This is a genomic window from Microbacterium sp. AG238 (assembly GCF_003610405.1).
GTDB lineage: Bacteria > Actinomycetota > Actinomycetes > Actinomycetales > Microbacteriaceae > Microbacterium.
The window spans coordinates 965,075-1,022,745 of record NZ_RAQC01000001.1 but is presented as its reverse complement, the minus strand read 5'-3'; the positions used below and the strand labels follow the sequence as shown (position 1 = coordinate 1,022,745).

51 protein-coding genes, 1 tRNA gene and 1 other RNA gene (2 of these 53 running past the window's edge) are annotated in these 57,671 nt (G+C 70.3%); 35 read left to right on the top strand and 18 right to left on the bottom strand.

Going from position 1 to position 57,671, the window contains the following annotated elements; translation table 11 throughout:
* On the bottom strand, positions 1-387 hold the start of the coding sequence (locus tag DEU36_RS04835) for a beta-propeller fold lactonase family protein (protein WP_120263158.1). Its footprint begins 654 nt before the window's first position; only the first 387 of its 1,041 coding nucleotides appear in the window; its start codon is at positions 385-387; its stop codon lies beyond the left edge, outside the window.
* 74 nt (positions 388-461) lie between these two features.
* On the opposite strand from DEU36_RS04835, the gene DEU36_RS04830 reads away from it, so the two are divergent.
* Positions 462-553, top strand: a tRNA-Ser gene (locus tag DEU36_RS04830).
* Positions 554-591: 38 nt separating this feature from the next.
* On the opposite strand, the gene DEU36_RS04825 is transcribed toward DEU36_RS04830, so the two are convergent.
* A complete protein-coding gene (locus tag DEU36_RS04825) occupies positions 592-1,200 on the bottom strand; it encodes an HD domain-containing protein (protein WP_120263157.1) in 609 nt (202 codons plus the stop codon).
* Positions 1,201-1,399: 199 nt separating this feature from the next.
* On the opposite strand from DEU36_RS04825, the gene DEU36_RS04820 reads away from it, so the two are divergent.
* The gene (locus DEU36_RS04820; protein ID WP_120263156.1) at positions 1,400-2,794 is read left to right on the top strand and encodes a dicarboxylate/amino acid:cation symporter; all 1,395 of its coding nucleotides are present in this window, start codon (positions 1,400-1,402) and stop codon (positions 2,792-2,794) included.
* Positions 2,795-2,900: 106 nt separating this feature from the next.
* Here the strand turns inward: DEU36_RS04820 and DEU36_RS04815 are convergent, their stop codons facing one another.
* Genes DEU36_RS04815 through DEU36_RS04805 form a run of 3 tightly spaced genes read right to left on the bottom strand, consistent with a single transcriptional unit; the run spans position 2,901 to position 7,492 of the window.
* Positions 2,901-5,225: a DUF3488 and transglutaminase-like domain-containing protein gene (locus DEU36_RS04815; RefSeq protein WP_259455216.1), complete on the bottom strand. Its 2,325-nt coding sequence runs from the start codon at positions 5,223-5,225 to the stop codon at positions 2,901-2,903.
* On the bottom strand, positions 5,212-6,492 hold the full coding sequence (locus DEU36_RS04810; RefSeq protein WP_120263154.1) for a DUF58 domain-containing protein: 1,281 nt from the start codon (positions 6,490-6,492) through the stop codon (positions 5,212-5,214). The genes DEU36_RS04815 and DEU36_RS04810 overlap by 14 nt, the downstream gene beginning before the upstream one ends.
* Before the next feature lie 7 nt (positions 6,493-6,499).
* On the bottom strand, positions 6,500-7,492 hold the full coding sequence (locus DEU36_RS04805; protein WP_120263153.1) for a MoxR family ATPase: 993 nt from the start codon (positions 7,490-7,492) through the stop codon (positions 6,500-6,502).
* A gap of 107 nt (positions 7,493-7,599) precedes the next feature.
* Between DEU36_RS04805 and ffs the strand changes: the two genes are divergently transcribed.
* The 5 genes from ffs (at position 7,600) to DEU36_RS04780 (ending at position 14,530) form a co-directional block, all read left to right on the top strand.
* Positions 7,600-7,696: signal recognition particle sRNA small type (ffs, locus tag DEU36_RS04800), an RNA gene on the top strand.
* Between the two features lie 92 nt (positions 7,697-7,788).
* Positions 7,789-9,906 carry a phosphate acetyltransferase gene (gene pta, locus DEU36_RS04795; RefSeq protein ID WP_120263152.1) on the top strand — a complete coding sequence of 706 codons (2,118 nt, stop codon included), beginning with the start codon at positions 7,789-7,791 and terminating at the stop codon, positions 9,904-9,906.
* On the top strand, positions 9,903-11,132 hold the full coding sequence (locus tag DEU36_RS04790; RefSeq protein WP_120263151.1) for an acetate/propionate family kinase: 1,230 nt from the start codon (positions 9,903-9,905) through the stop codon (positions 11,130-11,132). Before pta ends, DEU36_RS04790 begins: the two co-directional genes overlap by 4 nt.
* Positions 11,133-11,157: 25 nt before the next feature.
* Entirely contained in the window at positions 11,158-11,886 is a 729-nt protein-coding gene (locus tag DEU36_RS04785) for an HAD family phosphatase (RefSeq protein WP_120263150.1), read from the top strand.
* A 64-nt stretch (positions 11,887-11,950) separates the two neighbouring features.
* Positions 11,951-14,530 carry a glycoside hydrolase family 65 protein gene (locus DEU36_RS04780; protein WP_120263149.1) on the top strand — a complete coding sequence of 860 codons (2,580 nt, stop codon included), beginning with the start codon at positions 11,951-11,953 and terminating at the stop codon, positions 14,528-14,530.
* 32 nt (positions 14,531-14,562) lie between these two features.
* Here the strand turns inward: DEU36_RS04780 and DEU36_RS04775 are convergent, their stop codons facing one another.
* The gene (locus tag DEU36_RS04775; protein ID WP_120263148.1) at positions 14,563-15,696 is read right to left on the bottom strand and encodes an NAD(P)-binding domain-containing protein; all 1,134 of its coding nucleotides are present in this window, start codon (positions 15,694-15,696) and stop codon (positions 14,563-14,565) included.
* Positions 15,697-15,785: 89 nt separating this feature from the next.
* Here DEU36_RS04775 and DEU36_RS04770 point away from each other — a divergent pair, with 89 nt between their 5' ends.
* Together DEU36_RS04770 and recR are read left to right on the top strand one after the other, a co-directional pair.
* Positions 15,786-18,101 (top strand): DNA polymerase III subunit gamma and tau, encoded by a 2,316-nt coding sequence (locus tag DEU36_RS04770; protein ID WP_120263147.1) that lies wholly within the window; start codon positions 15,786-15,788, stop codon positions 18,099-18,101.
* Between the two features lie 3 nt (positions 18,102-18,104).
* Positions 18,105-18,698 carry a recombination mediator RecR gene (gene recR / locus DEU36_RS04765; RefSeq protein ID WP_120263146.1) on the top strand — a complete coding sequence of 198 codons (594 nt, stop codon included), beginning with the start codon at positions 18,105-18,107 and terminating at the stop codon, positions 18,696-18,698.
* A gap of 18 nt (positions 18,699-18,716) precedes the next feature.
* On the opposite strand, the gene DEU36_RS04760 is transcribed toward recR, so the two are convergent.
* Positions 18,717-20,870: a S9 family peptidase gene (locus DEU36_RS04760; protein WP_259455215.1), complete on the bottom strand. Its 2,154-nt coding sequence runs from the start codon at positions 20,868-20,870 to the stop codon at positions 18,717-18,719.
* A 199-nt stretch (positions 20,871-21,069) separates the two neighbouring features.
* Here DEU36_RS04760 and DEU36_RS04755 point away from each other — a divergent pair, with 199 nt between their 5' ends.
* The 10 genes from DEU36_RS04755 (at position 21,070) to DEU36_RS04710 (ending at position 31,992) form a co-directional block, all read left to right on the top strand.
* A complete protein-coding gene (locus DEU36_RS04755) occupies positions 21,070-22,314 on the top strand; it encodes an inorganic phosphate transporter (protein ID WP_120263145.1) in 1,245 nt (414 codons plus the stop codon).
* Positions 22,311-22,646 carry a peptidase gene (locus tag DEU36_RS04750; RefSeq protein ID WP_120263144.1) on the top strand — a complete coding sequence of 112 codons (336 nt, stop codon included), beginning with the start codon at positions 22,311-22,313 and terminating at the stop codon, positions 22,644-22,646. Before DEU36_RS04755 ends, DEU36_RS04750 begins: the two co-directional genes overlap by 4 nt.
* Before the next feature lie 23 nt (positions 22,647-22,669).
* On the top strand, positions 22,670-23,617 hold the full coding sequence (locus tag DEU36_RS04745) for a phosphodiesterase (RefSeq protein WP_120263143.1): 948 nt from the start codon (positions 22,670-22,672) through the stop codon (positions 23,615-23,617).
* Between the two features lie 54 nt (positions 23,618-23,671).
* Positions 23,672-25,132, top strand: coding sequence for an aspartate ammonia-lyase (locus tag DEU36_RS04740; RefSeq protein WP_120264363.1), 1,461 nt, complete (start codon positions 23,672-23,674; stop codon positions 25,130-25,132).
* Between the two features lie 76 nt (positions 25,133-25,208).
* Positions 25,209-25,625, top strand: a complete 417-nt coding sequence (locus DEU36_RS04735) for a DUF4190 domain-containing protein (protein WP_120263142.1) — start codon at positions 25,209-25,211, stop codon at positions 25,623-25,625.
* A 175-nt stretch (positions 25,626-25,800) separates the two neighbouring features.
* On the top strand, positions 25,801-27,066 hold the full coding sequence (locus DEU36_RS04730; protein WP_259455214.1) for an extracellular solute-binding protein: 1,266 nt from the start codon (positions 25,801-25,803) through the stop codon (positions 27,064-27,066).
* A gap of 5 nt (positions 27,067-27,071) precedes the next feature.
* Complete coding sequence (locus DEU36_RS04725) at positions 27,072-28,022, top strand: carbohydrate ABC transporter permease (protein ID WP_120264362.1); 951 nt, start codon at positions 27,072-27,074, stop codon at positions 28,020-28,022.
* Between the two features lie 4 nt (positions 28,023-28,026).
* On the top strand, positions 28,027-28,911 hold the full coding sequence (locus DEU36_RS04720) for a carbohydrate ABC transporter permease (RefSeq protein WP_120263140.1): 885 nt from the start codon (positions 28,027-28,029) through the stop codon (positions 28,909-28,911).
* Between the two features lie 44 nt (positions 28,912-28,955).
* Entirely contained in the window at positions 28,956-30,800 is a 1,845-nt protein-coding gene (locus DEU36_RS04715) for a glycoside hydrolase family 3 protein (RefSeq protein WP_120263139.1), read from the top strand.
* Positions 30,801-30,837: 37 nt separating this feature from the next.
* Positions 30,838-31,992, top strand: coding sequence for a LacI family DNA-binding transcriptional regulator (locus DEU36_RS04710; protein ID WP_120263138.1), 1,155 nt, complete (start codon positions 30,838-30,840; stop codon positions 31,990-31,992).
* Here DEU36_RS04710 and DEU36_RS04705 read toward each other — a convergent pair.
* Positions 31,982-32,851 (bottom strand): fumarylacetoacetate hydrolase family protein, encoded by an 870-nt coding sequence (locus DEU36_RS04705; RefSeq protein ID WP_120263137.1) that lies wholly within the window; start codon positions 32,849-32,851, stop codon positions 31,982-31,984. The two genes, DEU36_RS04710 and DEU36_RS04705, sit on opposite strands and share 11 nt — an antisense overlap.
* Before the next feature lie 167 nt (positions 32,852-33,018).
* Here DEU36_RS04705 and DEU36_RS04700 point away from each other — a divergent pair, with 167 nt between their 5' ends.
* The 3 genes from DEU36_RS04700 to DEU36_RS04690 all read left to right on the top strand — a co-directional run bounded on the left by DEU36_RS04700 (position 33,019) and on the right by DEU36_RS04690 (position 35,387).
* A complete protein-coding gene (locus DEU36_RS04700) occupies positions 33,019-34,101 on the top strand; it encodes a PrsW family intramembrane metalloprotease (RefSeq protein WP_259455213.1) in 1,083 nt (360 codons plus the stop codon).
* 200 nt (positions 34,102-34,301) lie between these two features.
* Positions 34,302-34,670 carry an FKBP-type peptidyl-prolyl cis-trans isomerase gene (locus tag DEU36_RS04695; protein WP_023951826.1) on the top strand — a complete coding sequence of 123 codons (369 nt, stop codon included), beginning with the start codon at positions 34,302-34,304 and terminating at the stop codon, positions 34,668-34,670.
* A 162-nt stretch (positions 34,671-34,832) separates the two neighbouring features.
* On the top strand, positions 34,833-35,387 hold the full coding sequence (locus DEU36_RS04690; protein ID WP_120263135.1) for a YceI family protein: 555 nt from the start codon (positions 34,833-34,835) through the stop codon (positions 35,385-35,387).
* 74 nt (positions 35,388-35,461) lie between these two features.
* On the opposite strand, the gene DEU36_RS04685 is transcribed toward DEU36_RS04690, so the two are convergent.
* Positions 35,462-36,766, bottom strand: coding sequence for an MFS transporter (locus DEU36_RS04685; RefSeq protein ID WP_120263134.1), 1,305 nt, complete (start codon positions 36,764-36,766; stop codon positions 35,462-35,464).
* Positions 36,767-36,884: 118 nt separating this feature from the next.
* Between DEU36_RS04685 and rpsO the strand changes: the two genes are divergently transcribed.
* Positions 36,885-37,154: a 30S ribosomal protein S15 gene (rpsO, locus tag DEU36_RS04680; protein WP_120263133.1), complete on the top strand. Its 270-nt coding sequence runs from the start codon at positions 36,885-36,887 to the stop codon at positions 37,152-37,154.
* 201 nt (positions 37,155-37,355) lie between these two features.
* Here the strand turns inward: rpsO and DEU36_RS04675 are convergent, their stop codons facing one another.
* Both DEU36_RS04675 and DEU36_RS04670 read right to left on the bottom strand, forming a co-directional pair.
* Positions 37,356-38,369 carry an isopenicillin N synthase family oxygenase gene (locus tag DEU36_RS04675; RefSeq protein WP_120263132.1) on the bottom strand — a complete coding sequence of 338 codons (1,014 nt, stop codon included), beginning with the start codon at positions 38,367-38,369 and terminating at the stop codon, positions 37,356-37,358.
* Positions 38,370-38,378: 9 nt separating this feature from the next.
* Positions 38,379-39,542, bottom strand: coding sequence for an acyltransferase family protein (locus DEU36_RS04670; protein ID WP_120263131.1), 1,164 nt, complete (start codon positions 39,540-39,542; stop codon positions 38,379-38,381).
* A gap of 147 nt (positions 39,543-39,689) precedes the next feature.
* Between DEU36_RS04670 and DEU36_RS04665 the strand changes: the two genes are divergently transcribed.
* Both DEU36_RS04665 and DEU36_RS04660 read left to right on the top strand, forming a co-directional pair.
* Complete coding sequence (locus tag DEU36_RS04665) at positions 39,690-40,886, top strand: LLM class flavin-dependent oxidoreductase (protein WP_120264361.1); 1,197 nt, start codon at positions 39,690-39,692, stop codon at positions 40,884-40,886.
* A complete protein-coding gene (locus tag DEU36_RS04660; protein WP_023951815.1) occupies positions 40,883-41,527 on the top strand; it encodes a CE1759 family FMN reductase in 645 nt (214 codons plus the stop codon). The genes DEU36_RS04665 and DEU36_RS04660 overlap by 4 nt, the downstream gene beginning before the upstream one ends.
* Here DEU36_RS04660 and DEU36_RS04655 read toward each other — a convergent pair.
* Positions 41,439-42,122, bottom strand: coding sequence for a DedA family protein (locus tag DEU36_RS04655; RefSeq protein WP_120263130.1), 684 nt, complete (start codon positions 42,120-42,122; stop codon positions 41,439-41,441). The two genes, DEU36_RS04660 and DEU36_RS04655, sit on opposite strands and share 89 nt — an antisense overlap.
* Positions 42,123-42,272: 150 nt before the next feature.
* Here DEU36_RS04655 and DEU36_RS04650 point away from each other — a divergent pair, with 150 nt between their 5' ends.
* On the top strand, positions 42,273-44,258 hold the full coding sequence (locus DEU36_RS04650; protein WP_120264360.1) for a GDSL-type esterase/lipase family protein: 1,986 nt from the start codon (positions 42,273-42,275) through the stop codon (positions 44,256-44,258).
* 116 nt (positions 44,259-44,374) lie between these two features.
* On the opposite strand, the gene DEU36_RS04645 is transcribed toward DEU36_RS04650, so the two are convergent.
* A complete protein-coding gene (locus tag DEU36_RS04645) occupies positions 44,375-45,055 on the bottom strand; it encodes a response regulator (RefSeq protein WP_120263129.1) in 681 nt (226 codons plus the stop codon).
* A complete protein-coding gene (locus tag DEU36_RS04640; protein ID WP_120264359.1) occupies positions 45,052-46,314 on the bottom strand; it encodes an ATP-binding protein in 1,263 nt (420 codons plus the stop codon). Before DEU36_RS04640 ends, DEU36_RS04645 begins: the two co-directional genes overlap by 4 nt.
* Before the next feature lie 157 nt (positions 46,315-46,471).
* Between DEU36_RS04640 and DEU36_RS04635 the strand changes: the two genes are divergently transcribed.
* Positions 46,472-47,920, top strand: a complete 1,449-nt coding sequence (locus DEU36_RS04635; RefSeq protein WP_120263128.1) for a cation:dicarboxylate symporter family transporter — start codon at positions 46,472-46,474, stop codon at positions 47,918-47,920.
* A 133-nt stretch (positions 47,921-48,053) separates the two neighbouring features.
* Here the strand turns inward: DEU36_RS04635 and DEU36_RS04630 are convergent, their stop codons facing one another.
* A complete protein-coding gene (locus tag DEU36_RS04630; protein WP_120263127.1) occupies positions 48,054-48,236 on the bottom strand; it encodes a DUF5302 domain-containing protein in 183 nt (60 codons plus the stop codon).
* Between the two features lie 289 nt (positions 48,237-48,525).
* On the opposite strand from DEU36_RS04630, the gene DEU36_RS04625 reads away from it, so the two are divergent.
* The 7 genes from DEU36_RS04625 (at position 48,526) to DEU36_RS04595 (ending at position 55,458) form a co-directional block, all read left to right on the top strand.
* Complete coding sequence (locus tag DEU36_RS04625) at positions 48,526-50,805, top strand: polyribonucleotide nucleotidyltransferase (protein WP_120263126.1); 2,280 nt, start codon at positions 48,526-48,528, stop codon at positions 50,803-50,805.
* 201 nt (positions 50,806-51,006) lie between these two features.
* Complete coding sequence (locus tag DEU36_RS04620; protein WP_120263125.1) at positions 51,007-52,032, top strand: aldo/keto reductase; 1,026 nt, start codon at positions 51,007-51,009, stop codon at positions 52,030-52,032.
* 85 nt (positions 52,033-52,117) lie between these two features.
* Entirely contained in the window at positions 52,118-52,717 is a 600-nt protein-coding gene (locus DEU36_RS04615; RefSeq protein ID WP_120264358.1) for a histidine phosphatase family protein, read from the top strand.
* 3 nt (positions 52,718-52,720) lie between these two features.
* Positions 52,721-53,296 (top strand): GrpB family protein, encoded by a 576-nt coding sequence (locus tag DEU36_RS04610; RefSeq protein WP_120263124.1) that lies wholly within the window; start codon positions 52,721-52,723, stop codon positions 53,294-53,296.
* Positions 53,297-53,364: 68 nt separating this feature from the next.
* The gene (locus tag DEU36_RS04605; protein WP_120263123.1) at positions 53,365-54,186 is read left to right on the top strand and encodes a TSUP family transporter; all 822 of its coding nucleotides are present in this window, start codon (positions 53,365-53,367) and stop codon (positions 54,184-54,186) included.
* Positions 54,187-54,196: 10 nt separating this feature from the next.
* A complete protein-coding gene (gene dapB, locus DEU36_RS04600; RefSeq protein ID WP_120263122.1) occupies positions 54,197-55,012 on the top strand; it encodes a 4-hydroxy-tetrahydrodipicolinate reductase in 816 nt (271 codons plus the stop codon).
* A complete protein-coding gene (locus tag DEU36_RS04595; protein WP_120263121.1) occupies positions 55,009-55,458 on the top strand; it encodes a hypothetical protein in 450 nt (149 codons plus the stop codon). Before dapB ends, DEU36_RS04595 begins: the two co-directional genes overlap by 4 nt.
* 1 nt (position 55,459) lies before the next feature.
* On the opposite strand, the gene DEU36_RS04590 is transcribed toward DEU36_RS04595, so the two are convergent.
* The 3 genes from DEU36_RS04590 to DEU36_RS04580 form a co-directional block, all read right to left on the bottom strand.
* A complete protein-coding gene (locus DEU36_RS04590) occupies positions 55,460-56,374 on the bottom strand; it encodes a TIGR01777 family oxidoreductase (protein ID WP_183045386.1) in 915 nt (304 codons plus the stop codon).
* Positions 56,367-56,792, bottom strand: coding sequence for an OsmC family peroxiredoxin (locus DEU36_RS04585; RefSeq protein WP_023951786.1), 426 nt, complete (start codon positions 56,790-56,792; stop codon positions 56,367-56,369). The genes DEU36_RS04590 and DEU36_RS04585 overlap by 8 nt, the downstream gene beginning before the upstream one ends.
* Before the next feature lie 120 nt (positions 56,793-56,912).
* Entirely contained in the window at positions 56,913-57,356 is a 444-nt protein-coding gene (locus DEU36_RS04580; RefSeq protein ID WP_120263119.1) for a thioredoxin family protein, read from the bottom strand.
* Between the two features lie 65 nt (positions 57,357-57,421).
* Between DEU36_RS04580 and thyX the strand changes: the two genes are divergently transcribed.
* Positions 57,422-57,671, top strand: the beginning of a protein-coding gene (thyX, locus tag DEU36_RS04575) for an FAD-dependent thymidylate synthase (protein WP_120263118.1). It continues 503 nt past the right edge of the window; only the first 250 of its 753 coding nucleotides appear in the window; the start codon lies at positions 57,422-57,424; its stop codon lies off the right edge, out of view.

Genomic DNA, 57,671 nt, shown 5'->3' with positions numbered 1-57,671 from the left:
GCGCCCGGTGGGCTCGAGGATCGTGCCATCGGCGATGGGGGCGACGAACCCGTAGTCGCCGCCGTACGACGCCGCCAGCAGAGCCGTGCCGCCGCGGGTCAGCGCGATGTAGCTGACCGATCCGTCCGGCAGCGGGAACCGCGACGCGGGGGTGAGCTCACCCGTGCCGCGATCGAGCGAGAGCGTGACGATCGCCGCGGGCTCGTCCGAGGCCGCACCCTTGATGCCGGCGTAGACGAGATCGCGCTCGCCGTCGATCGCGAAGGTGCCGGTGCCGGTGAGGCCCTCGGCGACGAAGACGCGTTCGAGAGCGTCGCCGTCGAGCCGGAAGACGCTGATGCTGCTGTCACCCGCGTTGGCGACCAGGACGAGAGAGGAATCAGTCACGTCACGAGCCTAGCTCCGTGCCCCCGAGGGCGAGGCGGCGGGAGAGGGGGCCGGGGACTGATAAACTCGACGACGGAAGTGTGTCCGAGCGGCCTAAGGAGCATGGCTGGAATCCATGTAGGCGGGGTAACTCGCCTCGCAGGTTCAAATCCTGTCACTTCCGCCAGAACGAAGGGCGTCACACCGCGAGGGTGGCGCCCTTCGTCATGCCAGGATGCCGTCCCACACGCGCCCGCCCTCGGCGATACGCTGCGACGCGTCGAGCCGGGCTGCGGGAGTGGCGGGCTTACGGCGCGCCTGCGCGTGGATGCACCCCGCGAACTGCGCGGAGAAGTCGCGGCGGGGATGCCGCTGCGTGACCGCCCGCAGGATGTCGGCATCCCACAGCTCGGGAGCGACTCCCGAGACGTCGAGGCTCGTCGCCACTTCGAGCAGGTGGCCCTCGGGATCGAGCGCCGGATCGACGCTCAGCCACATGTGGCGCTCGATGATCTCGCGCACCCGTTCGCGGCGTTCCACGGGCCACCCGGCGCCGGCCGCGAAGAGCCACCCCGCGGCGCCGCCGGCCGATTCGAAGGCGATCTCGTGGGCGTCGAAGGCGGGGGTGACACCGAGGTCGTGGAGCATCGCGGCGACGTAGAGGACCTCGGCGTCGTGGTCGAGCCCGAGCGCTTCGGCGCGCAGCCGCGCCCAGGCCCACGACCGGATGCCGTGATCAACGAGCGCGGGCGACGACCACCGGCGCACGGCCTCGAGTGCGAGCAACGCCGTGGGTGTGGGCGGAGCGAGGAGGTCATCGAGATCGCGGGTCATGCGCTCATTCTGCGCCGGCGACGACGGCCCGCATCGGCCGGCTGCGGACTCCGGCAGGCATCAGAGCCACCCTGTCCCGAATGCGACGGCGCGGAGCATTCGGAGGTCGTCACGAAGAGTCATATGGCCCCGACGGCCCCGAATCGGGTTTAGCGTCGGTGGGTCGCCATCGCGACGTCATCCCCTCAGGAGCACCACCATGAGTTCTGCCACCTCGAAGCACGACGCCCCGGCGAAGCGGAAGAAGCCCTTCTACCGCTCGTTCGGTTTCCAGATCACGATCGCCCTCGTCGCGGGCGTCCTCCTCGGCCTGCTGGCACGCCAGCTCGGCCCGGACGCCGAGGGCAACCCCAACGGGCTCGCAGCGACACTGTCGACGATCGGCAGCGGGTACGTCACGCTGCTGCGCACGGCCGTCGTTCCGCTGATCTTCCTCGCGATCGTCGCCTCGATCACGCAGCTGCGCAACGTCACGAACGCCGCGCGCCTGGCGGGTCAGACCCTGCTGTGGTTCGGGATCACCGCACTGATCGCCGTGACGATCGGCATCGTGCTGGGCGTGACGATCCAGCCCGGCGCGCGCGTCGACGCCGGCGAGCTCACCCCCGACGTCCCCTCGAGCGTCGGTTCGTGGTGGAGCTTCCTGACGGGGCTCATCCCGCAGAACTTCCTCGGGCTGTCGGTGTCGACCTCGATCAATCCCGAGACGGGGGCCGCCAGCTCGAGCGTCGGGTACAACGTGCTCCAGATCATCGTGATCTCGGTCGCCATCGGCATCGCGGCCCTCAAGCTCGGCAAGCGCGCCGAGGCTTTCGTGTCGTTCACCGAGTCGGCACTGAAGGTCGTTCAGCGCGTGCTGTGGTGGATCATCCGCATCGCCCCCATCGGCACCCTCGGACTCATCGGATCGGCGGTTGTGACGTACGGCTGGGAGAAGCTCACGACGCTGCTCTGGTTCGCCGTCGCCATCTACATCGGCCTCGCGCTCGTGCTGTTCGTGGTGTACCCCGTGCTGCTGAAGACCCACGGCCTGTCGGTGCGCCAGTACTTCTCGGGCGTCTGGCCCGCGGTGCAGCTCGCCTTCGTGTCGCGCTCGTCGATCGGCACCCTCCCGCTGACCCAGCGCGTCACGGAGCGCAACCTCGGTGTGCCGCGCGAGTACGCATCGTTCGCCGTGCCGTTCGGCGCGACGACCAAGATGGACGGCTGCGCCGCGATCTACCCGGCGATCGCGGCGATCTTCGTCGCGCAGTTCTTCGGCCTCGAGCTCAATGCGGTCCAGTACCTGCTCATCGTCGTCGTCTCGGTGGTCGGGTCGGCCGCGACGGCGGGCACGACCGGCGCGACGGTGATGCTGACGCTGACCCTGACGACCCTGGGCCTGCCCCTCGAGGGGGTCGGTCTGCTGCTGGCGATCGACCCGATCCTCGACATGGGCCGCACCGCCGTCAACGTCGCGGGCCAGGCGCTCGTGCCGACGATCGTGGCCAAGCGCGAGGGCATCCTCGACCGGGAGCTGTACGACGCCGAGCGTTCGGGTGACCCGTTCGCCGACGACAGCGCGGACGAGCTGGAGGCGCCGGCCCGGGCCTGACCTTCGCGCTCACCTGAATGGGGCGCACTTCGCGGCATCCGGCGCAGTTTCTTCTGCGCTCGACGTCGGGAAGTGCGCCCCATCCGGCGTGCGGAGGGGGAGGGGATCAGGCGCGGACGAGGGCGCGGGGGAGCAGGACGGCCCCGATGCGTCGCGGCGTCGAGACCGACGCGAGCAGCCCGCGGCGGACGGCGAGGGCATCGGATGCCGCGGCGCGGCCCGCGGCCGTATCGCGCGCACCGTCGGGGGCGCCGTAGCTCGTCCGCTCGACGGCGGCGACCAGGCCCTCGATCCGGCCGGCGGGGACGGTCGGCACGGCCGCGAGCCGGATGCCGAGGGCGCGAGGGCTGTCGGCATCGTCGACGCGGAGGCCGACGTCGCGCGCGCTCTCGCGGACGATCCGCCAGGCCGCGAGGACATCGCCGCGTTCGGCCGCCCTCGTCTGCCAGCGCCGCCGCACCGCCCCGACGAGAGCGGGCAAGAGCACGAGTGCCGCGAAACCGAGGACGACGGCGCCGTAGGGCAGCACGACCGCCAGGGGAGAAGCGCCGGAGTCGGCGCCCGCGCCGGTCGTCGCCGTCGGCGTCGGGGTCTGCCCGGCCTCCGGCGCGGTCGTCGCGGTCTGCTGCGGCGCGGGTGCCGGAGGCACGTCCTGCCCGCCGTCGTCGGGCAGCGGCTGTGCCGAGCGGGTGTAGGTCGCGGGGGTGCCGAGGCTGTTGGTGGGCTCGAACGGGATCCAGCCGATGCCGGCGAAGTACACCTCCGGCCACGCGTGCAGCTGCGAGCTCAGAACGGTCGCGACGCTCTCGCCGTCGACCACACGGCCGGTCAGCGTGCCCGGCAGGTAACCGATCACGATGCGGGAGGGCATGCCGAGGGTGCGCGCCATCACGGCGAACGCGGAGGCGAAGTGCACGCAGTATCCGCTGCGGACCTCGAGGAAGTCCGCGATCGCGTCCACGCCCGATCCGTCGAACCCGTCGGCCACCGGAGCGTCGAGCGAGTAGGTGAACTCCGAGCTGCGGAACCAGCGCTGCAGCGCGGCGAGCCGGTCGTAATCGTTCGCCGCGCCCGATGCGACGTCGAGCGCGGTCCGCGCGATCGAGGAGGGCATGTCGGCGGGCAGCTGGGTGACCGTGTCGGGAAGCCCCTCGGTCGTCGTGCCGGCCGCCTGGATCTGCTCGAGTGTCGGACGCACGACATGCGTCGTCGCGACGTACTCCTGTCCCTGCGTGTCGGCGCCGGCGGCGATCACCGTGCGGTTGGCGGGCATCGCCTCCCAACCGCCCGAGAGGTCGTCGACGCGCACGGCGGGACCGGGGACCGGCAGCCACGCCGACGAGAGCTGCGTGATGCTGACGGTCGTCTGGTACTCCGTCACGCGCATGTCGGGGTCGGCGACGACGGGACCGAGGGCCTCGGGGGTGAGGGGCGTCGTCTCGTCACGGTCGGGCTCCCAGACGTCGCCGTCGAAGCTCGACAGCGTCGCGGCCCGCAGATACGGCATGCTGGGCGCGTTGGTTCGCGTCGTGAGCACCTCGACGTCGGTGGGGCGACGCAGATCGTCGCCGAGTTCGAGGCTGGCATTGATGGTGGTGGCGGGGCCCGTGCCGATTCCGACGCGCGGTGCGGGCCGGGGGAGCTCCGGTACGACGATGACGGTGGCCACGATCGCGGTCACCGCGAGGCCCGCAGCGAGCACGGCGCCGGCGCGCCCCGGGCGCACGCGCGGCTCCGCGTCGCCGCCTCGCCGCGCCTCGGCGGCGGTCTCGGCGACGGACCGGGCGAGCGCTCGCTCGCGCGAGCGGGTCTCGGCGCGGATGAGCAGCAGGATCGCGGCCGCGAAGACGATGAACGCGATGAGGTCGACGGGTGCGGGCACGGACAGGGCCGGGATCAGCCAGACCGCGATGAGGGCGACGGCCGCGAGCAAGGGCATCCGCGCCGTGATCACCGTGTGGTCGAGCAGCACCGTCAGCGCGGCGATCGCCGCCACGGCGATGACCGCCAACGGTCGCTCGGCGATGAGAGGCGCGACGCCGTTGATGATCTGCTCGCTCGCGCCGGCGACGAGCGACGGCAGCTCGGCGAAGGTCCCGGGCGTCGGGATGACGAGGAGGAGCGCGGTGTCTGCGAAGTAGACCGCCGTGACGAGCGCGCATGCCGTCACCAGTTCAGCGAGGGTGACCACCACGGCGGGGGTGCGCAGCCGCCGCAGCCCGATGCCGACCAGCAGCACCGCCGCGGCCACCGCGACCGCGACCGCGAGCCATGCGCCGGCGGCGACGACACGCAGCAGGGGGAGGATCGCGGCGACGATCGACACCAGGAGGACTGCCGCGAGGCGGACGTCGCCGGTGCGGCCCAGGTCGGCGCGTGAGGGCATCAGGGGGCGAGACCGCCACCGGCGCAGGGCGTCAGAACGCGGCACGAGCGGTCCCTCGTTCGGTGGCAGCGCGCCAGGTCTCGGTGAGGTCGCCCTCGGCGCTCAGGACGGCCGCCCGCCATCCGGCCCCGGATGCCCGTGCGATCGCCTCGTCGGACGAGTCGGCCGCCAGCAGAACCGGGAGGGCGCTGTGCGCCACGAGCGGCGCCAGCGCGTCGGCATCGGCCGTGGTCACGCGAGCGGACACGACGACGACCGGCCCGGCGACGGTTCCTGCGAACAGGCGGGGGAGGCCCGCCAACCGGTCGTCGGACCCGGTGACGAGGGTCGCGAGGTCGAGCGCGAGCTGCTCGACCGCGAGCGTGTCGCCGGCCGGCGCCGGTGCACCGAGGGGGTGCCCTTCGGCGTCGATGACGGTGACGTCGTAGCCTTCGCGGGTGAGGCGGGCGACGGCCGAGACGGCGGCCGTCACGGCGGCCTCGAAGGTCGGGTCCTCGCCCGGCAGCGACGCGGCCGGCGCCCACCGGGCTGCCGCCCGGTCGAGCACGACGGTGGCCTCGGGCGTGGACTCCTGCTCCTCCTGGCGCACCATCAGCTCGTCGTGGTGGGCGCTCGCCCGCCAGTTGATCCGCCGCATCGAGTCGCCCGGGGCGTAGGTGCGCGGGATCAGGTTGTCGGCCCCCTCGCCCAGCTGGTGAGTCGCGGTGTGGAGGCTGCCGCCGGCCTCGCCCGGATACTCCGCCAGCGGCGGCAGCATCACGGTGGCCGGTGCGACGGTGATCGGCTCCACGGCGCCCACCCGCACGCTGCGACGGGTGAACTCGAAGGGATCGGTGACGACGATCGCGAAGGGACCGACATCGCGGATGCCGCGCCGGGTACCGCGGATGCGGTAGGTCAGGCGCACGCGGTCGAGGGCGGCGGCGCCGGTGAGGATGCCGGAGGCGTCGCCCTCGACACCGTCCGGCAGGGCGTCGGTCCATCGGGCGATCGCGCCCGAGAGACCGCCGCGAGCCGTTGCATGCACCGTCACGGTGCTCTCGCTGCCGACGGCCGTCACGTCGGGGGAGAACGAGCGCGAGACATCGCCGTAGCGGTGGACGAACCACAGCGACATCCAGCCCAGCGCGACACTCGCGATCAGCAGCACGCCGACGTAGACGAGCTCCGGGACGCCGAACGAGTGAGCGCACACGACGGCGGCGAGCCCGATCACGACCGCACCGACGCCGCGGGGCGTCAGCGGCCAGGCACGCCGGAGGATGCGGCCCAGCGGCGGGCGCCGGCGGGCCTGGGCAGGAGAACCGGTCATGGCGGGCTCAGCGGACCGGAAGCGGGACCGGCACCGTCGCGGCGATGTCGGCGAGCGCCGCCTCGACCACCTCGGCGCCGCTCCGGCCGCGGGATGCGCCGGTCGTCCGCGCCGGGATGAGGCGGTGGGCCAGAACCGGCTGCAGGAGCGCGACGATGTCGTCGGGGATGACGAAGGGGCGGCCGTCGAGCGCCGCCCACACTTTGGCGGCGCGGACGAGCTGCAGCGTGGCGCGCGGGCTGGCGCCCAGGCGGAGGTCGCGGTGATCGCGGGTGGCCCGGGCGATGGCGACGGCGTACTCCTCGACCGCTGGCGAGACGTGCAGGCTCCGTGCCCACGCGATGAGCCCCCGAACCTCGTGCGCCGTGATGACGGCCGCGAGCGAGGAGAGGGGGTTGACGGTGTCGCGCTCGCGCAGCATCCGGGCCTCGGACGCAGCGTCGGGATAGCCCATGGAGATGCGCATCATGAACCGGTCGCGCTGCGCCTCCGGCAGCGCGTACGTGCCCTCCATCTCGAGGGGGTTCTGCGTCGCGACCACCAGGAACGGCGCGGGAAGCCCGTGGGTGCGGCCGTCGACGGTCACCTGACGTTCCTCCATCGCCTCCAGCAGTGCCGACTGCGTCTTGGGGGAGGAGCGGTTGATCTCGTCGGCGATGACGATGTGGGCGAAGATCGCCCCCTGCTTGAACTCGAACTCGCGGTCGGCCTGATTGAACACGCTCACGCCGGTGACGTCGCCGGGCAGCAGGTCGGGGGTGAACTGGATGCGGCGCACGGTGGCATCGACCGTCGCGGCCAGCGCACGCGCGAGCATCGTCTTCCCGACGCCCGGCACGTCCTCGATGAGGAGGTGCCCCTCGGCGAGCAGGCACACCAGCGCCGAGCGCACGGCCTCGGGCTTGCCGTCGATGACGCGGGCGATGCTCGCCGAGATCGCGTCGGTGGTCGCGGCGAACCGATCCGGGCCGAAAGCCGCCTGGGTGCCGTCGTTGGTCATGCGATCCCCTCGTTCTCGGCGCCGCGTGCCCCGCCGCGTCGCGCCCGTCTGGCGAGAGCCTAACCGGCCCCGGTGTCGGGAGGACTCAGGTTCCGGGTTAGACTGGGAACAGCTCTCCGCGAGGCGGCATCCAGGCCAACTCCCCCAGGACGGAAACGTAGCAAGGGTAACCGGGCTCTGCCGGGTTCGCGGAGAGTCTTACTTTTCCCCACCGTCGTGGCCTGCGGCATCCGCCGCCACGACCGTGGTCGATATTCACGGCTCGTGGTCAGGCCTCTCCCTCTTAGGCTGAACCCGTGGCTCAGAGCATCTACATCACGTCCGCAGAAGGCCATTCCGCGAAGTCGATCATCGCGCTCGGGGTGCTCGAGGCGTTCAGTCGCGTCGCGCCACGCATCGGTGTCTTCCGGCCGATCGCGCGGTCGACGGACGAGCGCGACTACGTGCTCGAGATGCTGCTCGACCATGACGGCGTCGACCTCGCGTACGACGAGTGCATCGGCGTCACCTACGACGACATGCGCCGCGACCCCGACGGTGCTCTCTCGCGCATCGTCGAGCGGTACAAGTCGGTCGAGGCCAAATGCGACGCCGTCGTCATCATGGGCAGCGACTACACGGATGTCGGCTCCCCGGCCGAGCTGAGCTACAACGGCCGCATCGCGGTGAACCTCGGGGCGCCGGTGCTGTTGGTCCTCGGCGGCCGCGCGGGCCAGGGCAGCGGCGAGAAGCTCGGATCCGCGCCGGCGCGCACTCCCGACGAGATGGGACAGATCGCATCGCTGGCCGTTTCGGAGCTGCGCGATGACCGCGCCGAGCTCTTCGCCGTCGTCGCCAACCGCGCGGACGGCGATCGTCTCGACGAGATCGTCGAGGCCGTGCGCGACGCCGTGCCGCAGAACGTCCCGGTGTGGGCTGTGCCGGAGGACCGTTTCCTCGTCTCACCGTCGGTGAGCACCGTCCTCGCCGCCGTCGAGGGCTCGCTCGTGAAGGGCGACGCCGATCTTCTCGGTCGCGAGGTGCTGGGCGTCGTCATCGGCGCGATGTCGATGGTCAACGTGCTGCCGCGCCTCAGCGAGCGATCGGTCGTGGTCATCCCCTCCGACCGCGCCGAGGTGCTCCTGGCGACGCTGCTCGCGCACGGATCGGGAACCTTCCCGTCGCTGTCCGCGATCGTCATCAACGGTGGCTTCCCGCTGCCCGAGGCCGTCGACCGGCTGATCGACGGCGTGGGCGAGACGTTGCCGATCATCGCGACCGATCTCGACACCTACGAGACCGCGGCGCGCATCATGGGCACCCGTGGCCGCCTCGCGGCCGATTCGCGTCGCCACTACGAGGCCGCTGCCGCCCTCTTCGAGCGGCACATCGACACCAACGAGCTCACCGAAGCGCTGGGGCTGGCCCGCTCGACCGTCGTGACGCCGCTGATGTTCGCGTACGGACTCGTCGAGCGCGCCCGCACCGACCGCCGCCGCATCGTCCTGCCCGAGGCCGACGATGACCGGGTGCTGCACGCGGCGTCGATCGTCCTGGCCCGCGGCATCGCCGACATCACCCTGCTGGGTGAAGAGATCGAGGTGCGCTCGCGCGCGCTCGAGCTGGGGCTCGACCTGCGGGGGGCCGAGATCCTCTCGCCCTTCGACGCCGTCCACGTCGACAAGTTCGCGCGCGAGTACGAGCGCCTCCGCGCGCACAAGGGGATGACGTACGGTCAGGCCGCCGACGCGGTCACCGACGTGTCGTACTTCGGAACGCTCATGGTGCACCTCGGACTGGCCGACGGCATGGTCTCGGGTGCAGCCCACACGACCGCGCACACCATCCGTCCGGCCTTCGAGATCATCAAGACCAAGCCCGGCGTCTCGGTCGTCTCGAGCGTCTTCCTGATGGCGCTCGCCGACCGTGTCCTCGTCTACGGCGACTGCGCCGTCATCCCCGACCCCACGAGCGAGCAGCTCGCCGACATCGCCGTCTCCTCGGCCGAGACGGCGCGTCAATTCGGCATCGAGCCCCGCGTGGCGATGCTGTCGTACTCGACGGGGGAGTCGGGTTCGGGCGCCGATGTCGACAAGGTGCGGGCGGCGACCGCCCTCGTCCGCGAGCGCGCTCCCGAGCTGCTCGTCGAGGGGCCCATCCAGTACGACGCCGCCACGGACGCGGCCGTCGCCGCGAAGAAGATGCCCGGGTCGTCCGTCGCCGGCAAGGCGACGGTGTTCGTCTTCCCCGATCTGAACACGGGCAACAACACCTACAAGGCCGTGCAGCGCTCGGCCGGAGCCGTGGCGATCGGTCCGGTGCTGCAGGGCCTGAACAAGCCGATCAACGACCTCTCCCGCGGAGCCCTCGTCGAAGACATCGTCAACACGATCGCCATCACGGCGATCCAGGCCCAGGGAGGGGCATCCGCATGAGCATCGTGCTCGTCATCAACAGCGGCTCGTCGTCGTTCAAGTACCAGTTGATCGACGCCGAGACCGGTATCCCTCATGCTTCGGGCCTCGTCGAGCGCATCGGGCAGGAGCAGGGCCGGGTCAAGCACACCGTGTTCTTCCCGCCGGCCGTTGCCGGTGAACCCGCCGTCACGGCGACCGATGCCACCTTCGAGCGCGAGCTGCCCATCGAGGACCACACCGCCGGGTTCCAGCTCATGCTCGACGCCTTCGCCGAGCACGGCCCGTCGCTGGAGCAGCATCCGCCCGTCGCCGTCGGCCACCGCGTCGTCCACGGCGGCGCGCGGTTCTTCGAGCCCACGCTGATCACGCCGCTGGTCGAGATCAACATCGATGAGCTCGCGGTGCTGGCGCCCCTGCACAACCCCGGCGCCCTGCAAGGCATCCGTGCGGCGAAGGCCGCCTTCGCCGACCTGCCGCACGTCGCGGTGTTCGACACCGCGTTCCATCAGACGATGCCGCCCGCCGCGTACACCTACGCGATCGACACGGCGCTCGCCGAGGCCCACCGTGTGCGCCGCTACGGCTTCCACGGCACCTCCCACAAGTTCGTCTCGGAGGCGGCCGCGGCGCACCTCGGACGCTCCCTTGCCGAGCTGCGGCAGATCGTGTTCCACCTGGGCAACGGTGCATCCGTCACGGCGATCGACGGCGGTCGCTCGGTCGACACGTCGATGGGGATGACGCCGCTGGAGGGCCTCGTCATGGGCACCCGCTCGGGTGACATCGACCCGGCCGTCATCTTCCACCTGGCCCGCCGCGCCGAGATGACCATCCCGCAGCTCGACGACCTCCTCAACAAGCGCAGCGGCATGCTCGGCCTCGCCGGGGTGTCCGACATGCGCGACATCGAGGACGGCGTCGCGCGCGGCGACGAGGCCGCCACCCTTGCGTTCGAGGTGTACGCGCACCGGCTGCGCGCGTATGCCGGCGCGTACCTCGCGGTGCTCGGCGGGGTCGACGTCATCTCGTTCACGGCGGGCGTGGGCGAGAACTCGCCCCAGGTGCGGGCCGCGGCCCTCGAGACGCTCGGGTTCGCCGGGGTCGAGATCGATGCCGCGCGCAACGAACAGCGCGGGCGCGGCATCCGACGGATCTCCACCGACACCTCGCGGGTCGAGGTCCTCGTCGTGCCGACGAACGAGGAGCTCGAGATCGCCCGACAGACCATCGCCGTGACGGTGTGACGCTCCGACTCATTACGCTGGTTCCGTGACCTCGGCTCAGCTTCCCGACCTGACCGCCTACGACGGCGTGCTGTTCGACCTCGACGGCGTGCTCACCCCGACCGCCGACGTGCACATGCACGCCTGGCAGACGATGTTCACCGAGCTGTTCACGGCCTGGGGCATCACCCCGGAGTACACCGCGGACGACTACTTCCGTCATCTCGACGGCAAGAAGCGCTACGACGGTGTCGCGAGCCTGCTGCGCTCGCGCGACGTCGAGGTGCCGTGGGGCGACCCGAGCGACGATCCGTCGGCCGACACGATCTGCGGCATCGGCAACCGCAAGAACGCCGTGTTCGAGCGAGTCCTGCGCTCCGAGGGCATCGCGCCGTATCCGGGATCGCTCGCCCTGGTCGACAAGCTCCAGGCGGCCGGGGTCCCCATCGCGGTCGTGTCGAGCTCGAAGAACGCTCGCGAGGTCCTCGCCGTCGCGGGCCTGCTCGAGCGATTCCCCGTCATCATGGACGGCGTCATCGCCGAGGAGCGTCACCTCCCCTCGAAGCCCGCGCCCGACGTCTTCCTCGAGGGTGCGCGCATGCTCGGCGTCGACCCGGCTCGTTCGGTGGCGATCGAAGACGCCCACTCGGGTGTCGAGTCGGCCGTCGCGGCAGGCTACGCTCTCGTGGTCGGCGTCGATCGCGGCGCCGGCGCCGACGCGCTCCGCGCACTCGGAGCCCATGTCGTCGTCGACGATCTCGACGCTTTCGTCTGACCACGTCAACACCCGCCCTCATCGCCCGCCTCCAGCGGCGGGGCCCGTTCTCCGGAAGGCCCTCATGATCGATCGCGATCGCTTCCCCGTCGACCCCTGGCGCCTCGTCGAGAAGAGGTTCTCCGTCGAGGACATCGGCGTGACCGAGACGCTGTTCGCCGTCGGCAACGGCTACCTCGGGTTGCGCGGCAACCACCCCGAGGGGCGGTACGCGCACGAGCACGGCACCTTCGTCAACGGGTTCCACGAGATCTTCCCGATCCGTCACGCCGAACAGGCCTTCGGCTTCGCCGAGGTGGGGCAGACGATCATCAACGCGCCCGACGCGAAGGTCCTGCGCGTCTACGTCGACGATGAGCCGCTCTCCCTCGACGTCGCCGACATCCGCGACTACGAGCGGGTGCTCGACATGCGCACCGGCGTGCTCACCCGCAAGCTCCTGTGGGTGACCCCGAGCGGCAAGGAGGTGCAGGTCGACTTCGAGCGCCTCGTCTCCTTCGAGCAGAGGCACCTCGCGATCATGCGCCTGACGATCACGGTGCTCAACTCCGACGCCCCGGTCTCGGTGAGCAGCCAGATCGTCAACCGTCAGGACGGCGAGGACGTCTACGGGGGCTCGGCTCCGGGCCGTGGCGGGGCCGGCTTCGATCCGCGCAAGACCGAGAAGATCGAGGAGCGCGTCCTGCAGCCCCAGGAGTACTGGCAGGACGAGGACGGCCGGTCGGTCCTGTCGTACAAGTCCACCAACTCGGGCATGACGGTGTCAGTCGTCGCCGACCACCTCGTCGAGACTGAGAACGAGTACTCCTCTCGTCGGCTCATCGAGCCCGACATCGCCAAGAACGTCTTCCGGGTGAACGCGCGGCAGGGCGTGCCCGTCACCGTCACCAAGCTCGTGAGCTACCACACGTCGCGAGGGGTGCCGGCGCGCGAGCTCGTCGAGCGGGGCCGTCGTGTGCTCGATCGCGTCCGCGAAGAGGGCGTCGAGGTGCAGTTCGAGCGTCAGGCGGCGTGGTGCGCCGACTTCTGGCGCCGCTCCGACGTCCGCATCGGCGGTCACGAGGATCTTCAGCAGGCGACGCGCTGGTGCCTGTTCCAGCTCGCGCAGGCGGCCGCTCGCGCCGACGGTCAGGGCGTTCCCGCCAAGGGCGTCACCGGCTCGGGCTACAGCGGCCACTACTTCTGGGACACCGAGGTCTATGTGCTGCCGTTCCTGGCGTACACGACGCCGCTGTGGGCCCGCAACGCCCTCCGGATGCGTTACCTCATGCTGCCCGCCGCGCGCCGCCGCGCCCGCCAGCTCAACGAAGCCGGCGCCCTGTTCCCGTGGCGCACGATCAACGGCGAAGAGGCATCGGCCTACTACGCCGCAGGCACCGCGCAGTACCACATCAACGCCGACGTGAGTTTCGCCCTCGCGAAGTACGTGCGCGCGACCGGCGACGTCGATTTCCTCTACCGCGAGGCGGTCGACATCGCGGTCGAGACAGCGCGGCTGTGGTCGACGCTGGGGTTCTGGCGATTCGGCGAGGACGGCGACGCCGAGTCGTTCCACATCCACGGCGTGACCGGACCCGATGAGTACACGACCGTCGTCAACGACAACCTCTTCACGAATGTGATGGCACGCTTCAACCTGCGCTTCGCGGCGCGCACCGTGCGCGACATGGCCGAAGAGGCGCCCGAGGCGTACCGTGCACTGATCGAGCGACTCGACCTCGACCCCGCGGAGGCCGACGGGTGGGAGCGGGCGGCCGAGGCGCTGCTCATCCCGTTCAGCGAGTCGCTGCGCATCCATCCGCAGGACGCGGTGTTCCTCGACCGCGAGGTGTGGGATCTCGAGAACACCCCCGACAGCCAGCGCCCGCTGCTGCTGCACTTCCACCCGCTCGTCATCTACCGCTACCAGGTGCTCAAGCAGGCCGACGTCGTGCTCGCACTCTTCCTCCAGGGAAACCACTTCACCGATGAGGAGAAGCTCGCCGATTTCGAGTACTACGACCCGCTCACGACCGGTGACTCGACCCTGTCGGGTGTCGTGCAGTCGATCCTCGCGGCCGAGGTCGGATACCAGGACCTTGCTCTGGAGTACTTCCTCGAGTCGATCTACGTCGACCTCGGCGACCTCCACAGCAACGCATCGGACGGCGTGCACGTCGCCTCCGCGGGTGGAGTGTGGACGGCTCTCGTGTCGGGCTTCGGCGGCATGCGCGACCACTACGGCGCCCTCAGCTTCGACCCGCGCCTGCCGCGCGACTGGCCGTCGCTCGAGTACACGCTGCACTGGCAGGGAACGCGCCTGGACATCACGCTGACGGCCGACGCGATGACGGTCGCTGCGGGTCCCGGAGACGCGGTCGAGTTCTCGGTGCGCGGCCGCGAGATGCGGGTCGCGGGAGGCGAGACGGTGCGCATTCCCCTCGCGGGGCAGGGACCGTTGCTGTCGGGCCGTCCGTCGCTGCGCCAGCTCGCGCAATCGCGGCGCGAGGACGGGTCGCTGCTGTCGGCCTCGATCCCCGACTCGACGGTCACGACGTCCATCCCGACGGTGACCACCGACGTGCCCGTCATCACCGGCGAGGTCCCGGTCGTCGAGGACTACGCGCAGTCGTTCGCCGACGAGCAGGTGCGCACCGACTCCTGACACCCGCCCGGGCGCTCCTCGCTTCGGGCGCGTCAGGCCCGCGCGACGGCCTCGCGCGGTCCGGCGGCCGAGAACGTCGCGTCGGTCATGATCGCCCGCACGGCGTCACGACCGGCGCGATTGGCTCCCACCGTCGACTGCGACGGGCCGTAACCGATGAGGAAGAGCCGCGGCTCGTCGATCGCGCGCCCGTTGGCGACCCGGATGCCGCCCGCGGCGGTGCGCAGAGCCAGGGGTGCCAGGTGCGGGATGTCGGCTCGGAAGCCCGTCGCCCACAGGATCGCGTCGGCACGTTCGAACCGGCCGTCGGGCATGCGCACACCGCCCGGCTCGATCCGCTCGAACATCGGATGCCGCACGAGCACGCCCCGCTGCTGCGCCGACTCCGCCCAGCGGTTCCAGTGCAGTCCGGTGACCGAGATGACGCTGCCGGGCGGGAGGCCACGCCGCACGCGCTCCTCGACTCCGGCGATCGCTGCGATGCGCGCGGCGGTGTCGAAGCCGCCGGCATCCCAGCGAAGTTCGTCGCGTGTCACCCAGAGAGTGTCGGCGACGCGCGAGATCTCATCGAGCAGCTGAATGGCCGAGATGCCGGCCCCGACGATGATGACGCGCTGCCCGGCGAAGTCGCCGGCCGAGACGTAGTCGTGCACGTGCAACTGCCGCCCGGTGAACGTCTCGGCGCCAGGGTAGTGCGGCCAGAACGGACGTCGCCACGTGCCCGTCGCGTTGATCACCCATCGCGTCGACCAGACACCGGTGTCGGTGACCACCCGCAGGCGTCCGCGCGGGTCGGCGTCTTCGCGTTCGACGCGGTGGACCTCGACGGGACGGCGGACCCGGAGGTCGAAGCGGCGCTCGTACTCGTCGAAGTAGGCGGGCAGAACGGCACGTGCCGGAGCGCGCGGATCGGCCGGCGGCACGGCGAAGCCGGGAAGCTCGTGGATGCCGTTGACGGTCTCCATCCGCAGCGACTCCCAGCGATGCTGCCAGGCCCCGCCCGGAGCGGACTCGGCGTCGAGGACGACGAACGACCGGCCGGATGCCTGGGAGAGGATGTCGCCGGGCGCGGCCGGGACGAACCCGCGCCGCCGCAGATTGTATGCCGCCGACAGCCCCGCCTGCCCGGCGCCGATGACGACGACGTCGACGTGTGCGGCTTCCATGCCCCGTGCAACCGCACACGGGCACGCGCTGTTCCCGCCGTGTGGGTGCCGACAGGGCCGGTGTCAGCGGTACGCCGTAGTCTGTCTGGGTGACCACCGCCCTCTACCGCCGCTACCGTCCCGAAGCGTTCGGCGAGATGATCGGCCAGTCGCAGGTGACCGAACCCCTGATGACGGCGCTCCGCTCCGACCGCGTCGGTCACGCGTATCTCTTCTCGGGTCCCCGCGGCTGCGGCAAGACCACCTCGGCCCGCATCCTCGCCCGCTGCCTCAACTGCGCGCAAGGACCCACCGACACCCCGTGCGGCACGTGCGACAGCTGCGTCGAGCTCAGCCGCGGCGGAGGTGGCTCGCTCGACGTCGTCGAGATCGACGCCGCCTCGCACAATGGTGTCGACGACGCCCGCGACCTCCGCGAGCGCGCGGTCTTCGCCCCGGCTCGCGACCGCTTCAAGATCTTCATCCTCGACGAGGCCCACATGGTCACGGCACAAGGCTTCAACGCCCTGCTGAAGCTCGTCGAAGAACCTCCCGCGCACGTGAAGTTCATCTTCGCGACGACCGAGCCCGAGAAGGTCATCGGCACGATCCGCTCGCGTACGCATCACTACCCGTTCCGCCTGGTCGCACCCGCCGCGATGCTCGAGTACGTCGAGCAGCTCTGCGCTCAGGAGGGCGTGCAGGTCGAGGCCGGCGTGCTGCCGCTCGTCGTGCGGGCCGGGGGAGGGTCGCCGCGTGACACGCTCTCGCTGCTCGACCAGCTGATCGCCGGCTCCGACGACGGTGCGGTCGCCTACCAACGCGCCGTCGCACTGCTCGGCTACACCCACGCGGAGCTGCTCGACGAGGTCGTCGGGGCGTTCGGCGCCGTCGACGCTGCCGCAGCCTTCGCCGCGGTCGACCGCGTCATCCAGACGGGTCAAGATCCGCGCCGGTTCGTCGACGACCTGCTCGAGCGCCTGCGGGATCTCATCATCGTGTCGGCGACCGGGCAGGGTGCGTCGGCCGTGCTGCGCGGAGTGTCGGCAGAAGAGCTCGAACGGATGGCGCGGCAGGCGTCGCTCTTCGGCACCGACCGCCTCTCGCGAACAGCCGATCTCGTCGTGACCGCCCTCGACGAGATGTCGGGCGCCACATCGCCGCGGCTGCAGCTCGAACTGCTGGTGGCGCGCGTGCTCGCCGCGGCCCAGCACAGCGTCCCGGCAGCCGACCAGGCCCCGGTCGCCGCCGCTCCCGCATCGCACGTGTCATCGCCCGCGTCCGCTCCCGCAGCCCCGGCACGCATCGTGACCTCGGCCCCCGCCGTGGCCCCCGCCCCGGCTCCGGTGGCCGCACCCGCCCAGACTGACCGCCCCGCTCCCGCACCGACCGCTGCGACGCCGTCGGTTGCCCCCGCGAGCTCCGGCCCGACATCCGCGGGCGGCGGCGCGGCCGCAGCCCCGGCAGAACCACGCGACCCGTCTACCGTCACGCTCGCGCAGATGCGCGACTCCTGGCCCGAGGTGCTGCAGCGCCTCGAGTCCATCAGCCGCACCTCGTGGATGATCGCCTCCGTGGCATCGCCCGTGGCGTTCTCCGAGACCGGCGTGCTCACACTGTCGTTCCAGAGCCACTCCGACGTGCTGCAGTTCAAGAAGCTCAACGCCGGAAAGGGCCCGAGCGAAGACCTGCGCAGCGCGATCCTGGGTGTGCTCGGCGTTCGGGTCAAGTACGTCGCCCGCCACGACTCGGATCCCGGCGGCGGACCGGCGCCCGGCGGGCCCACGCCGCCGCCCGGCGGGCAGCCCGGTGGCGAGCCCCGACGGCAGCCCTCCGGGGATCAGCGTCAGCCGGGAGAGGCCGCATCGTCGCCGTCCTCGGGCGGGCAGCGCGCCGCCGGCGCCCCCTCGGCCCCGGCGGGCGCTCGTCCGACCGCTCCCGGGGCTGCGCCCGGTTCCTCCTCCTACGCCGCCCCCGTGACGGAATGGGCGGTGGCGCCGATCCCGCAGGGCGACCCGGCGCCGCAGTTCGCGGTGGACGACGAGCCCGAGGAGGCCGTTGCCGCCCCGGTCCGCACGCTCACGATCCCGCACGACGGCGATGTCGACCCGTACCCCGAGCCGCTGCCGCCCATCGACGAGGAAGACCGCGACTACCCGCCGCCCCCCATCGACGACGACGCGCCTCTGCCGCCGCGCGGGCCGGTCGCCGTCGAACGGCCTGCGGTTGCGCCCGCCGCCGACCGCGTCGGCTCCGGTCCCGATCGCACCGCCGCTGCGGCGGCACCCGCGCCGACGAACGGCCGCGCGAACGCAGCACCCGCTCGGGGCGGGATCGAGCGCTACGGCGAGGCAGTGGTCCGCCAGATCCTCGGGGCCACCTTCGTCCGAGAAGAACCCTTCAGCTCACCCACGAGATTCGGCTAAGCCATGTACGACGGCATCGTCCAGGACCTGATCGACGAGTTCGGCCGCCTGCCCGGCATCGGGCCGAAGTCGGCGCAGCGCATCGCGTTCCACATCCTGCAGACCCCGACCTTCGACGTCTCCAAGCTCTCGCACCTGCTCGGCGAGCTGCGCGAGCGCGTGCGCTTCTGCGAGGTCTGCGGCAACGTCTCCGAGCACGACCGCTGCGCGATCTGCCGCGACCCGCGGCGTGACGGCACCTTCATCTGCGTCGTCGAAGACGCCAAGGACGTCGCCGCCATCGAGCGCACGCGCGAGTTCCGGGGTCTGTACCACGTGCTCGGCGGCGCGATCAGTCCGATCGGCGGCATCGGCCCCGACGACCTCCGTATCGCTCAGCTGATGCAGCGTCTTGCCGATGGCACCGTACAGGAGGTCATCCTGGCCACGAACCCGAACCTCGAGGGCGAGGCGACCGCGACCTATCTCAGTCGCCTTCTGACGACCCTCGAGATCCGGGTGACGCGGCTGGCATCCGGTCTCCCCGTCGGCGGAGACCTCGAGTACGCCGACGAGGTCACACTCGGCCGCGCGTTCGAAGGGCGCCGCCAGCTCTGACGGCGCCCTCGGACAGCCTCAGGCAGGGTCGTCCGCGAGGCCGACGACGTCGAGTAGCCAGGCGAGCTCGAACGCGCGCTCGTGCCAGGAGTTGTACCGCCCGCTCACGCCGCCGTGGCCGGCGACCATCTCGCACTTCAGCAGCGCGTCCACCCCGACTTCGCGCAGACGCGCGACCCATTTCGCGGGTTCGACGTACATGACACGCGTGTCGTTGAGCGAAGTGACCGCGAGGATCCGGGGGTAGGCCACGCCCTCGCGGACGTTCTCGTACGGCGAGTACGACTTCATGTACGCGTAGACCTCGGGGTCGTGGAGGGGGTCGCCCCATTCATCCCACTCGATGACCGTCAGCGGCAGCGAGGGGTCGAGGATCGTCGTGAGCGCGTCGACGAACGGCACCGCGGCGAGGACTCCCGCGAACAGCTCGGGGGCGAGGTTCGTGACGGCGCCCATGAGGAGCCCGCCGGCCGATCCGCCCTCGGCGGTCATGCGCTCGGGAGAGGTGTAGCCGCTCTCGACGAGGTGGCGCGCGACGGCGACGAAGTCGGTGAAAGTGTTGCGCTTGTGCAGCAGCTTCCCGTCCTCGTACCACTGCCGGCCCATCTCTCCGCCGCCTCGCACATGGGCGACGGCGAACACGACGCCCCGGTCGAGGAGCGACAGGCGCGCCACCGACATCGCGGGGTCGATCGAGTGCTCGTACGAGCCGTAGCCGTACAGGTGCAGCGCGCGGGACCGGTCGTCCGCGCCCGGGTCGCCGAACGAGCGCTTCCACACGATCGAGACCGGAACGCGGGTGCCGTCGTCCGCAGCCGCCCAGACCCGGCGCTGCTCGTAGTCGGCGGGGTCGTAGCCCCCGAGCACCGGCTGGCGCTTACGCAGCAGCAGCTCGCCGGTCGCGACGACGTAGTCGTACACGGTGCCCGGCGTGACGAACGACCCGTAGCCGAGGCGGAGCACGGGGGGAGCCCATTCGGGATTGCCGCCCGACCCCACGGTGTACAGCGGCTCGTCGAACTCGAGCTCGGTGACCGAGCCCGAGCCGTAGTCGAAGATGCCGAGGCGCTGCAGCCCGTCGCGCCGGTAGCCGAGCAGCGCCCAATCGCGGAACTCCGAGAGGCCCTCCAGGCGACGGCCGGGCTCATGAGGCAGCACGACCTCACGCGGGCCCGTCGGATCGTCCGCAGCGACCCGGACGAGCTCGAAGTCGAGTGCGTCGTCGTTGTGCAGGATGTAGAGCACGTCCTGGCCGGACACGATCGCGTGGGAGACCGAGTACTCGACGCCCTCGCGGCGCGGCCACACCGAACGCGGCTCCGCGCGGAGATCGTCGGCCGGCACCAGGAACTCCTCGCTCGTGATCGAGGAGCCGACCTCGATCACGAGATACCGGTCGCTGCGGGTGAAGCCCGCTCCCACCCAGTACCGCTCGTCGGGCTCGTGGAAGAGACGCTCGTCGGTGGCCGTGTCGGTGCCGATCTCGTGCAGCCAGACTGAATCCGGCCGCCATGCGTCGTCGACGGTGGAGTAGACGACGAAGCGTCCGTCCGGAGACAGCGACGCCCCGGCGAAGGTGCCGCTGATCTCGTCGGCGAGGTTCTCGCCGGTGGCGATGTCGCGCAGACGCAGCGTGTACCGCTCGTCGCCCTCGGTGTCGACGCCGTACAGCAGGAGCGTCCCGTCGGCCGAGACCTCGAAGCTCCCGAGCGAGAAGAACTCCGCGCCTTCCGCCTCGACGTTGCCGTCGAGCAGCACCTGCTCGCCGGGCACGTCGACGCCGGGCTCGAGCTGCGGGGGTGTCCAGTCGTCGGGCGACGCCAGGGGAGCGCGGCAATGGATGCCGTACTGGCTGCCCTCGACGGTGCGGCTGTAGTACCACCACTGGCCCCGGCGACTCGGAACCGACAGATCGGTCTCGAGCGTTCGCCCCTTGATCTCCTCGAAGATGCGCTCGCGGAGCCCGCCCAGGTGCGCCGTACGGGCATCGGTGTAGGCGTTCTCGGCCTCGAGGTGGGCGATCACCTCGGAGTCGTCCTTCGCGCGCAGCCATTCGTAACGGTCGACGAACTCATCGCCGTGGTGGGTGCGGCGGTGCTCGCGGACGGCCGCGACAGGGGCCTCAGGAGCGTCGGACGGGCGGGGGGTGAGGATGTCGGGGGTATCGGTCACCGTTCCACGCTAGTGCTGCGCCCGCCTGATCCGGCCGCTCGGATTCACGGTGAGGGCGATGGTGTGGCAGGATTCGATGGTCCGGTTGCCGGACCCTGAACAGACGGTGAACTCTTCGTTCGCGCCCGCCGCTGCCGCGGCATCCCGATCCGTACTCGAGGACCCGTGTTCGCGGGCCCGCACGCACAGAGAGCGCACAGTGGAGACCGCTGTACTCATTCTTCTGCTGGTCATCGGACTGGCACTCTTCTTCGACTTCACCAACGGCTTCCACGACACCGCGAACGCGATGGCGACGCCGATCGCGACGGGGGCCCTCAAACCCAAAGTCGCCGTCCTGTTGGCCGCGGGCCTGAACCTCGTCGGCGCCTTCCTGTCCACCGAGGTCGCCAAGACGGTCTCGCACGGCATCATCCACGAGGAACAGCTCGCAGCGACCGCGCTGCTGCCGTTGATCTTCGCGGGGTTGATCGGCGCCATCACGTGGAACATGCTGACGTGGCTGCTCGGCCTCCCGTCGAGCTCGTCGCACGCGCTGTTCGGCGGCCTCATCGGTGCGACGCTCGTGGGAGTCGGCGCCATGGCGATCGACTTCGGCGTCGTGCTGAGCAAGATCATCCTCCCGGCGCTGATCGCGCCCGTGACGGCCGGTGTCATCGCCTTCACCGTCACGAAGGTCGCCTACGCCATGACCCGTCGTCACGATGGCAAGCCCGACGGCCGTGACGGCTTCCGCTGGGGTCAGATCTTCACCTCGTCGCTCGTCGCGCTCGCGCACGGCACCAACGACGCCCAGAAGACGATGGGCGTCATCACGCTCGCGTTGATCGCCGCCGGCTGGCAGAGCGCCGAGCACGCCGAGCCCCAGCTGTGGGTGATCGTGGCGTGCGCCGTCACGATCGCGCTCGGCACCTACATGGGCGGATGGCGCATCATCCGCACCCTGGGCAAGGGACTCACCGACGTCAAGCCCGCGCAGGGCTTCTCGGCCGAGGCGTCGACGGCCTCGACGATCCTCGCCTCCAGCGCTCTCGGCTTCGCCCTGTCGACCACGCAGGTCGCATCGGGATCGGTCATCGGCTCGGGGCTCGGACGCCGCGGCTCGACGGTCCGCTGGCGCACGGTCGGCCGCATCGCGATCGGCTGGCTGCTGACCCTCCCCGCCTCCGGCGCCGTGGGGGCCCTGGCCGCCCTGCTCGTCGTGTGGCTCGGCCCGACGGGGATCGTCATCGATGCGATCGCCGCCGTCGCGATCGTCCTCGCCCTGTTCCTCCGGTCCCGCCGGAACGAGGTGCACGCGGGCAACGCGATGAGCGAGGTCGCCGATTCCGGTCATGCCGTCGACGTTCCCGCAGATCCGCCGCCCACGCGCCGGCAGCGCCGGGCCCGCGCGGCGGCGGCAGCGGCGAGTCCGGCACCCGAGCAGACGGAGGGCGAGCGATGAACGTCTCGATCGACTGGTTCGCCTTCGTGCAGGTGTTCGCGGCGGCCATCACCGGCGCGGTTCTCGTCGTCGGGTTCTACGCCCTGGGTCTTCGGATGCTGGTGCGCGCGGGCCGGGTGCCGGTGGTCACTCCCGCGGAGTTCACCGACGCGATCGCCGTCATCAGCGAGAAGCAGGCCCGACGGCACGCGAAAGCGGCGGCGAAGGCGGCGAAGAAGAACCCGCTGACGGCGGGGCAGAAGCGGATCGCGCTCGTGACCGCTTACGCCGCCTTCGCCTTCTGCGCACTCGCCGTCCTCGGCGGGATCATCCTCATCGTGGCGGGGCGGTAGGACCCCCGGCATAGGCTGTGGCCATGAGCTCAGCAACGCCGTCGGACGGCCCGGTGCGGGCCCGCGACCGGGCGGCATCCGTGCGGTTCGGTCAGCACGAGCCCGCCCGTCATGTCCTGGTCCATCTGAGCGACACTCATCTTCTTGCGGGCGGCGCGGCTCTCGCCGGACGCTACGACGTCGAGGCGAACCTCGATGCCACGCTCGCGGCCGTCGAACGCACCGGCGTCCGTGCCGACGCGTTGGTGTTCACGGGCGATCTCACCGATCTCGGTGAGCCGGACGCCTATCGCCGCCTCCGCGACGCGGTCGAGCCGGTGGCCGAGCGGCTGGATGCGCCCATCGTCTGGGTGGCGGGCAACCATGACGAGCGCGAGGCGATGCGGGTGGGACTGTTCGGCGGCGCGCCGACACGGGAACCGCTGACCGGGGTCTGGGATCTTGCGGGGCTGCGCCTGATCGCCCTCGACTCCACGGTGCCGGGCTGGCACCACGGCGACATCGACGCCGATCAGCGCGACTGGCTGAGCGAGACGCTCGCCGAGCCTGCGCCGCACGGGACGATCCTCGCGATGCATCATCCGCCGCTTCCGAGTCATGTGCCCTTCTTCGACATCCTCGAGCTGCGCGACCAGGACGCCCTGGCTCAGGCGATCGCGGGCACCGACGTGCGCGGTATCCTCGCCGGCCACCTGCACTACTCGACCTCGGGGACGTTCGCCGGCGTCCCCGTCTCCGTCGCGTCGGCGACCTGCTACACGATGAACCTCCAGCGCCCGCCGCAGGCGGTGAACGGAATGGACGCCGGCCAGGCGTTCCAGCTCGTGCACGTCTACGACGATGTCATCACCCACACCGTCGTGCCCGTCGTCGAGGCGCCGACGGGCGACTACTTCTCCGCCGAGTGGATTGCCGAGATGGCGCGATTGTCGCCGCAGGAGCGTCTCGAGGCGTTTTCGCGCAAGCGCTGACTAGGCTGGGAGCGTCCCTCCCATCGCCGTGAGACCCACAAGGACCCGTGCATGATGTCGTCCCCTTCCGCCACCCGCACCGAGACCGATTCGCTCGGCTCGCTCGAGATCCCCGCCGACGCCTACTGGGGCGTTCACACTGCGCGCGCACTCGAGAACTTCCCGATCTCGCAGCGGCCGATCTTCGTCTATCGTGACCTCGTCCGGGCGCTCGCGATGGTCAAGCAGGCCTCTGCCCGCGCGAACCGCGAGATCGGAGTGCTCGACGCCGAGCGCGCCGACCTGATCGATCGTGCTTCGCAGCTCGTCATCGACGGCGAGTACCACGACCAGTTCGTCGTCGGCGTGGTGCAGGGCGGTGCGGGCACGTCGACGAACATGAATGCCAACGAGGTCATCACCAACATCGCCCTCGAGCTCGCGGGCCGCCCCAAGGGCGACTACGACTTCCTCTCGCCGATCGATCACACCAACCGCAGCCAGTCGACCAACGACGTCTACCCGACGGCCATCAAGGTCGGTCTCGCCCTCGACCTGCAGGGGCTCCTCGACGAGCTTGCGCTGCTGCGCGAGTCGTTCCTGGCGAAGGCCGTCGAGTTCCACGACGTCCTCAAGGTCGGGCGCACGCAGCTCCAGGACGCCGTGCCGATGACGCTCGGGCAGGAGTTCCACGGTTTCGCCACGACACTGGGGGAGGACCACTCGCGTCTCGGCGAGAACGCGTCGCTCCTCTACGAGATCAACATGGGTGCGACGGCGATCGGCACCGGCATCACGACGCACCCCGAGTACCGTCCCGCGGTCGTCCGCCACCTGCGCGAGATCACCGGCCTCGACCTGTCGAGCGCCGTCGACCTCGTCGAGTCGACGAGCGACACGGGGGCGTTCATGTCGTTCTCGTCATCGCTCAAGCGCAACGCCATCAAGCTGTCGAAGATCAGCAACGACCTCCGCCTGCTCTCGAGCGGGCCCCAGGCAGGTTTCGGCGAGATCAACCTCCCGGCGCGGCAGGCGGGGTCGAGCATCATGCCCGGCAAGGTGAACCCGGTGATCCCGGAGGTCGTCAACCAGGTCGCGTTCGCCGTCGCGGGCGCCGATCTGACGGTGACGATGGCGGTCGAGGGCGGGCAGCTGCAGCTGAACGCGTTCGAGCCGATCATCGCGCACTCGATCTTCCAGTCGATCACCTGGATGCGGCGGGCCATGCGCACGCTGCGGGTCAACTGCATCGACGGCATCACCGCGAACCGTGAGCGACTGGGTGCCATGGTCGGCTCGTCGGTCGGTGTCGTGACAGCGCTCACCCCGTTCATCGGCTACGCGGCGGCGGCGGCCCTCGCCAAGACCGCGCTGCTGACCCACCGCAACGTGGGCGACCTGGTCGTGGAGGCCGGTCTGATGTCGCGCGCGGAGGTCGACAAGCAGCTCTCGCCGGCGCGCCTCTCCGGCCTGCAGGCGGTCACAGCGGCCATTCCGATCGTGCTCGCCGACGCCGAGGAGAGCGTGTCGGGCTGATCAGGCTTTGTGCCGCGAGGCCCGCTCTCGCTAACGTCGAGGCTGTTCATCGCTTTCCGAATCCCCGGGGGACCCCATGACCGATCCGAACAACCCGTCCGCACCGCAGCCTCCGGCCTATCAGCCGCCGGCATATCCGACGTCGTCCGCCGACGCTTCGTACCAGAATCCGAACGCGCCGGTGCCGGGCAAGACGCTCGGGATCGTCGCCTTCGTCCTCGCCCTGGTGCCCGTGGGGTTGCAGCTCGTCGGCCTCATCCTCGGCATCGTGGCCCTCGTCCAGAGCAAGAAGGCCGGCCGTAAGAACGGGCTCGCTCTGGCCGCGATCATCATCAGCGCTGTGCTCATGGTGATCGGCGTCGTCGTGGCGATCGTCCTGTTCACGATCTTCGGCAACGTGGCGAACGAGATCTACCAGACGTGCGTCGTCGAGGGCGCCGACACCGTGACGGTCTGGGGCCAGACCCAGTCCTGCTCTTCCACGCGGTACTGACCCGACACGCTGAGAGGAAACCCCCGCGGATTTGATCCGCGGGGGTTTCCTCATGCCCGGCTCAGGTCTGGCCGTTGCGATTGCATCCGAGCATTCAAAGCGCTTAAACTCATCTCCGGCGCAACGTTTAAGCGCTTTGATCGCTTCGGCGATCCCGCGATTCAAGGAGGAAGACGTGAAGTTCAAGACAGTGGCAGGTGGCATCGCCACCCTGGCTGCGGTGTCGCTCATCCTGACCGGCTGCGGCCGGGCGGACGAGTCGGCTGCCGGACCCGCCGAGGTCACGTCGCTCGACGACAGTCCGGCGACGGGCACGATCAGCGTGTGGGCGATGGGCGCCGAGGGTGAGGCCCTGCCCGCGTTCGTCGAGGAGTTCCAGGAAGCGAACCCCGACGTCAAGATCGACGTCACGGCGATTCCCTGGGACGCCGCGCACAACAAGTTCCAGACAGCGATCGCGGGCGGCAACACCCCCGACGTCGCCATGGTCGGATCGACCTGGATGGCCGACTTCGGCGACGCGTTCGCGACCGTCCCGGCCGAGATCGCGACCGACGGCTTCTTCCCGGGAGCACTCAGCACGACCGAGTTCGACGACCGCGCCGCCGGTGTGCCGTGGTACGTCGACACGCGTGTGCTCTACTACCGCACCGACCTCGCGCAGCAGGCGGGCTGGACGCAGGCGCCCACGACGTGGGACGAGCTGCAGCAGCTCGCCTCCGACATGAAGGAGAAGGCCGGCGCCGAGTACGGCATCCGGATGCCGGGCGGCAACGACTCGTTCCAGGGAGCGATGTGGATGCCGTGGTCCGCCGGTGCCGAGTTGACCGACGGCGACGCGTGGACGCTCGACACCCCGGAGATGACGAAGGGTCTGGAGTACTACAAGAGCTTCTTCGACAAGGGCCTCGCCGACGCGAACGCCGACATCTCGGCCGGAGCGACGGAGGCGGAGTTCGTCGCCGGCACCACCCCGATGGTCGTCGAGGGCCCGTTCCTGCGCGGTCAGCTCGAGCTGCTGGGCGGCGCGGACTTCACCTCCAAGTACGCCACGGCCGTCCTGCCCGCTGACACCGGGTCGGTCTCCTTCAGCGGTGGGGCGAATCTCGTCGTGTTCAACCAGAGCAAGAACGCCGAGTCTGCGTGGAAGCTCGTCCGCTGGCTCAGCGAGCCGGAGACCCAGGCCGCCTTCTACGAGCAGACGGGCGACCTGCCCGCCCTCCAGGCGGCGTGGGATGCCCCCGCCCTGGCCGATGACGCGAGCCTGACGACCTTCGGCGAGCAGCTGCAGACGGCGAAGGCTCCGCCCGTGACCACCAGCTGGGTGCAGGTGGCCGCGAAGGGCGATCAGGCCCTCGAGCAGCTGCGCCGCGGCGGGGCGGACGTGCCTACCGTGCTGCAGAAGCTGCAGGCCGACGCCGACGCGATCGGCCTCGAGTGACCTCGATGTCCACCACCACTCTCCCCGCGGCCGGAGTCGACTCCGGCCGCGGGGCCTCCCGACCCGGAGGGCTGCACGCCCGGCAGCGCAGACGTCAGGCGCTCATCGCCTGGGCGTTCTGCCTGCCCTTCGTCGCGGTGTTCGCCGTCTTCATGCTGTTCCCGATCGTCGGTTCGTTCGCGATGTCATTCACCGACTTCACGGCGCGCGACATCACCTCGCCGTTCGCGGTGAACTTCGTCTGGCTCGACCAGTTCGCGACACTCTTCGGCGATCCGCGCTTCATCACGTCCCTCGGTGTGACCGCGATCTTCGTCGTGGTCGGCATCCCCGTCACGATGGTGCTCGCCCTCGCGCTCGCGCTCGCCCTGAACAGCGGCGGTGGACGCATCGTCGCGTTCTTCCGGGTCGGGTTCTACGCGCCGGTGGTCACGAGCATCGTGGCCGTGGCGGTCGTCTGGCGCTACATCCTCCAGCCCGACGGCCTGCTCAACTCGGCCCTCGCCCTCGTCGGCATCGACGGCCCGAACTGGCTGAACGACCCCGCCTTCGCCTTGCCGTCGCTGATCATGATGGCGGTGTGGCGCAACGTCGGCACGCTCATGGTGATCTTCCTCGCGGGCCTGCAGGCCGTGCCCCAAGACGTCAACGAAGCGGCGACGATGGACGGTGCATCATCGTGGCGGCGGCTCGTCTCGGTCACCCTGCCGCTCCTGCGCCCCACGATCCTCCTCGGTGCGGTGCTCATCTCGGTCGGGTACCTCCAGTTCTTCGAGGAAGCGTTCGTCATGACGAAGGGCGGGCCGCTGGATTCGACCCTGTCGGTCGCGTACTACACCTTCCAGCAATTCGGCTTCGGCGAGTACGGCCTGGCATCGGCCGCCAGCTACGTGCTCTTCCTCGCCATCGCCCTGCTGAGCCTGCTGCAGTTCCGGCTGCTCCGTTCGAAGGACTGACCCGATGACAACCATCCCCGCTCCCGTGGTGGACACCGTCACGCCGCCGTCTGCCCCGCGACGACGCCGCCGCCGGTTCGGTCCGCGCGCGATCACCTACACCGTCCTGACCGTCGGCCTCGTCCTCTGGCTCATCCCGTTCCTGTGGATGGTGCTGGGGTCGGTCAAGACGCAGGGCGAGATCCTGCGTCGCCCGCCGACCTGGCTCCCGGAGAACCCGACCGGCGAGAACTTCGCGCAGTGGTTCGGGCCCCTCGACTTCGGCCACTTCTTCACGAACAGCCTGGTCGTAGCGGTCGTCACGGTCCTCGGCAACATCGTGTTCTGCTCGATGGTGGGCTACGCCCTGGCGAAGATGGAGTTCCCGGGCAAGAAGGTGCTGTTCATCCTCGTCATGGTCACCCTGATGGTGCCGGGCGTGGTCACGTTCGTGCCGCTGTTCGTGATGGTCTCGTCGCTCGGGCTCGTCAACACCTACCCGGCGCTCATCCTGCCCTTCATCACCGCACCCATCGGCGTGTTCCTCATGCGGCAGTTCATCATGGGCATCCCCGACGCGCTGCTCGAAGCCGCCCGCCTCGACGGGGCGGGGGAGTGGCGCATCTTCTCCCGCATCGTGATGCCGCTGTGCGGACCCCCGCTCGCGACCCTCGGCATCCTGACGTTCCTCGCCTCGTGGAACAACTTCCTGTGGCCGTTGGTGGCGGCCCAGACCGAGGAGATGTACACGCTCCCCGTCGCGCTCTCGCTCTACTCGACGGGTCAGAACGCGACGAACTACGGACTGCTCCTGGCCGGGTCGGTTCTCGTCATCGCGCCGATCATCGTGCTGTTCGTCTTCCTGCAGCGCTGGTTCATCCGCGGCGTCGCCACCACCGGCCTGAAGTGACCGCCGCGCTGCCGCATCCGTCCCCCCAACAGCGAAAGTCCCCCATGCGACCCGAACTCCACACCGCTCCCGACGGAACCCGCTTCCGCGACCTCAACGGCAACGGCATCCTCGACCCGTACGAGGACCCGCGTCTGACTCCGGAGGAGCGCACCGACGATCTTCTCGGCCGGATGTCACCCGCCGAGAAGATCGGCCTGATGTTCCAGACCGTCATCGAGATCGGCCCGGAAGGCGAACTCCTCGAGGCTCCCGGCGCCATCTCGAAGTCGCCGACGACCGAGGTCGTGGTCGGCAAGAACATGACGCACTTCAACGTGCACGCGATCCGCACCGCCCGTGAGGGCGCACGCTGGAACAACAACCTGCAGCGCCTCGCCGAACGCACCCCGCACGGCGTCCCGGTCACGATCAGCACGGACCCTCGGCACGCGTTCGTCGAGAACACCGGCGTCGCGTTCTCGGCGGGGCCGTTCTCGCAGTGGCCGGAGCCGCTCGGGCTCGCCGCGCTCGACGACCTGGAGGTCATCGAGCAGTTCGCCGACGTGGCCCGTCGCGAGTACTGCGCGGTCGGCATCCGGGCAGCGCTCCACCCCCAGATCGATCTGCCCACCGAAGCCCGCTGGGGACGTCAGGCGCAGACGTTCGGCTTCGATGCCGAACGGGTCTCGCAGATCACCGCGGCCTATCTGCGGGGATTCCAGGGCGAGGTGCTCGGCGCCGAGAGCGTCGCCTGCACGACGAAGCACTTCCCCGGCGGCGGGCCGCAGCTCGACGGCGAGGACGCGCACTTCCCGTACGGCCGCGAGCAGGTCTACCCGGGCGGCATGTTCGATTACCACCTCGAGCCCTTCCGTGAGGCGATCCGGCGCGGAACGGCCGGGATGATGCCGTACTACGGCATGCCCGTCGGGCTCGAACGCAACGGCGTCCCGATCGCCGAGGTCGGCTTCGCCTACAACCGCCAGATCGTGACCGACCTCCTGCGGGACGAGCTCGGCTACGACGGCGTCGTCGTCACCGACTGGGAGCTCGTCAACGACAACCACGTCGGCGACCAGGTGCTGCCGGCACGCGCGTGGGGTGTCGAAGAGCTCGACCCGACCGAGCGCATGCTGCGGCTGCTGGATGCCGGTGTCGACCAGTTCGGCGGCGAGGAGTGCACCGATCTGCTGGTCGACCTCGTCGAGTCGGGCGCCGTGCCCATCGAGCGCATCGACGTCTCCGCTCGCCGCATCCTTCTGGTGAAGTTCCGCCTCGGTCTCTTCGACGACCCGTACGTCGATGAGGACGAGGCCGAGCGCATCGTCGGGAACGCCGATTTCCGTGCCCTCGGCACCCGCGCGCAGGCGGAGTCGCTGACCGTTCTGCAGAACCGCGACGACGTGCTGCCGATCGCGTCGGCCCCGCGTCCGAAGGTGTACGCCGAGAACATCGGCGATGCCGCGCTCGCGCCCTACGCCGACCGAGTCGAGCGGCCGGAGGACGCCGACGTCGCGATCGTCCGCATCGGAGCGCCGTTCGAACCGCGTGACGACCTCTTCCTCGAGAAGTGGTTCCATCAGGGGTCGCTCGACTTCGGCCCCGGACTGGTCTCGCGACTGGGGCGTGTCGCGGCGCACGCGCCTCTCGTGCTGGTCGTCGGACTCGATCGTCCCGCGGTGCTCACGCCTTTCGTGCCGGTAGCGTCGGCCATCGTCGCCGACTACGGCAGTTCGGATGCCGCCGTGCTCGCGGCGCTCACCGGTGCCGTGCCCCCGCGCGGCACGCTGCCGGTCGAGATCCCGCGATCGATGGAGGCCGTGCGCCGCTCGCGGACCGATGTTCCGGGCGACACCGACGAGCCGGTCTTCCCTCGGGGGACCGGGCTGTCGATCGTGCCGGCGTGAGGTCCGTCGGTAGACTCCCCGGGGAATCGAGGTAGTCATGGTGGTCGGTCGGCCCACGGTCTACGACGTCGCGGAACGTGCCGGGGTGTCGATCGCGACGGTGTCGTTCGCATTCCGTCGCCCCGACAAGGTGCGCACCGAGACCCGCGACATGGTGCTCCGGGTGGCGCGCGAGCTGGGGTACGTCCCGAGCGGCTCGGCCCGGAACCTCGCGCGTGGCCGCACGGGGGTGCTCGGGCTGCATCTGTTCGACCTCCTCGTCGAATCGGCGCCACCCGTCGAGACCGGGCTGAATGCCGGGGGAGACCCGGCGGGCTCGACGACTCCGCCCGGTCTCACCGACCTCGCCGAGCTCGACCTCGACGTCGACCTGATCTCGTGGGACGCCGAGGAGGACGTCCGTCGCAGCGCACCCCGGACCTTCCCCCTGTACGTCGACGAGATCCAGAGAGGATTCGTGCTCGAGTGCAAGCGCGCGGGCACCGCGGTGCTGCTCAGCACCGGGGGACTGGGTGCCTCCGAGATCGCGGACACGGCGGGGCAGGTCGACGGTCTGGCGATCCTCCCCGGGCCCACGGTGACCGCGTCGCTCGGGTCGGTGTCGTCGACGCTTCCGGTCGCCGTGCTGAGCTCTCCGCTGGGCGACGCGCACCACGTCCTCGCCGACAACGCGGGCGGCGAGCGGATGCTCGTCGAGCACTTCGTCGAGGTCCACGGGGTCTCCACGTTCGGGTGGATCGATGCGCCCGCGGGCTTCGACACCGACGAGCGCCGCACCGCCTTCTTCGATGCCGTCGCCTCCCACCCGGGCGCGAGCGCCGAGATCATCGACACCGTCGAGCTCGAGCGCGCGCCGGTGTTCCCGGGGCTGAGCGCCCGGGCGGGCGCCGGCTCGCTGCCCGAGGCGGTCCTGTGTGCGACCGATCAGATCGCGCTCGCCGCGCTCGACGTGCTGCACGCCCGCGGCGTGGCGGTGCCCCGAGACGTGCGGTTGGCCGGCTTCGACGGCATCCAGGCGGCCGGGATGTCGTCGCCGCCGCTCACGACCGTGCGTCAGCCGATGGAACTGATGGGGCGCATCGCCGCCCACCTGCTGCTGAACGACCCGGGTGACGGCTCGGCGCGACGAAGCGTGCGCGTCGAGGTCGGGCTCCGGGTCGGCGGAAGCTGCGGGTGCGCGGTCAGCCCGTGATGCGGCAGTGCGTCCGCAGCTCGCCGATGCCGTCGATGCCGACGGTGACGACGGAGCGGTCGCGCAGGAAGATCTGCGGGTCGCGCGAGTAGCCCGCCCCGCCCGGGCTGCCCGTCGAGATGAGCGTGCCGGGCAGCAGTGTCGCCGCAGTCGAGAGGTGCGCGACGAGCGTGGCGACCGAACGGATCATCTGGCCCGTCGAGGCATCCTGCACCGTCTGGCCGTCGACGACAGCCCAGATGTGCAGGTCTTGCGGGTCGGGGATCTCGTCGGCCGTCACGACGTACGGCCCCGTCGGCGTGAAGCCGTCGAACGACTTGCAGCGCGACCACTGCGCCTCGGAGAACTGGATGTCGCGCGCGGTGATGTCGTTGACCACGGTGTAGCCCCAGACGTGGTCGAGAGCCGTGTCGGCGGGGACGTCCTTCGCCGCGGCCCCGATGATGACGCCCAGCTCGGCCTCGTAGTCGACGGACTCGCTGAGGCTCCGCGGCCACGACGTGATCGCGTCGTGAGCGGTCAGCGAGTTGGGCCACAGCGTGAAGACGGTGGGCGCGGTGTCGGCCTTCAGGCCCAGCTCGCTCGAGTGCGCCGCATAGTTCAGGCCGACGGCGAGCACGATGGGCGGGGCGAGGACGGCCGACGCGAACGTCGAGCCGTCGACGCCGTGCCACGCGATATCCGCACGCGTCGCCGCATCGGCGACCCGTGCGAGACCGTCGTCGCCGAGCTCGATGAGCTGCTGCAACCGGTCGGGTGCGCCGGCGAACAGGTCGCCGACGAACGTGGCCCGGTCGTCTTCGACGAGCACGAGGCGGGGATCGTCGGCCCCCGCGGTCATCACGTGGGCAAAACGCATGCTGCCAGGCTACCCGGCTCACGGGTCGGCCGCCGCGCGAGCTGCTCCGCGTCGGGCAGGGGCGCCCCTAGGGTGGGGGCGTGTCGTTCCCGTCGCCTCTCTCGCAGCCGCAGCCAGGACATCCCGGTCCGATCCCGACCGCGCCGACCTCGCCTCCCATCGTCCCGGTGCGGGCGAGACCGGGCGGGTGGGCTGCGCTCTGGGTCGGCGCGGTCCTCGTGCTGCTGCTGTTCGGGCTGGTCGCCTACCTGGTGTCCTTCCTCGGCTGGTTCGCCTCGATCGTGGGCGCGGTGCTCGCCCTGCTGCCGCTGCTCGGCGTGCTGTGGGCGGTCCGTATCGTCGACCGGTGGGAGCCCGAGCCGCCGCGGCTGCTGTGGCTCGCGCTCGGGTGGGGAGCGGTCGCGTCCGTGATCATCGCTCTCGGGGTCGATCTGCTCGTCACGATCGTGACCGGCCCGACGCGCGACCCTCTCGCGCAGGCGATGGCGAGTGTCGTCCAGGCGCCCATCGTCGAGGAGGTCGCGAAGGGGCTCGGCATCCTCCTCATGCTCCGCATCGGGCGTCGCTACTTCGACGGCCCGGTCGACGGCGTCGTCTACGGGGCCATGATCGGGGCGGGCTTCGCGTTCACCGAGAACATCCTCTATTTCGCCGACAGCCTCATCGCAGGCGGACTCGCGCAGGTGTCGGTGACCTTCGTGCTGCGCGGCATCCTCTCGCCCTTCGCCCACGTCATGTTCACGGCCGCGACCGGCTTCGCGGTCGGACTCGCGGTGCGTCGCGGTGCGCGGGGCGGTGCGGTCTTCGGCCCCTGGGCGACCGGCCTCGCGGTCGCGATCCTCTTGCACGCGCTCTGGAACGGCTCGGCCGCCTTCACCGACTTCTTCGCTCTGTACGCGACGCTGCAGGTGCCGCTGTTCATCGGGTTCGTGCTCGGCGTGCTGCTGCTCCGCCGTGAGGAGGCGCGACTCACGCGCGAACGGCTGCACGACTACGCGGCGGCGGGCTGGTTCACGCCCGTCGAGGTCGACCTCCTCGCCACCGGACGTGGCCGACGCCGCGCACTGGCCTGGGCGCGGACGCTCCCCGGCGACCGCACCGAGACGATGCGCGCCTTCATCGCCGAGGCGACACGTCTCGCAGCGGCGCGGCAGCGCGCGCTGACCGGCCGCGACGACCATGCCCTCGCCGACGAGCGCGAGCATCTCGCCCGGGCGACGCGACTGCGACAGACCCTGCTGCGACCGTGACGCCCGGCGGCGATGACATGACCGCGAGATGACATCGCCGGGAAAAGACTCAGCGCCCGGTGCTGCGGCGATGCCTGCATGTCTCCCGGGCGCTGAGTTGGCCTGCCTCCATGATGCTCCGGGCCCCACGCCTCGTCAAGGGGTGCGGCCCAGCACACGCCGCGTTGCGTGCACCCCCTCCCTCGGGTTGGATGGACACCATGACTGACGACCGCACCAAGCCCGAGATCGACGCACCCGAGGGCCCCGCGCCCGATGACCTCGTCGTTCGCGACCTGATCGTCGGCGACGGTGCCGAGGCCAAGCCCGGCGACACCGTCACCGTCCACTACGTCGGCGTCGAGTACACCTCCGGCGAGGAGTTCGACTCGTCGTGGAACCGCGGGGAGAGCATCCAGTTCCCGCTCCGCGGCCTCATCCAGGGGTGGCAGGACGGCATCCCGGGCATGAAGGTCGGCGGCCGCCGCGAACTCGTGATCCCGCCGCACCTCGCGTACGGCCCGGCCGGCGGCCATTTCCTGGGTGGCAAGACCCTGATCTTCATCATCGATCTGCTCGCGGTCGGCTGATCCGACGGACGCCTCTCGACGGGCGGATGCCGCACCACGCGGCATCCGCCCGTCGCTGTTCGGCCACCGGAAATTTACATTCGCGGGAATAGGCTGTGCGAGGGTCGCGTTGCCGCCCCTGTACGCCGGACCCCTCCCGGACACCTACGACGAAGGACGATCATGACCACGACCACCGAAATCCCCGGTTACAAGGCTGGCACCTGGGTGCTCGACGCCTCCCACAGCGAGGTGGGCTTCAGCGTCCGCCACATGATGATCTCGAAGGTGCGCGGCACCTTCGCCGTCGCCGAGGCGACCATCGTCGCACCCGAGAACCCCCTCGAGCTGACGCTCGACGCCAAGGTCGACGTCGCCTCCATCAACACCAAGGACGAGGGCCGCGACAACCACCTCCGCAGCGCCGACTTCTTCGACGTCGAGAACTACCCGAACATCACCTTCGTCTCGACCGGCGTGCGCCAGCAGGGCGGCGACTTCCTCGTCGACGGAGACCTCACCATCAAGGACGTCACCAAGCCGGTGACGTTCGAGGTCGAGTTCGGTGGCTTCGGCACCGACCCGTGGGGCAACTACAAGGCCGGCGCGACGGCGAAGACCGTCATCAACCGCGAGGAGTTCGGCCTCACGTGGAACGCCGCACTCGAGACCGGCGGTGTGCTCGTCGGCAAGGACGTCACGATCGAGCTCGATCTGCAGGGCTCCATCCAGGCCTGATCGCCGGATTCCCACGAGGGGCGGATGCTGCGGCATCCGCCCCTCGTCGCGTCATCGGGCGCGGCTGCCGCGGCTCACGGTGACGGGTGCGTCGCGTCGTAGGCGCGGAACGCCGGCGCCAGGCGCACGAGCAACGCCACCAGCGCCACGATGACGAAGCCGCCCAGCAAGGGCGGGAACCACAGCGCCGTCACGGTCGCCAGGGTGCCGGCGTACAGCGCTCCCAGCCGCGGGCCGCCGGCGACGACCACGATGAACAGGCCCTGCAGTCGGCCGCGGATCTCGTCGGGGACGGCGGCCTGCACCATCGTGTTGCGATAGATCGAGCTGATGTTGTCGGCGGCGCCCGAGCCGGCCAGGGCGAGTGCCGCGAGGGCGATGAGGGCGACGTTCGCCGAGTCTTCGCCGATCCGTCCCGGAGAGAGCGCTCCGAACGATCCCGCGAGCAGGACGGCGCCGAACAGGGCGATCGTGATCCCGTAGGCGATGATGGCCCGTTCGATTCCCCGGCCGTGCATCGGGTAGCGCGCGATCGGGCCCGAGAACAGGCTCGAGAGGAAGGCTCCGACTGCGATCGCGGCCGTCAGGAGCCCCGTCGTGATCGCGCCGCCGCCGAGCAGCACCGCGCCGATCGCGGGGAAGAGGGCGGTGGGCTGGCCGAACGTCATCGCGATGATGTCGAGGATGAACTGCAGCCGGATGTTCTTCGCTCGCCTGATGAACCGCCAGCCGTCGGCCAGCGATTTCAGGCCCGGACGGACGACGGTGCCCTCGGGACGGATGCTGGGCAGTGACCAGAGCCCGAGGAAGAGGGCGCTCATCAGCACGAGGTCGATCGTGTAGGTCCAGCCGTAGCCGGTGAACGCCACGAGCAGGCCCGCCGCGGCGGGGCCGACCGACACCATGATCCCCATCGTGATGCCACCGAGGGCTGACGCCGCGGGCAGCAGCTCGCGGGGGATCAGGCGCGGCACGATGGCCTGGCGTGCGGCCATGACGACCGAGTTGGCCGCCGAGTTGATCACCGCGATGGCGTACAGCCAGGCGACGGTCTCGCTTCCGCTCCACGTCAGCACCATCAGCACGGCCGTCGAGACGAAGGTGACGGATGCCGCGATGATCGCGACCCTGCGCCGGTCGAACGCATCGGCCAGCATGCCCCCGTAGAGCCCGGCGATGATCATCGGGACGAGCCCGGCGACGGCGATCATCGCCACGGCGAACGTCGACGCCGTCAGGTCGTACATGTGGAGCATGATCGCGACGATGGTCAGCTGTCCGCCGAGACCGGCGAGAGTCGATCCGACCCACATGCGCGCGAACGCGGGGGAGGTGGTCAGCGGCCGCAGATCGATGAGGTGGTCCCGACGCAGGCGCATCAGACGAGCCTAGATGACTGGTACAGTAGAGCGGTTGCCGTTCGATCGGCCGCGGATAAAGAGAGCTCGCACATCGGGTGACGGGCGCCGCGCAATGAGAAGGAAGGGGATCCCATCTATGGCACTCGAAGCAGACGTCAAGAAGGCGATCATCGAAGAGTACGCGACGCACCCCGGTGACACCGGATCCCCCGAGGTGCAGGTCGCGCTCATGTCGCAGCGCATCAAGGACCTCACCGAGCACCTCAAGACCCACAAGCACGACCACCACTCGCGCCGTGGGCTCTTCCTGCTCGTCGGTCAGCGCCGTCGACTGCTCGGCTACCTGCAGGAACTCGACATCCAGCGCTACCGTGCGCTGATCGAGCGCCTCGGTCTCCGCCGCTAAGGAGAGCGACCCGCGCACAATCGCGCAAAACATTCTTGCGAAGGCCGTCCCAGGTGTGGGGCGGCCTTCGGCATTTTCGGCACCGGCCGTCGACGTCGTGGGCCGAGAACGTACCCTCGCCGCGAGCGCGTACGCTCTCTGGTGCGTTGTCGCGCCGACGGTGCGTCCTCGGCGGCGGTCGGCGGCCGTGGTCAGCGGGTCTCAGCGGCGGTCAGCGGCGAGCAGATCGCCGTGCCAGCGGGCGGCGACGTCGGGGTGTGCCCGCAGGCGCGACTTGAGGGCGTTGTCGCCGTGCACCCCGTGGATGGGGTTCGCGGGGTCCTTCGTGACGCCTCTCGCCTGGGCGGCGAGCTCGGCGGGCAGCTCGATGAGCGGAAACCGGGCATCGAGTGCGGGATTGAAGAAGAACGGCACCGAGATGCGGTCCTCGGGGTACCGAGGCGAGACGACGCGATGGTTCGTCGCGATGAGATAGCCGTCGGTCGCGTACTCGAGCAGTTCGCCGATGTTGACGACGAAGGCTCCCGGCACCGGCGGCGCGTCGACCCATTCGCCGTCGCGCTCGACCTGCAACCCGCCCTTGCCGGGCTCGACCCACAGCAGAGTGAGGGCGCCCGAGTCCTTGTGCGCGCCGACGCCCTGCTGCGGCGTGGGGTCGTCCTTGCCGGGGTAGCGGACGATCTTCAGCAGCGTCTGAGGTTCGCCGAAGTGGTCCTCGAAGTAGCTCGCGGGCGCGCCGAGCGCTTCGGCCCAGGCGCGGAGCAGGCGTCGCGCGACCTTTGAGAGGTGGGCGACCCATGCGTCGGCCACCTCGCGGAGCTCCGGCTGTGCAGAAGGCCACAGGTTCGGGCCGATCAGTCGCGCGTAGTCGGGGGCGTGGGGGTCGTCGACCGCGGGCCGCTCGGGACCGATGTCGATCTGCTCGCGCCAGTCGACACGGCCCTGCGTGAGCTCGCCGCCCACGCGGGTGTAGCCGCGGAAGTGCGGGCTGTTGACGTTCTCGATAGCGAGCTTGTCCGCCTCGGGCAGCGCGAAGAACTCGCGCGCGACGCGGTGCAGTCTGTCCTCGAGCCCCGCCGGGATGCCGGTGCCCGTCAGGTAGAAGAAGCCGACGTCGTGCGTCGCGGCCCGCAGTTCGTCGCGGAACCGCGCGATGTCGGCGGCGTCGCCGTCGAGCTGCGAGAAGTCGAGAACGGGAAGGGAGAGCTCGCCCATGCAGCGAGGCTACGAGCCCTCCGGGGCGTCCGCGCGATTGTTGCGCGGGATGACCGAGCCGGGCTCCCGTGGTCGGCGCGAGCCGGTCGGGTCGTTGCGACGCCCCTCGCGTCCGGCGAGTCCGGGGTCGCGGAACAGCCAGGCCGGGCGCGGCTCGACGAGCGGGCGGAACACGCGTCGGACCGGAGCGGTGGCGAGGCCGAGCGCGATGAGGATCGATACGACGACGACGAGCGGCAGCCACAGCCACGTGGGCTCGGCGTCTCGCAGCACGCCCGACTCGCGGAAGGGGTACAGCACGAACGAGTGCAGCAGGTAGACGTACATCGTGTACTGGCCGAGCCGGGTCCACCGGTGCGAGCCACGGGGGATGAGAGCGAAGAAGGATGCCGTGAGGGCCAGGGCCACCAGCAGCAGCGCGACCCGCACTGCTCCTGCCCACCACTCGGAGCTGCCCGCATCGGAGTAGCTCGCGTCGTAGAACATCCATTTGCCGAGGTTGATGTCGCGCCACGTGCCGATGAACGCCCACGCCACCCACCCCGCGACCCCGAGCGTCGCGACGGCGGCGGTGACCGTCGCGGGGGTGCGTCGCAGCAGGCCGAGCCGGTCGACGACGTCGCGGTCTCGCAGCCACCAGCCGAGCACGAAGAACGGCAGGAACCCCAGCGTCCGCGACAGTGAGAGCGTCGAGTCGAGGTTGGGGAGGTAGCCCGAGATGATCGAGATCGCGAAGGCCCACAGCAGCGGCCAGCGCAGGAGTGCGAGGTAGGGCAGCACGAGGCGGAAAATGCCGAGCGCCAGCAGGAACCACAGCGTCCACGAGGGCTGCGTCGGATTGGGGTTCGCGTGTCCTTCCACGAGGAACTTCGTGAGCGTCCAGAGCCCCTCGAAGATCACGTACGGCACGATGATGTCGGTGATGACGCGGGCCATCTGCCGCCGCGACTGCGGGTCGGATTTGGAGAAGTACCCCGAGATGATCGCGAACGCGGGCATGTGGAAGGCGTAGATCACGAGGTACATCGCCATCGCGATGTCGGAGTCGTACGTCAGGCGCTGGATCGCGTGCCCGAGCACCACCAGCACGATGCAGGCGAAGCGGGCGTTGTCCCAGAAGGGCACACGGCGTTTGGGGCGCGTTCCGGTCGTGCCGGTGGCGGGATGCGTCATCGTGGGTGAAACACTATCCCGCGGGAATAGGCCGAGCGCGATCGCGTTGCATGGTTTATATTCATTTGCATGAAACGGATGCCGAGGCATCCGGGAAGGCGGACCGACGTGAACACGCACACGAGCGACAACACCGGCTGGTCGGGGATGCAGTTCGGCATCTTCTCCGTGAGCGACATCACGGCCGACCCCACGACCGGCCACACCCCGAGCGAAGCGGAGAAGATCCGCGCAGCCGTGACCATCGCCAAGCACGCCGAGGAGGTCGGGCTCGACGTCTATGCGATCGGCGAGCACCACAACCCGCCGTTCTGGTCGTCGTCGCCCACCACGACCCTCGCCTACATCGCGGCGCAGACCGAGCGCCTCATCCTCTCGACGGCGACGACCCTGATCACGACGAACGACCCGGTGAAGATCGCCGAGGACTACGCGATGCTGCAGCACCTCTCGGGCGGCCGCGTCGACCTCATCATGGGACGCGGCAACACCGGTCCGGTCTACCCGTGGTTCGGCAAGGACATCCGTCAGGGCCTGCCGCTCGCGATCGAGAACTACGCCCTGCTGCACAAGCTGTGGCGGGAGGACGCCGTCGACTGGGAGGGCAAGTTCCGCACGCCGCTGCAGGGCTTCACCTCGACGCCCCGTCCGCTCGACGGCGTCGCGCCGTTCGTCTGGCACGGCTCGATCCGCACCCCCGAGATCGCGGAGCAGGCCGCCTACTACGGCGACGGCTTCTTCGCGAACAACATCTTCTGGCCCAAGGAGCACTACCAGCGCCTCATCGACTTGTACCGTCAGCGCTTCGCGCACTACGGTCACGGCACGCCCGAACAGGCGATCGTCGGGCTCGGCGGTCAGGTGTTCATGAGTGCGAACTCGCAGGATGCCGTCCGCCAGTTCCGCCCCTACTTCGACAACGCCCCCGTCTACGGCCACGGTCCTTCGCTCGAGGACTTCAGCGAGATGACGCCGCTTACCGTCGGGTCGCCGCAGCAGGTCATCGACCGGTACGCGGCGATGCGCGAGACGTTCGGCGACTACCAGCGCCAGCTCTTCCTCATCGACCACGCGGGTCTTCCGCTGAAGACCGTGCTCGAGCAGCTCGACATCCTCGGCGGCGAGGTCGTCCCGGTGCTGCGCAAGGAGCTCGCTCAGGGTCGTGGAGCCGACGTCCCCGACGCGCCGACGCACGCCGCGCGCGTGCGCGAGGTCTACGGCGACGGCCCCGCCCGTGAGGCGCGTCCTCGCGCCAACCGCGGTGACAACCTCAGCGGCCCCTCGCCCTACCAGGATGCTCCGGCGCCCGCAGGTTCGGCCTTCGGTGTGGCGGCGGCACGATGAGCGCGCGGCGGATCGCCGTCGTGTCGGCGGGGCTGTCGAACCCGTCGTCGACGCGGATGCTGGCCGACCGTTTGGCGACGGCGACGATCGCGGAGCTCGCGGCATCCGACATCACCGCGACGGCCGACGTCATCGAGCTGCGCGATCTCGCGCACGACATCACCAACAACCTGCTGACGGGCTTCGCCCCGCCCGCGCTCGAGTCGGCGATCAACTCGGTCGTCTCGGCCGACGCGCTCATCGCCGTGACACCGATCTTCTCGACGAGCTACTCCGGGCTGTTCAAGTCGTTCATCGACGTGCTCGACCCCGACTCGCTCACGGGGAAGCCCGTGCTGATCGGGGCGAACGCGGGCACGGCTCGGCACTCGCTCGCAATCGACTACGCCATCCGGCCGCTGTTCGCGTATCTGCACGCAGCACCCGTGTCGACAGGTGTCTTCGCCGCGTCGAGCGACTGGGGGAGCAAGGCCGACGAGGTCGCTCCGCTGAGCGCCCGGGTCGAGCGCGGGGCACGTGAGCTTGCCGCCGCCGTCGTGGCACGCACGCCCGTCACGGACGCGGATCCGTTCGACCCCGCCTCGTACCTCGGCGAGGGCAAGTCGTTCGGTCACCTGCTCGGCGGTCTCGCGGGGGAGTGACCCGCTCACGGCGCCGCGTGAGGGCGGCCGCGATCACATCGATCGCGGCGCCCAGCGCGAGCGCCGCTGCGACGGATACGACGACCGCGACGATCGGCGCGTCGGGCAGCAGCGCGCCGATCGCGGCGCCGATGATGCTCTGGTAGGCGGCCCAGGCGGTGGCCGCGATCGCGGCCACCGGGAGGAAACGGCCTGCCGGCACCCGTGTGGCTCCCGCGGTGAGGTTGACCGCGAGGCGCGCAAACGGGATGAAGCGGGCGGTGAAGACGACTGTCGCGGTGCCGCGCGACAGTCGTGACCCCGCCCACGCGAACGCCTCCGCCACTCGTCTATGCCGCATCCACCGCCAACGGCGCAGTCCGATGCGGCGGCCCACCGCGTAGCAGAGGGCGTCTCCGCAGAACGCGGCGGACGCGGCGACTGCGACGACGCCGAGCAGCGGCGGGTCGCCGGTGGCGGCTGCGAGCGCACCAGCCGCCGTCACCGCGATCTCACCGGGTACGACGACCAGCACGGAATCGAGCAGGACGAGCGCGAAGACCCCGACGAGCAGCCACGGCCCGTCGGCGATCGTTGTCAGCAGGTCGGCGGGCACGCGGTATCCCTATCAGCCGGGGATGAACGGTGCGGGAACGGCGACGGACAGGCGTCCGCGAGGTGACCGACCGCCGAGGATCGCGTGAACAGTGGGCGATACCGGCTGCTTCGCCGCGCGGGGGTGCGCGACCGGAGCCACCCTGGTCTCGTGAGAGTCGCGGTGGTCACCGAGTCGTTCCTGCCCCACATGAACGGGGTCACCGGTTCCGTGCTGCGGGTGCTCGAGCACCTCGAGCACCGCGGGCACGAGGCCTTCGTCGTCGCGCCGGGTGCGGGGCGGCGGCATCCGCTCGCCGTGCCGGGGCGGACGGTGCGTTCGATTCCGATGCCCCGGTACCCCGCGGTGCGGGTGGCGGCGCCGCCCGTGGCCTCGGTCGCACGGGCGCTGCGAGCGTTCCGGCCCGATGTCGTGCATCTCGCTTCGCCGTTCCTCCTCGGGTGGCAAGGGCTGCTCGCGGCCGAGGGGCTCGGTCTGCCGAGCGTCGCCGTCTACCAGACCGACGTCATCGCGTACACCGAGCGGTACGGCGTTCCCCACGCCACGGCGCTCACGGCGGCGCACGTGAGGCGGCTGCATCGTCGCGCGACGCTGACGCTCGCTCCCGCCGACGCGGCACGGCGGCAACTGCAGGACCTCGGTGTCGATCGCGTCGCGATCTGGGGCCGCGGGGTCGACGGCATCCGCTTCGCGCCCCACCGCCGCGACGAGGCCTGGCGTGGGCGTGTCGTTCCGGAAACGGCTGACGGCGACGTCGTCGTCGGATATGTCGGGCGGCTCGCCCCCGAGAAACAGATCGAAGATCTGGCGGCGCTCAGCTCGCTGCCCGGCGTTCGACTGGTCATCGTGGGCGACGGGCCCTCGCGGACGAGTCTGGAGAACCTCCTGCCGGATGCCGTCTTCCTCGGTCACCTGCAGGGCGACGCGCTCGCGACGGCGATGGCGAGCTTCGACGTGTTCGTGCATCCCGGTGAGAGCGAGACGTTCGGTCAGACCATCCAGGAGGCGCAGGCGAGCGGGGTGCCGGTCGTCGCGACCGGGCGCGGCGGACCCCTCGACCTCGTCCGCAGCAGCGTCGACGGGTGGCTGTACCGGCCCGGAGACGCGGACGACCTCCGCAGTCGGGTCGCTGACCTTGCGGGGGATGCGGCGAAGCGGCGAGCCTTCGGTGCTGCGGCCCGAGACGCCGTCGCCGGGCGGACCTGGGAGAGCCTCGGCGATGCCCTGATCGGCCACTATGAGCGCGCGGCGGAGCTGCACGCGATCGACCGCGTCCGGCGGGCCCGGGTGTGGCCGCGTGCCGAGCTGCCCGCCGCGGGCGAGGGGCCGCCGCTCTGGCGGCGCTACGTCGCGCTGGGCGACTCGATCACGGAGGGGCTCTGCGACACGTCGCGCATGCCGGCGGGGATGCACCGGGGGTGGGCGGATCGTCTCGCCCAGCTCCTCGCCGCCGCCGCGCCGCGGGGCAGCGGCGGAACGGGAGCCTTCCAGTATGCGAACCTCGCCGTCCGCAGTAGGCGCGTGCGTCACCTCGTCGACGAGCAGGTGCCCGCGTGCCTGGCGCTCCGACCCGACCTGGTGTCGGTGCTCATCGGAGCCAACGACCTCGTACAGGCGCGCGTCGACGTCGCGAGCGTCGCCGATGAGGTCGAGATCGCGGTCCGCCGACTGCGCGAATCCGGCGCCGACGTGCTGCTCGCGACCGTCTTCCTGCCGGGAAGGGCCGCAGCGGGCATGTTCGCGCGCCGCTTCGCGGCCTACAACGCCCGGTTGCGCGCGGTCGCCGCGAGCACCGGCGCGATCCTGGTCGATCTGGAGGCGGTACCCGAACTCGCCCGCCTCGACCTGTGGGCCGACGACAAGGTGCATCTGCGGTCGCGCGGACACCGGATCGTCGCCTATCGCGCGGCGGAAGCGCTCGGGGTGCCGCACGCCGAGGCGCTCGCCGGTCTCGACGAGGCCTTCCATCTCGACGACGACCCCGTCGTGTCGGGAACCTGGCTGCGTCGCGACGCGCTCCCGTGGGTGTGGCGGCGGCTGCGCGGTCGCACCGCCGGCGATGGCGTGTCGCCCAAGCTCCCCGCCTACGTCCGCATCGGCCCCACCGCCCCCCACCACTCCTCCCAGCCCCATTAGCCCTCGCCCCCCGCGCTGCGCCCGCCGAGAACGCACCGTCGCCGCGAGATCGCACCCCCTTCGGTACGTCCTCGGGGCGACGGTGCGTTCTCAGCGGATGCCGGTGGCGCGCGGGGTCAGGCGCGCCAGCGGTACTCCGCTTCCGGGCGGCCGGGCGCGCCGTAGCGCTGCGCGCGCTCGGCCCTGCCGGCGTCGGCGAGATGTTCGAGGTACCGGCGCGCCGCGACGCGCGACATCCCGAGCGACTCCGCCGCCTCGCGGGCCGACAGCGCTCCGGCTTCGCGGAGCCGATGCGACACACGGTCGAGCGTCTCGGGAGCCAGGCCCTTCGGGATGGGCGCGGTGACGGGTCGCAGCGCTCCGAGCAGCGCATCGATCTCGGCCTGGGTGGCCGCCCCCGTGGTCTCGCTGGCCCGGGCCCGGAAACGCGCGTACTGCGACATCCGCTCCTGGAAGTCGGCGAAGGTGAAGGGCTTCACGAGGTACTGCACCGCGCCGAGGCCGACGACCTGCCGGACCACATCGGCGTCGCGCACCGAGGTGATCGCGATGACGTCGACGTCGCGCGCGCGTGCCCGCAGATGACGGAGGACGTCGAGTCCTGATCCGTCGGGCATCGTCATGTCGAGCAGCACGAGGTCGATCTCGGGCGCGGTGGGGCTTTCGAGGAGCGCCCGCAACGCGGCCCGCGCGCCGCTGCATTCGGCCACGACCCGGAAGCCCTCGAGACGCTCGACGTAGTGGCGGTGCAGGTCGAGGGTGAGCGCTTCGTCGTCGACGAGCAGGACGCCGATCATGCGCCCCTCCTCGGCAGAACCACCCGGAACGTCGTCGGATCGTGGTCGAGGGCGACCATGCCGCCCGCATCGTCGACGATCGCCGCGACGAGAGCGAGACCCACACCGCGCCCCTCGGTGCCGGCGGGCTTCGTCGAGAAGCCGTGCTCGAAGATGCGTCGCCGCAGGTCTGTCGGCACGCCGGTGCCCGAGTCCGAGACGGCGATCTCGAGCTCGTCCTCTGCGGTACGCGTCATCCTGATCTCCACCCAGCGCGGCTCGGGACCGCCGGCGGCGGCGTCGAGCGCATTGTCGATGAGGTTACCCACGACCGAGACCGCGTCGACGGGCGAGAGCACCGATCGCGGCGCGTCGGGCGCGATGCGGGAGCGCCAGCGGATGCCGCGCTCCTTCGCCTGCGAAGCTTTGCCGAGAAGCAGGGCGCCGACCGTCGGGTCGCCGTCCCGCCGCGCGGCGACCTCGTCGACGAGGACCTGGCTCTGCCGCGAGGTCTCGGCGAGGATCTCGATGGCCTCGGGGGTCCGGCCCAGCTCGAGCAGGGCGATCGCGGTGTGCATGCGGTTGCCGTGCTCGTGCGTCTGCGCACGCAGCGCCTCGCCGAGCGTGCGGAGCGATTCGAACGACGAGACCGCGTCACGGATGGCGCCGGCGGGCAGGTCTCCGGTGACCTGCCGGGTGGCCCGGCGCGCGACGACCGCGCCCACGAGCCCGGCGGCGAGAAGGGCCACGGCGATGCCGACGACGACGAGGAGGCGTGGCGTCAGAGTCGCCGCGATGCTGCCGATCGTCACGCCGACCGAGACCCACCCGACGACCTCGCCGTCGCTCTCCACGGGAACGATCGTGCGTATCGACGGGCCGAGGGTTCCGGTGAACTCCTCCGTGAGTGCGTGCGGCGCGGCCGGGATCGAGCCGAGGTAGCGCTCGCCGATCCGCGCCGCGTCCCGGTGGGTGATCCGGATGCCGCTCGGGTCCATGATCGTGACGAAGTCGACACGGGCATCGACGATCACCTGTTCGACCTGGGGTTGCAGCTCGGCTGACGCGAGGTCGCGGTCGTCGGCGGCGAGGAGATCGGCGACCTGGGTCGAGTCGGCGACGGTCTGGGCCACAGCCTGCGTGACGCGCTCGGCTTCGGCGCGCGCGGAGCGCTGCCCGTCGGCGATGAGGATGCCGGCGATCGCCAGGGTGAGCACGGCGACGGCGACCGCGACTGCCACGAACACGAGCGAGGCGGCGCTGCGGGTGCGCGTTCTCATGTCGCTCTCGCTCTCGTCGTCGTCGGCGGGTGCGCCCGCGTCGCGGGCCGCGACCAATACGACCACAAATCGGCGTGCGAGCGGAACCGTCCGACGCTGGGACCGCACCCGACAGAGACGTCGGCATCGGACAACGACTGTTCAGCTGGAGGAGACCATGGCTCTCACATCATCTTTCCGCCTCCCGGGATACAACGCCCGCAAAGGCAAGCAGGCCTGGGACAAGCACACGTGGCTCTATGTCTCGGTCATCCTGGCGGTCGTGCTGGGCGCGGTCGTCGGTCTCGTGTGGCCTACCTTCGCCATCGGTCTCGAGCCGCTCGGCAAGGGGTTCGTCAACCTCATCAAGATGATGATCGCGCCGATCATCTTCTGCACGATCGTCGTGGGGGTCGGCTCGATCGCGAAGGCTGCGACCGTCGGGCGCATCGGCGGCCTCGCCCTGCTCTACTTCATGGTGATGTCGACCTTCGCGCTGGCGATCGGGCTCATCGTGGGCAACATCATCCACCCGGGTGAGGGGCTCAACATGCAGGGCGCGACCTACGATGCCGGGGCTGCGGGTGAGGCGAAGTCGACGACCGACTTCCTGCTCGGCATCATCCCGACCACGTTCTTCTCGGCGTTCACGGGCGAGAGCGTGCTGCAGGTGCTGTTCATCGCCCTGCTGGTGGGTTTCGCGCTCCAGGGGCTCGGCGAGAAGGGCGCGCCGATCATGAGCGCCGTGAAGAACCTGCAGACGCTGGTCTTCCGCATCCTCGGCATGATCCTGTGGCTCGCCCCGATCGGGGCCTTCGGCGCGATCGCCGCGGTGGTCGGCAAGACGGGCGTCGCCGCCATCGTGAGCCTCGGCGTGCTGATGATCGCGTTCTACATCACGTGCATCGTCTTCATCGTGGCGGTGCTCGGCACGCTGCTCTACGCCGTCGCGCGGATCAACATCTTCAGCCTGATGAAGTACCTCGCCCGCGAGTACCTGCTGATCGTCGGCACGTCGTCGAGCGAATCCGCGCTGCCCCGACTGATCGCCAAGATGGAGCATGTCGGCGTCTCGAAGCCGGTCGTGGGCATCACGGTTCCCACCGGATACTCGTTCAACCTCGACGGGACCGCCATCTACCTCACGATGGCCTCGCTGTTCATCGCCGCGGGCATGGGCGCCCCGATGTCGATCCCCGAGCAGATCGGCCTGCTGGTCTTCATGATCATCGCGTCGAAGGGCGCCGCCGGAGTCACCGGTGCGGGCCTCGCGACCCTCGCCGGCGGTCTGCAGGCCTACCGTCCCGACCTCGTCAACGGCGTCGGTGTCATCGTCGGCATCGACCGCTTCATGTCGGAGGGTCGCGCGCTGACGAACTTCACGGGCAACGCGGTCGCGACGATCCTCATCGGAACCTGGACGCGCGAGTTCGACCGTGACCAGGCCCGCGCCGTGCTGAGCGGCGAGCGTCCGTTCGACGAGGCGATGCTCACCGGTCACGGACACGACGGGATGTCGGACGACACCGGCGCCGTGAGCACGCAGGGTCTCGGTGACGCGGCGCTCGAGGAAGCGGCGGCGAAGGAGGAGCGCGCTCGCCTCCGCCGCGAGGGCGCGACGCGCTGACGGTTGCCGACGTTCGGCCGGGCCGCGCGCGGCGACCCGACGCGAATCGTTGTCTCAACCCCCGGCGAGCAGCCGTTCGCGTCGGCTCGCCGGGGGTTGAGAGGGGGGAGGATGCCGCAGCATCCGGGCCGGGTCAGCCGCTCTTGCGGCGGAACTCGCGCTTCGTCATCGCACCGTGCGACGCGTGCACCGACGAGTCGCCGTCGAGGTGAGCCTCTCCGGTGCGGTGCTGTGCGTTCTTCTTCTCGAGCGCCTCGCGGAACTTGCGCTTCACATCGTCGGATGCCGCGCTTGCGGGCTTGTCTGCTTCGCTCATACGGCCACGATACGCAGGCGAGAGTGTCGCTGGTAGGCTGGGGCAGGTTGCCGTCCGGCACCCGCTCAATTCAACACTGAGCTCATGGAGCGGATCCGGCAGGAAGCTGGTCCCCTGTGGTGGGTTCCCATCCCGATCGAATCCCGATCGAGGAGATGGTGATCTTCGACTGGTGACCAGCGCAGGCGGTTCTCGCGGTTTCGTCCGCGCGCCCATATCTGCCCCGCTCCTTCGCACGATCTCGTGCGCGAAACGCGCGTGCGAGTCTAAACAAAGAAGGAGGGACCTCTTGGAAGGTCCAGAAATCACCGCAGCCGAAGCCGTCCTCGACAACGGCCGCTTCGGCACCCGCACCGTCCGGTTCGAGACCGGACGCCTGGCACAGCAGGCGCAGGGCGCCGTTGCCGCCTACCTCGACGAGGAGACGATGCTCCTCTCGGCCACCAGCGCCGGAAAGCACCCGCGCGAAGGCTTCGACTTCTTCCCGCTCACCGTCGACGTCGAAGAGCGCTCGTACGCCGCCGGCAAGATCCCCGGCTCGTTCTTCCGCCGCGAGGGCCGCCCCTCGACCGAGGCGATCCTCGTCTGCCGTCTGATCGACCGTCCGCTGCGCCCGTCGTTCGTCGACGGCCTGCGCAACGAGGTCCAGATCGTCATCACGGTCCTCTCGATCGCACCCGGCGAGTACTACGACGCGCTCGCGATCAACGCGGCCTCCGCCTCGACCCAGATCTCGGGTCTGCCGTTCTCCGGCCCGATCGCCGGCGTGCGCGTGGCGCTCGTCCCCGGTCACGGCGAGCACGAGGACCAGTGGGTCGTCTTCCCGAACCAGAAGGTCGTCGAAGAGGCGGTCTTCGACCTCACCGTCGCCGGCCGGGTGCTCCCCGACGGCGAAGTGGCCATCATGATGGTCGAGGCCGAGGCGACCGAGGGCAGCTGGAACCTCATCAAGGGTGGCGCCGTCAAGCCGAGCGAAGAGGTCGTCGCGCAGGGCCTCGAGGCCGCGAAGCCCTTCATCAAGCAGCTCGTCGACGCGCAGGCGTCGATGGCCGCGTCGGCATCGCGTGCGCCGGGTGTCTACCCCGTCTTCCCGCCCTACGCTCCCGAGGTCTACGACTTCGTGGCCGAGCGCGCGTATGGCGAGCTGACGAGCGTCTACCAGATCGCCGACAAGCAGGAGCGCCAGAGCGCCGACGACGCGATCAAGGACCGCGTCAAGGGCGAGGTCGCCGCCGCCGTCGAGGCTGAGCAGCTGCCCGCGTCCGCGCTCGCGGAGTTCTCCGCCGCGTACAAGTCGGTCACGAAGAAGATCGTCCGCGGCCGCATCCTCAGCGAGGGTGTGCGTATCGACGGTCGCGGTCTGGCCGACATCCGTCCGCTCGACGCCGAGGTGCAGGTCATCCCGCGCGTCCACGGCTCCGCGATCTTCCAGCGCGGCGAGACCCAGATCCTGGGCGTCACCACGCTGAACATGCTGAAGATGGAGCAGCAGATCGACTCGCTCTCGCCCACGACGAGCAAGCGCTACCTGCACCACTACAACTTCCCGCCCTACTCGACCGGTGAGACCGGTCGCGTCGGCAGCCCGAAGCGTCGCGAGATCGGGCACGGCTTCCTCGCCGAGCGCGCCCTCGTGCCGGTGCTGCCGAGCCGCGAGGAGTTCCCGTACGCGATCCGTCAGGTCTCCGAGGCCCTCGGGTCGAACGGCTCGACCTCGATGGGCTCGGTGTGCGCCTCGACCCTGTCGCTGCTGAACGCCGGTGTGCCCCTGCGCGCCCCGGTCGCCGGTATCGCGATGGGCCTCGTGTCCGACCAGGTCGACGGTGAGACCCGTTACGCGGCGCTGACCGACATCCTGGGCGCCGAGGACGCGCTCGGCGACATGGACTTCAAGGTCGCCGGCACGAGCGAGTTCGTCACGGCGATCCAGCTCGACACGAAGCTCGACGGCATCCCGTCGTCGGTGCTCTCGGCAGCGCTGACCCAGGCCAAGGAGGCTCGTCTGACGATCCTCGGTGTCCTGAACGCCGCCATCGACAGCCCCGACGAGATGGCACCGACCGCTCCGCGCGTCATCAGCGTCCAGATCCCGGTCGATAAGATCGGCGAGCTGATCGGCCCCAAGGGCAAGACGATCAACTCGATCCAGGACGAGACGGGCGCCGACATCTCGATCGAAGAGGACGGCACCGTCTACATCGGCGCGACCGACGGCCCCTCGGCCGAGGCTGCTCGTGCCCGCGTGAACGCGATCGCCAACCCCACCAACCCGGAGGTCGGCGAGCAGTTCCTCGGAACCGTCGTGAAGATCGCGACGTTCGGCGCGTTCATCTCGCTCCTGCCCGGCAAGGACGGACTGCTGCACGTCAGCGAGGTCCGCAAGCTCGCCGGTGGCAAGCGCGTCGAGAACGTCGAGGATGTCCTCGGTGTCGGCCAGAAGATCCTCGTGCGCATCACGAAGATCGACGACCGCGGCAAGCTCTCCCTCGAGCCCGTTCTCGAAGAGACCGCCGATCAGGACGGCTCGGCCGCTGCGAGCGAGGGCCCCGAGGCTCCCGCCGAAGGCTGAATCGACTGATCGCCCGGATGCCCGTCCCCGTCTCGGGGGCGGGCATCCGCTGTTCGCGGCGCACACCGTGATGAAACAGTTATGGGGAATTCACGGCCCGTTCGCGGCAATGCGCGCCCACCGTCGCCCGGTGTCCTACTCTCGAAGAGCGCGCCGGGGAGCCGCGCCCCGCATTTCCTCGGTGCCGACCGGAGGTGTGTGATGTCGGGGGAACGGGTGGCTCAGGTCGCACCTGGAGGTGCGCCCGCCGTACCCCACGTGCATCCATCCAGCCCGATCCCGGTCCACGGCAAGCCGCTGGGGTCCGACATCCGGGTCGGTCTCGGCGACACCGGACTGCAGATCTTCCCCCTCATCCTCGGCGGTTCCGAGTTCGGCTGGACGATCGACCTCGCAGCGAGTCACGCCGTCCTCGACGCTTATGCTCAGCGGGGCGGCAATGCCCTGCACACGTCGGACGGCTACGCCTCGGGTCGAAGCGAGCACATCATCGGACGGTGGCTCTCGAGCCGGGGCAACCGCGACGAGATCGTCGTCACGGTGCGTGTCGGCGGCAACCCCGACAACCCGGGCCTCGGCTCGGTCAATCTCGTGCGCTCCGTCGAGGCATCGCTCGGCCGTCTCGGCATCGATCGCATCGATCTGCTCTACCTGGATGCCGCCACCGACAGCATCACGGCGCTCGAAGACACGCTCGCGACCGCGGAATGGCTCGTCGACAGCGGAAAGGTCGGTGCGCTGGGGGCAGCCGGCTACTCCGCCATGCAGCTCGTCGAAGCGCGCATCCTGTCGTCGGCGGGGTATCCGCGTTTCGCGGCGTTGGACGTTCCGTACAACCTGCTGCATCGATCCGATTTCGACGGCGATCTGCGTCTCATCGCCGGGGCTCAAGGACTCGCCGTCACGCCGTCGCAGGCGCTCGAGCACGGCTACCTCACGGGTCGTCACCGCGATCGAGCCGGCCTGTCGTCATCGGTGCGCGGCTCGCAGCTCGCCGCGTGGATGAACCGTCGCGGCGCGCGGACCCTGAAGGCGCTCGACCGCATCTCGGAGGAGCTGTCGGTCTCGACTGCCGCGATCGCGGTCTCCTGGCTTCTCGCGCAACGCGTCGTCACGGCGCCGATCATCAACGCGAGCCGTCCGGTGCACGTCGATCAGCTCGTCCAGGGCGTCGGGGCGCGGCTCGGTCGTTCGCACCTGGCAGAGATCGCGCGCGCGGTGGAGTAAGCCGATCCGGGATGGGCTGGAGCCTCTGTCAGAGGGGTGACGTATGGTGGATGGCGCCCTGTTCATCGTTTCGAATCGAGCTTCTGTGACGCAGTATCTCTACCTCGTGCGCCACGGAGAGCATCAGGACGCCGAGCACGGTCTCGAAGATGGTCCGCTGTCTCCCCGTGGCCGCCGCCAAGCCGAACTGCTGGCCGATCGCATCTCCGGCGTGCCGCTCGACGCCGTCTGGCACTCGCCGCTCGAACGTGCGCAAGAGACGGCGCGGGCCGTGGCCAAGCGCCTGCCCTCGCTCTCACCGCAGGCGTCATCGCTGCTGTTCGACTGCGTGCCCACCGGGATGACGCCCGACACACCCGCCGTCTACGAACCGTTCTTCGGCTCGTACACCGAGGCCGAGACCGAGGCCGGTGCGGCCCAGATGGCGGATGCCGTCGGTGAGTTCCTCGCTCGCAAGCCCGACAGTCACGAGCTGCTGATCACGCACAACTTCGTCATCGCGTGGTTCGTCCGCGAGGTGCTTCAGGCGCCCGACTGGCGGTGGCTGACCATCAACCAGGCTCATTGCGGACTGACGGTCCTCGCGCAGCGTCCCGGTCGCCCCTGGACCATGGTCTCGCACAACGACCTCTCGCACCTGCCCGTCGAACTGCGCACCGGACTTCCCGACATCCTTCCGGTCTGAGCGGTGGCAGAACAGCCCGGCAATCCCGCGCGGCTCGCGCCCCACGACCCCTCGTGGGCGGCTGACGCCCGCAAGTACATCGACCGTATCCGCGAGGCCCTCGCCGGGCTGCCGGGAGCGGATGCCGCCGGCTTCCACCACATCGGCTCGACGGCGGTGCCGGGACTCGACGCCAAGCCGATCATCGACCTGCAGGTCAGCATCCTGCCACTGCCCGACGAAGACGAGCTGGGGGCTCGGCTGAGACCCGCGGGCTTCCGTCGCGAGTGGGGTTCCCGACCCGATTCGCCGGGCGTGAGCCGTGACATCCCGCGTGGCTCCGGCGACGTCGCCGACGAGGTCTGGGAGAAGCGGCTGTACGTCGCGAGCGGCGCCGCGGTCATCCTGCACGTGCGGCGCGCCGATTCGCCCTGGGCGCTCGAGACGGTGCGATTCCGCGACGCGCTCCGCGCCGATCCCGTGGTCCGCGCACGTTATCAGGAACTGAAGCGCGCGCTGTCGGCCGCCAACGCGGGCAAATCGGACTACGACGACTACACACGTGCGAAGACCGCGTTCTTCAGCGACATGCGCGGCTGATCCGCGCTCGCGGCCCGCTCACGCGCTGCCGATTGGACGCGGCGGGCACTGAACCGGAGAATCGATCGGTGCTCGATGGTCCTCTGCTCGCCGGCTGGCTTCCGGTCTCCGTCTCAGCGTTGATCTTCCTGATCGTCGCGGCCGGGGTGGCAGGCTGGGTCGACGCGGTCGTCGGCGGGGGAGGGCTGATCCAGCTTCCCGCCCTCGTCATCGGCGTGCCGAAGGATGTCGCGACCCCCTTCATCCTCGGGACGAACAAGCTGTCGTCTTTCGCGGGCACGTTGTCGGCGAGCTGGGTCTACCTGCGGCGGATCCGCGTGCAACTCGTGCTGCTCGTGCCGCTCGTCGGGGGAGCTTTCGGAGGGTCGGCGGCGGGCGCCGCACTCTCGCGCTACGTTCCCCGGGAACTCCTCACCCCGATCGTCCTCGTGGCCGTCGTCGCGGTCGCGATCTACACGCTGCTCAAACCCAAGATGGGCCTGCACCACGAGCCGCGCCACGAATCGCGTGGCGCGATCATCTGGCGCTCAGCGGTCATCGGCGTCGTGGTCGGGTTCTACGACGGCATCCTCGGTCCGGGCACCGGCTCGTTCTTCGTCATCCTGCTCGTCGCCGTGCTGGGCTACGGCTTCCTGCAGGCGAGCGTCAACGCGAAGATCGCGAACCTCACGACGAACCTGGCCGCGCTCCTCGTCTACGGCGTCCACGGTGAGATCTTGTTGCTGCTGGCGGTCGTCATGGCCGTGGCGAATATGACCGGCGGGTTCATCGGCGCGCGTATGGCGACGAAGAACGGCAGCGGGTTCGTTCGGATCGTGTTCCTCGTCGTCCTGTCGGTCCTGGTGGTCAAGCTCGCCTGGGACACGTTCATGCAGTTCGCGCCCGCGTAGGCTGGTCGCCATGACCACGCGCGTGGCCCTCGTGGGCGGCACCGGAAAGCTCGGCGGCATCATCCGAGACGTCATCGAGGCGTCCGACGGTTTCGAGATCTCGGCGGTCCTGACGAGCCGCAGCAGTCTCGACGAGCTCGACGGCGCCGACCTCGTCGTGGACGCGTCGACGCCCGCCGTCTCGACCGACGTCGTCCGGGCGGCCGTCGAACGCGGTATCAACGTGCTCGTCGGGACGTCGGGCTGGTCGCAGGAGCGCATCGCCCAGGTTCGGCCGGTGGTCGACGCCGCCGGGGTCGGAGTCGTCTTCATCCCCAACTTCTCGCTCGGCTCGGTCGTCGGCAGCGCGCTGGCTGCGGCGGCCGCCGCGCTCTTCCCGTCGATCGAGATCATCGAGGCCCACCGCGAGACGAAGGTCGACTCGCCGAGTGGCACCGCGGTCCGCACTGCCGAGCTGATCGCCGCCGCCCGCGCCGGCGTCGGGCCGGTCGAGTCGCCGCACGCGGATCAGCGCGCGCGCGGCCAGAAGGTCGCCAGCGTCCCGATCCATTCGCTTCGTCGGCCCGGCGTCGTCGCCCGTCAGGAGACGATCCTCTCCGGACCGGGCGAGGCCCTGTCGATCGTGCACGACACGGTCGATCCTGCACGTGCGTACGAACCCGGCATCCGCATCGCCCTCGACGCGGCCCGAGACGCCCGGGGGATCACGGTCGGTCTCGACAGCTTCATCGACATCGGCATCCGTCCGCCGTCGCGCTCGACGACCGGAGCGCCGGGAGACGAGGGCGACGTCCCCGGTCAGGTCGCGCGCGTCACCGGAGCATGAGCACCCGCATCCTGACACTGATCATGGCGGCGCTGCTGGCGCTGTACATCGTCTTCGTCGCGCAGCGGGCAGTCCTGCTCGTCATGACGGGGGAGCCCGTGGGCGTCGCGATGGGTATCGCGCTGATCGTCCTCCCGATCATCGCTTCCTGGGCGCTCTGGCGTGAGCTGACGTTCGGTGCGAGCGCGTCGCGACTCGCCCGGCGCCTCGAAGAAGAGTCGGCTCTGCCGGAAGAGAGCGTCGACCTGTCGCCCAGCGGCCGTCCCGACCGTGCTGAGGCGGACGCGCTGTTCCCGCGATACCGCGAAGCCGTCCAAGAGGCGCCCGACGACTGGCGCGCCTGGTTCCGACTGGGCCTCGCCTACGACGGTGCCGGCGATCGACGGCGCGCACGCCAGGCGGTGCGTACCGCGATATCGCTGGAGCGCGCTGGGCGACGCGGCTGATTCAGCGGGGCGGGACGACCGCTCGGATCGCGTCCTCGACGCGCTCGTGCGTGAACACGAAGCCCGACTTCTGCAGCACCGCCGGCGCCACGTCGGTGTCGTTGGTCAGGAGCGCCTCGGTGGCATCGCGTCCCAGCACGAGCCGCAGCCCCCACTCGGGAGCGCGGACCAGGTAGGGGCGGTTCATCCGCATGGCCAGGGCGAAACCGAGGTCGTTCGCCGTCGCGCGCGTCGGCCCCGTGAGATTGACCGGACCGGCCACGTCTGCGTCGATGAGGTGTCGGATGGCGGCGACCTCGTCGACGAGTGAGATCCAGGGCCACACCTGCGTGCCCCGACCGATCGGTCCGGACAGGCCCGCCCGCGTCAGCAGCATGAGCGGCTTCAGCACACCTTCGGGATGCACGACCGGCGCCGTCCGCAGGAGGACCACCCGTGCCCGCTCACGAGCGGTCAGCGCGGCCGCCTCCCACTCGCCGCACAGATCGGCGAGGAAGGAGTCGCCCCGAGCCGCTGTCTCGGTCATGCGCACGCCGGGCCGGGTCGGGTAATAGCCGACGGCCGACGACGACAGGAAGGCGGGGGCATCCGAGCCGAGGGCGCGTACCGCGGTGGCGAGGGTCTCCGTCGGGAGCAGTCGCGACCACACGAGCTCGTGCTTGTACGAGCGCGTCCACGGGAATCGGCCGATGCTCGCACCGTTCAGCCCCACTACGGCCCGCGCGCCGTCGAGGACACCCGGGTCGAGCGGGCGCTCGCCCGGGAACCACTGGACCTCGTCGGCGGCGACGGGGGAGCGGCGGACCAGCCGGGTGACCGCGACGCCGTCGCCGCGCAGCGAGTCGACGAGGGCGCGCCCGATCAGCCCGGACGCGCCCGCGACGACGACACGGCCCCCGGGGGCCTGATCAGCCAAGCGTGGCCTCGAGGGTGATCTCGATGCCGGCGAGGGCTGCCGAGACGGGGCATCCGCTCTTCGCCTCCTGGGCCAGCCGGTCGAAGTCCTCGGCCGACAGGCCCGGGACGACGGCATTGACGTTCAGGTGCGAACCCGTGATGCCGGTGCCCGGGATGAAGGTGACCGATGCGGTGGTCTCGACCGACTCGGGCGGCGTGCCGTTCTCGGCGAGGGCGTGGGAAAGGGCCATCGAGAAGCACGAGGAGTGGGCGGCGGCGATCAGCTCCTCGGGAGTGGTCACGGCGCTGGAGCCTTCGCTCCGAGCCTTCCAATTGACCTCGAACGGTCCCTGGTTCGAGCTCTCGAGGGCGATCTGGCCCGATCCCTCGGTCAGGCTGCCCTTCCAGCTGGTGGTTGCTTCGCTCGTGACGCTCATGACTCTCCTCTTCACCGGGCGGCAGCGGGTGCCGCTTCGAGACGGCGCGGGGTGCGCTTGCGTCGAGCCTAGGTCGGCGGGGCGCCGGTCGGAACGTCTTGACAGGTTCCGGCGGTCTGTTCAGACCGAGGCGGACGAGGAGCGCAGCCGCAGGATCTCGAGCTGCACGACATCGCGTCGCGGCACGCCGCCGAAGCGCGTGCGCACGACGCCTCGCCCATCCAGCACGAGCGTCGTCGGCGTCTGGGAGATCTGGAAGCGACGCGCGATGTCGGGGCGGTCGGTCACATCGACGTCGAGGTGGACGATGTCGTCGCTGTCGCGCGCCATCTCCGCGAGGGTGCGGTGCACGGCCGGGCAGCGGTGGCAGGTCTCGGTGCTGAACTGGAGGAGGGTCGCCGTGCGGCCGAGCGCGTCGGGCTCCGCGCCGAGCCGACGCGGATCGACGACATCGAAACGGGGGATCGGATACGGGCGTGAGGCGCGCCAGCGCAGGATGACCCCGATCGCACCTGTTACCGCTAACAGGCCCGCCAGGACGATCGCCACCGCCAAGAGTTCCACAACAGCCCACAGTAGACCTTCGCGGCAGGCCGGGAGCACTCGGGCGCCGGGGGTAATCTGAAGCTGTGAGCAACGCCGAGCAGACCCCGACCAGTCCCGAGATCGAGTTCCGCAGCGATGTGACGGTCGAGCTCGTCCGCTCGAGCGCCGCCGACTCGGACGTGCTGTTCGCGGCCCGCGTGTCGACCCAGGGGGAGCAGACCCTGGATGCCGCCGCCGCCGGCACCGAGGCATCCGGCCGCGACCGCGGCCTGATCAACTACCTCATGCGCGACCGCCACGGCTCGCCCTTCGAGCACAACTCGATGACCTTCT

Coding starts and splice junctions, on each gene's coding strand:
- DEU36_RS04825 (WP_120263157.1), bottom strand. CDS start 1,200: ATGACCCGCGATCTCGATGACCTCCTCGCTCCGCCCACACCCACGGCG.
- DEU36_RS04820 (WP_120263156.1), top strand. CDS start 1,400: ATGAGTTCTGCCACCTCGAAGCACGACGCCCCGGCGAAGCGGAAGAAG.
- DEU36_RS04810 (WP_120263154.1), bottom strand. CDS start 6,492: ATGACCGGTTCTCCTGCCCAGGCCCGCCGGCGCCCGCCGCTGGGCCGC.
- DEU36_RS04805 (WP_120263153.1), bottom strand. CDS start 7,492: ATGACCAACGACGGCACCCAGGCGGCTTTCGGCCCGGATCGGTTCGCC.
- DEU36_RS04790 (WP_120263151.1), top strand. CDS start 9,903: ATGAGCATCGTGCTCGTCATCAACAGCGGCTCGTCGTCGTTCAAGTAC.
- DEU36_RS04780 (WP_120263149.1), top strand. CDS start 11,951: ATGATCGATCGCGATCGCTTCCCCGTCGACCCCTGGCGCCTCGTCGAG.
- DEU36_RS04775 (WP_120263148.1), bottom strand. CDS start 15,696: ATGGAAGCCGCACACGTCGACGTCGTCGTCATCGGCGCCGGGCAGGCG.
- recR (WP_120263146.1), top strand. CDS start 18,105: ATGTACGACGGCATCGTCCAGGACCTGATCGACGAGTTCGGCCGCCTG.
- DEU36_RS04750 (WP_120263144.1), top strand. CDS start 22,311: ATGAACGTCTCGATCGACTGGTTCGCCTTCGTGCAGGTGTTCGCGGCG.
- DEU36_RS04745 (WP_120263143.1), top strand. CDS start 22,670: ATGAGCTCAGCAACGCCGTCGGACGGCCCGGTGCGGGCCCGCGACCGG.
- DEU36_RS04740 (WP_120264363.1), top strand. CDS start 23,672: ATGTCGTCCCCTTCCGCCACCCGCACCGAGACCGATTCGCTCGGCTCG.
- DEU36_RS04735 (WP_120263142.1), top strand. CDS start 25,209: ATGACCGATCCGAACAACCCGTCCGCACCGCAGCCTCCGGCCTATCAG.
- DEU36_RS04725 (WP_120264362.1), top strand. CDS start 27,072: ATGTCCACCACCACTCTCCCCGCGGCCGGAGTCGACTCCGGCCGCGGG.
- DEU36_RS04720 (WP_120263140.1), top strand. CDS start 28,027: ATGACAACCATCCCCGCTCCCGTGGTGGACACCGTCACGCCGCCGTCT.
- DEU36_RS04715 (WP_120263139.1), top strand. CDS start 28,956: ATGCGACCCGAACTCCACACCGCTCCCGACGGAACCCGCTTCCGCGAC.
- DEU36_RS04710 (WP_120263138.1), top strand. CDS start 30,838: ATGGTGGTCGGTCGGCCCACGGTCTACGACGTCGCGGAACGTGCCGGG.
- DEU36_RS04705 (WP_120263137.1), bottom strand. CDS start 32,851: ATGCGTTTTGCCCACGTGATGACCGCGGGGGCCGACGATCCCCGCCTC.
- DEU36_RS04695 (WP_023951826.1), top strand. CDS start 34,302: ATGACTGACGACCGCACCAAGCCCGAGATCGACGCACCCGAGGGCCCC.
- DEU36_RS04690 (WP_120263135.1), top strand. CDS start 34,833: ATGACCACGACCACCGAAATCCCCGGTTACAAGGCTGGCACCTGGGTG.
- DEU36_RS04685 (WP_120263134.1), bottom strand. CDS start 36,766: ATGCGCCTGCGTCGGGACCACCTCATCGATCTGCGGCCGCTGACCACC.
- rpsO (WP_120263133.1), top strand. CDS start 36,885: ATGGCACTCGAAGCAGACGTCAAGAAGGCGATCATCGAAGAGTACGCG.
- DEU36_RS04675 (WP_120263132.1), bottom strand. CDS start 38,369: ATGGGCGAGCTCTCCCTTCCCGTTCTCGACTTCTCGCAGCTCGACGGC.
- DEU36_RS04670 (WP_120263131.1), bottom strand. CDS start 39,542: ATGACGCATCCCGCCACCGGCACGACCGGAACGCGCCCCAAACGCCGT.
- DEU36_RS04665 (WP_120264361.1), top strand. CDS start 39,690: ATGCAGTTCGGCATCTTCTCCGTGAGCGACATCACGGCCGACCCCACG.
- DEU36_RS04660 (WP_023951815.1), top strand. CDS start 40,883: ATGAGCGCGCGGCGGATCGCCGTCGTGTCGGCGGGGCTGTCGAACCCG.
- DEU36_RS04645 (WP_120263129.1), bottom strand. CDS start 45,055: ATGATCGGCGTCCTGCTCGTCGACGACGAAGCGCTCACCCTCGACCTG.
- DEU36_RS04640 (WP_120264359.1), bottom strand. CDS start 46,314: ATGAGAACGCGCACCCGCAGCGCCGCCTCGCTCGTGTTCGTGGCAGTC.
- DEU36_RS04635 (WP_120263128.1), top strand. CDS start 46,472: ATGGCTCTCACATCATCTTTCCGCCTCCCGGGATACAACGCCCGCAAA.
- DEU36_RS04630 (WP_120263127.1), bottom strand. CDS start 48,236: ATGAGCGAAGCAGACAAGCCCGCAAGCGCGGCATCCGACGATGTGAAG.
- DEU36_RS04620 (WP_120263125.1), top strand. CDS start 51,007: ATGTCGGGGGAACGGGTGGCTCAGGTCGCACCTGGAGGTGCGCCCGCC.
- dapB (WP_120263122.1), top strand. CDS start 54,197: ATGACCACGCGCGTGGCCCTCGTGGGCGGCACCGGAAAGCTCGGCGGC.
- DEU36_RS04595 (WP_120263121.1), top strand. CDS start 55,009: ATGAGCACCCGCATCCTGACACTGATCATGGCGGCGCTGCTGGCGCTG.
- DEU36_RS04585 (WP_023951786.1), bottom strand. CDS start 56,792: ATGAGCGTCACGAGCGAAGCAACCACCAGCTGGAAGGGCAGCCTGACC.